This window comes from Neobacillus sp. GCM10027624 (genome assembly GCF_042675345.1).
GTDB classification, from domain to species: domain Bacteria; phylum Bacillota; class Bacilli; order Bacillales; family Cytobacillaceae; genus Neobacillus; species Neobacillus cucumis_D.
The window spans coordinates 57,672-115,342 of the sequence record NZ_JBHTHD010000008.1 but is presented as its reverse complement, the minus strand read 5'-3'; the positions used below and the strand labels follow the sequence as shown (position 1 = coordinate 115,342).

Sequence of the window (57,671 nt, the reverse complement as noted above, 5' to 3'; positions counted from 1 at the left end):
ACCCTGCCATGTTGGAGAGAATTAGAAGCTGGAGAAAAGGTATGTCCAATATGGGAGGGACCACTTGGATTTCAGATTTTTTCTTGTCTTTTAACTTTAAAAGATTACACTAAACAGTGAGGAGATTGGTTGTATGCAAGTTGTAACCAAAATGTTTTTAGAACAACTCGACATGCACTGCCATGAGAATGATTGGTTTGCATCCATGGATCAGGCGCTTCATGGAGTCATCGCAGCTGAGGCAGCATGGACAAGTTCGGGAATCAGCAATTCGATTTGGCAGATTGTCAATCACTTGATATTTTGGAATGAAGACGTAATCCATCGAATTAAGGGCACAGAGAATCCGCATAAGGCAGAAGACAATGAAGAAACCTTTGGAAATCCGGGTGATCCAGAAGACGAAATTGGGTGGGCCCAGACAATGCAGCGCCTTAATGAAGTCATGAATAAATTAAAAACGGTCATTGCGGACCTTGACGATGAAAAGTTAAAAGCTCCGTATGCAGCTAACAGGTACTCTATTGAGCGTTTACTCAGCAATATCATGATGCACGATACGTATCATCTCGGCCAAATTGTTCTGTTGCGAAAGTTGCAATCCTCTTGGGGTGGCGTTGATTGGTCCTAAAGCACCATAATTCAGCGACCTTCCTCGCCCAGCCTTAGAAGCAGTATATAGTATTCACTTTCGCTTGTAAAAAAATCTAGGAATAAAAAAAATGTAACAATAAGAATTGCAAAGTTATTATGCTGCTGCCATATCTGCTCCATTTACACATCTTCATGAAATTCGAAGTCGTGGATTTTACTATAAGAGGTAAAATAAAACACACTTGGAAAGTACCAAGTGTGTTTTGCATGTTATGCTTGTTTATTCTTTGCTCAATACCGAATGTCTTTTCCCATAACTAAAGTAAATAATTAAACCGATCACTAGCCATACGACGAAACTAATCCATGTAATCGATGGAAGTTGAAGGACTAGATAACCACAAGATAGGAAGGCTAGAATCGGAATCCATGGTACAAACGGAACGCGGAAACCTTGTTTTGGCGGACCTTGTTTTTTGCGTAAAAACAAAATGCCGATCGAAACGGACATGAACGCAAATAGCGTGCCGATATTCGTTAATTCAGCTAGCTTACCAAGTGGGATTAAACCGGAAAAAATAGAAACGAGGACAAAGGTAATCCACGTATTTACAACCGGCGTTTTCGTTTTTTTATTTATTTTTGAAAAAGCCTTAGGAAGCAGCCCATCTCGGCTAATTGAGTAAAACAAGCGGGTTTGTCCATAAACCATTACGATTAGAACGGTGGTAATCCCAGCAATGGCTCCTAGGGAGATGAAACCAGCAATCCAGTCTTGATGAATGTAACTAAGTCCGAATGCGACAGGATTTTTTACATCCAGTAATTGATAGGGAACAATTCCTGTTAAAACCGCTGATACCGCAACATATAGAATCGTACAGACGATCAGGGACGCTATAATTCCAATTGGCATATTGCGCTGTGGGTTTTTTACTTCTTCTGCTGCTGTTGAGACCGCGTCGAAACCAATATAAGCATAGAAGGCTGTTGCAGCTCCAGCTGTTACCCCTGAGAATCCGAACGGCATAAAAGGAGTCCAGTTAGCAGGTTTCACATACCATGCACCGACACCAAGAAATAGGAGAACAACCACTATTTTTATAATTACCATGATGGTATTAAAACGCGCTGATTCTTTTGCTCCTCTTGTTAACATGAATGCGACGATCAGAGTGATAAAAATTGCCGGTACATCTATATACGTACCATGTGCCGGGTCATATGCACTCGAGATTACTTTCGGAATGTGGATCCCAAATCCGGCGATTAAACCTTGAAAGTAACCCGACCATCCGCTGGCAACAGATGCGCTAGCAAATCCATATTCGAGAATCAAATCCCAGCCCAGCATCCAGGCGATAATTTCGCCAAAAGTAGCATAACTATAGGTGTAAGCACTGCCTGATACGGGTACCGTAGAAGCAAATTCTGCATAGCAAAGGGCAGCAAAAACACAGACGAGCCCAGAAATAATAAAGGAAAGGATCAGGGCAGGTCCTGCATGTTCGGCTGCGGCGACCCCTGTCAGAACAAAAATTCCGGTTCCAACAATGGCGCCAATCCCGAGCATGGTTAAGTCAAAGGCGCCTAATTCTTTTTTTAATGAAACCTCTTTTCTTCCTGACTCTTTTATTAAATCTTGAATGGATTTTTTTCTGAACAAATCCATATGATAGTTCCTCCTCAAATCAAAATCAACTAAATATTCCGATAAAATAAGCAAATAAGAATGATAGCGAATTTTGTCGAATTTCACAACGAAATTAATAATATAATTTATTTTGAAAAAAATCAATATTTTCTAAAGATGAAATTTTCCCAAATTAAAGGCCAGGAGATCATCGAAAAATAGGTTTACGATTCAAGAAAAGTGACCTAATCCAGGCTTTGGCCAGGCTTTTTGAATGAAAAAGTTATTTTGGCCCATAAAATGGGTGTTTGGCACATATATCAGGGAAACGGCACATAAACCACGCTGAATGGAACATAAAATTGATGAACTGCAGCCAAAAGCAAAAAAGGTAATAAAAAGAGGCGGAGGTCATCGGAAAATAGGTTTCCTATTCAAGGAAAATTACCGATAGTTGACTGTAAGCTTATTCGAAACTTCATTATAGTTTGCCCCAACGTAATCCTATCAATGTGAGCTACTTCATTCTTATTAATTACCTTGTTCATAGGATAATTAGGAGTTTAGGTTATCAATGAATGCAGTTGACAAGTTTCATGGCTGATTATAAACTTTAATGGAATTAAATAATAAAACCTTTCTACGGATGTGGATTTTTCTAGAGTTACTCTATTTTCGCCACACAATTACCTTATTGGTAATTGTGTGGCTTTTTTATGTTTAAAAGGAGGTAAAGCTTTTGAAACCTTTGCATTATGCATTCATTGTTTTTTTAGGTGGAAGCTGTTACGGAGTATTATCAACATTTGTCAAACTTGCCTACTCAGCAGGTTTTTCAGCGCCAGAGGTAGCAGGTGGACAATTCTTTTTCGGAACACTGCTGATTTGGCTTGTTTTTCTGTTTACCAAAAAGGGAAAAGTAACATTTAAACAAATCTTCAAACTGCTATTATCTGGAATTCCGGTTGGCTTAACAGGTTTATTTTATTATCAATCATTACAAACACTGGATGCCTCATTAGCCATCATCTTTTTATTTCAATTTATTTGGATGGGTACCCTTTTTGAGTGGATCTTTCACAGAAAAAGGCCTTCCAAAGATAAGCTTTTTTCTATCGCTATCCTTTTTGTTGGTTCAGGTTTAGCTGCAAATCTTATTTCGCAAGGGGGAGCCGCTCTCTCGTTGCAAGGAGCGATCTGGGGATTGCTTGCTGCTTTCATGCATACCACTTTCATTTTTCTGAGTGGTTCAGTTGAGAAAGATACTTCTCCAGTGCTAAAAAGTGCTCTTCTTACTACCGGTGCCTTAATTGTTGTATTTGCATTGTATCCACCAACATTTCTATTCGACTATTCTGTCTTAACGGGCTTGGCGCCATATGGGCTATTTCTTGGTTTTTTTGGAGTTGCTCTTCCACCGCTTTTATTTTCAATTGGAATGCCTCATATTGGACCGGGGCTTGGTACCATATTAGTTGCTTCCGAACTTCCAGTAGCCGTTACCCTGTCTTCGTTCGTTTTGGCGGAACCCATAAGTTGGTATCAGTGGATTGGAGTATTCATCATATTAGGCGGGATTATAAGTGGGAATGTCCGGTACGGCAAAAGAAAAATCCATTCTTTTGATGAACAAAAGATGGCCCATTGAGTGGGGGGACAATTTCTAATCTGAGTTTTTTTGAGATAAATATTAATAGCCAATTCAAGATTTATATCACTTGAATTGGCTATTTTTAGACTAAGTGTCCGCTTATTTTTAAAACCCTCCAGGGAATTGTCTTATAATCGCGAAATCTTGGGGTCAATCTTGGGGTCAGCCCCCCGCTCAGCTAAAGTTTAAAACTGTAAAGTAAAAGAATCCCTGCTTCATTGAAGCGGGAATTCTTATTGACTATTTGAGAGGGAAGAGCCTCCTTTTTTCACAGATAAATGTTCTAATATGTACGGAATTTTGGGGCCAGCACCCCATCTAAAACCATCGAAAAATATGTTTCTCATCCAAGAAAAGTGACCTAAGCCAGGCATCCGCCTGGCTTTTTGAATGGAAAAAAGTCGGTTGGCCCATAAAAAGGGTGTTTGGCACATATATCAGGCAAATGGCACATAAACCACGCGGGATGGAACATAAAACCCCAGCGAAAAGCAGGCGTACGAATGAAAAAGGTAATAAAAAGAGGCGGAGATCATCGAAAAGCAGGTTTCCCATTCAAGAAAAGTGACCTAAGCCAGGCGTCCGCCTGGTTTTTTAATCTAGAAAAAAGCCAGTTGGCCCATAAAATAGGTGTTTGGCCCATATATCAGGGAAACGGCACATAAACCACGCGGAATGGAACATAAAATTGATGACCCGCAGCAAAAGTAGGCATACCAAATCAAAAAGGCATTACCCTTTTTAGAGTAATACCCCATTTCCTAATATAGTTCTATTCATTTCCTCTAAAACGTTCACAAAGGAAGATTTAGTTGCCACGAAACTCCGAAGCGGTCATTTACCCAGCCAAACCTTTTACTGAACCCATAATTGTTTAAAGGCATAAGTACTTGTCCACCATCATTAAGTTTCTCATAAAGATTGTCAAGTTCTTCTTCAGTATCACAAGTCACAAAGTTTGAGAAAGAGGGTGTAAAAGAGAATTGATGTTTTACATAACTGTCAATACACATAAATTCTTGCCCCTTCAAGGAAAAAGTGGCCTGCATTACGGTGCCTTCTGGCCCAGCTTCATTAGCCCCATATCTTACAATATTTATAATTCGAGAATCCTCAAAGATGGATGTGTAAAAATTCATTGCTTCTTCTGCGTTACTGTCTTGAAACATTAAAAATGGTGTTACCTTTTCCATTTTTATCTTCCTCCCCAATCATTTGAGCTTTCAAAAGTATTTAAGCTTTAATCAGCATTTTATTTCTTTATTAAGCCAATTTCAACCAATCCTTCCTACAAAAAGTCACTAGTGACCTTCTTTTACCTTTTTCTTCCTTTCCTATAACCTAAATAAAAAACACCCAAACTATAGAATGCAAACCCGAAAATAATCATTATAACTTTCTTATGCGATTTCCATAGTACGGCCATATTGGAAATAAGTGTTCCTTTAGTGTGTAAATAATAGAGATAGACAATTAACAGGGATAAAAAAATAAGGAAGATCACCTTAAGTAATTGGAAAATATTTATTTCTTCAAGAAAAGCCGTTTTCTGTTTCTTCTTTTTTGAGGAAGATTTTTTTATTGCTCTTGTTTCAGCCATAGTATTCTCCTCTCGATTTTTAGTTAGAAAAATATAATTTATATTTTTTGTATATTCGGAGTTTGTATTTAAACGTAATAATCTTTTATAAGCATACATCATTATTCCCCTTGTCACTAAGCGATGTTTTGAAATAAATAATACCTATCGTGTTAGAGCTTTTTAAACTTAGGGTTTTTAATGAAATAAGGCCTATTTCATTAGCGATGCGGTTAAAAATTCAAAATAGAATGTGGGATTTGGAAATTTTTTATATGAGAGGTCGATTCTTTTGAAAAAGGAGCTTTTTTTATAAAAAAATCTATTTTTAAAGGAATCCTGTTCGATAAAATTGAATAACTCTCATAAATAATTAAGAAAAGGGTGTATATATTGGAAAAGATGGAATTTTGGAGATTAATTGAAAAGTCCAGAGAATTTGATCAAGCGGAATGGTTAATAGAGGAATTAGCTCAAAAGGGATTAGAAGAAGTATTAGACTTTGAATTTTTATTTCAAGAATTAATGAACGCTAGTTATCAATCTCGTTTATGGGGAGCGGCATTTGTTCTGATGGGCGGCTGTTCAGATGATGCTTTTGACTATTTTAGAGGATGGCTGATTGGACAGGGGGAAGAAATATATAACAAGGTAATGAAGGATCCTGAATTTTTAGCAGAATTTATAAATGAAGATAACCTTGATGATGAAGGCTTTCCTCAAAATGAAGAATTGCTTTCGGTTGGGTTAGATGCCTTTTCGCTTATAAAGACGGGTGATGTTGAATGGGATGATGAAATACATAATGAGTTTTTGAAAGCTCTTGACAAGAAGGGATTGCAATATGTAACTGACATAGAATTTGATTGGGAAGAAGACGATTTGGAAAATCTATTTCCTGTTCTATGGGAAAGATTTGGAGAAGAACCACTAGGTTAAAAGACAGATTCAATGTTCTCAATATACTTGAGTAATAGCCAATTCAAGATTTATATCACTTGAATTGGCTATTTTTAGGCTAAGTGTCCCCTTATTTTTAAAATCTTCTAGGGAATTGTCTTATAATTGCAACCGTTATGGTGTCTGCCATTTCTAAAGCTTCCGCCTCAATTTTATCAAACACGGCGATACTAGCTTTAAAATTCTTTTGAAGAATAAATACCGCTTCTTGGATTGTAAGTGCTAGATGCTCAAAAAACATTTCTCTGAATTCTTTTTCTGATATAAAAGGATTTATTTTACTTAGGAATTTGGAAATTTCTGCTCCATTTGCGTACCAACGTCTCTCTGCGTCTGCTACAGCTCTTTGATTGCCTGCTTTTGCAGCCTTAACAATTTCAGCAGCAATAACTAGGTGTTCCCTGATTAAGTTGCTGAACTTTTCGGCAATTCTACTTCCATAGAAAGGCTCTAGTAAATTACCCATATCTGTAGCGTTTCGGAGAAGGCGTGCGGTTACAGCGTCTAAATCAGGTAAATTAAAGGCTATGCTATTGATCGTCATTCTTGTCCAATATACGTGTTGTTCCCAAACTAAACGCATAGCATTACTTAAACGAACTTCCTGTTCACTAATACAAGAATCGTTGAACCAAGGTTTTTCCATGGTTTCACCCCCATATTCTAAAATCATTCCAGTATATTCAGATGATAAAAAAATGCTTGTACATACTTATTTGCAATCTTTGATTTTAGCTATTGTAAGCGCCTCAAAATTATATAAAATTAACATAACATTAGTGTAAACACAACAGAAATGTCATTGGGTTGGAAATTGACTCTGGGTAATGTTATACAAGTGGATACCATCGTATTCTGTCTGATTCTTTCTGGGATAAGACAGTTAGGAGAATCGCATGATTTGATTTCCCTAACTAGGAATTTTCGACAATCTTTTTACTAAAGTGGAGGAAGAAATCCCCGTTTTACAATGTTTTCTCATGATCTAATTAAACGTTTGATTGGATTGCCTATTTGTAAAAGCTAGTCACCGTTTGTGCTATTCTGTCATTTTTTGATCGTTTGGGAGATTAATCGGGAAAAGTGAAACGAAATAATCGACAAATTATTTCCACGGAAACTAGACCATGTTCGTTTTCCAAAAGGCTTTGTCCCGGTTTTAATCAAACGTTTGATTGAAAAAATAAGCGTCGGCAGCTGTCGATTCGTAAAGAAAGGTGTTGGTTTTAACCATTTGGTTGGCTAATCCACATGTTATATATTTCCGCATAATAGAGCTCATCAAATTTCTTTTCCAAAATCCCGTAGAAGTAGGCGATCGGTTTTTTGATTTTTTGACTGGATTTCAGTTTGCTAATGAGCTGCTTAAATGATTTGATGGCGACTTCTAAGACGCAGTCCTTCTCTTTTTCCCGGTTACCGCGATACGCTGCAATTTGGGTCATTCTCCAGAATTCCTCGATGGTTTTTGCTTCATTGAAAAAGTATTTTATAAATTGGACAAATGGCTTTGGAACTCGATCGTTTGTAAAAGTATGATCCAAATTGAACGGTTCTTCCTTACGTTTATTTATCTCTTGTTTTTTAGTTTCAGAAAGATTACTAGTTTTATTAGGGTGGTTCAACTCTTGTTGTTTAGGTGGTTCATTTTGTGGAAAACGATTAAATAGGTATAAGTTACTCGACTGGGAACCGTTTTTTCTTTCGGTTTCAATGACGGTCAGGATGCCGAGTTTGATGGATTTTTGGATCATTCGCTTAAAGGTTGAGCGGGAAATGCCATGGTCATGGTATTCTTCGTGGATGGCCTTTAACATGGTGCCGATTTTCGCATTGCAGACACCAGGGATTTTGGCTGAAAAACGAACCAGCCGCTTTAACCCTACCAATTCTCCCTTCGTAAATTCTTGCTTATGCTCGATTAACCACATTTCCATATGGTTGTTAAACTCTTTTAGATTCTTAAATTGAGAATACTCCGCGAATTGTTGAATTTGGCCTGATTTTAAATTCATTTTATTGCACCACCCTTTCAACCTTTATATAAAGAGAAAGGAGGGAAAAGGACATGGTGGTTAGGTGGACTTTATGACAGATTTGTGGCGAAGAATTTATGGAGAAAAGTTCGGGGGAAGACTCCCACTCAGCTAGGAGAAAAGTATAAACTTTTCCAAGTCTATACTTTCCTCCTGGGCATCAGTGCAATTACGCCTTATGATCCTCCTCCTTCTTTGAGATTCCAGAGGCTAATTTCAATGTTTCTAACCGTTCATAATCAATCGTGTACCACTTAGTTTTATCCATTTTGCTCTGATTCCAGTTTCCTGAAAGAATCAGACCATGATCCTCCAGAGAGTGAAATATCCGCTTGATTGTACTTAACGACCAAAATGATAACTGTTCCTGCCAATCGTTATAGGTATTGTAAATCCATTTTCTTTCCTCAATGAGATCGGTACTTTTATTGACCCAATAATGTACTTGCTCCAGTACGATTGCTTCGTTAAGACCAATCAATTTGGCTAATGATGGGCACACCATCATCTGATTATCTTTCATAAAGACATTACTCATTTCTTTTTCCTCCCATTCGAATGTATGACATGATATTATGGTTCGTTTCGTTTATTGAATCACTAGTTATATATAGAAAATGGGCAAAAAGGGACAGGGTAAACTAACTTTTGGTAAAAAGAGTTTGAGGGAATTCGACAGTTTCTTTGTGGGGTTAGGAGCTTGAAGGGGGAGGCCCTGACGAAGTTTTGTCGGAAATTGCATGTCTAACCTTCGACAACTTTTTTATTAATCTGTTAGAAAAAATCATAAGGGCTTACACTGTGTTTAATCAAAAGGTTGATAGGGAATAGAATTTGTCGAAAGCGATCAAGTTTGTAGAAATATGGCCTTTGTTGAAGACCATGGGGACGGTTCCTTTAGAGGACAATAGGAGGTTTTGCGCGCGAACAGGCCCGATAGCGGATTGGAGCTAGTCGGACCTTCATGTTATTTTTGATCTTATTTGTTTTTAAGCGAGGCCTTAGTAATATCGCTTATGATCGTGGAAATTTTTATAAACTTTATAAAGTCTTCTGTTGAAAATTGATCAAGGCGATTTAAAATTTTCATATATTCTTGTTTATCTAATTCTTTGTGATATTGATAAACTTGTTTCCCTTTATCTGATAATTCTATAATGACCTCTCGACTATTCGTTGGGTTTTTATATTTTAATACTAAGTCCTTTTTTACAAGTTTATCGACCATTTGAGATATGGCACCCTTAGTTTTATTCGTAAGTTTGCTAAGTTCTGAGGTATTTGTTTTTAATTTTTCCCCGATTAAATTAATGGTATGTGCTTCCACCATATATAGTTCATCATCCGAACCGTATTTCCTAGGTATGCTCTCATATAAACTAGTATTACGAGAAACTTCGTAAAGGGATTCCATTAGTTCAGAAAATACTTCTTCTCTCGTCATTTTGCTTCACCTTTAATCTTTCTATTAGTCGGTTACCAAAATTATACCATATTCAGTTGCACTTTCACTCGATGATTACTGTATAAATTTGGTATTTAACATAGCGCAAATAATATTTTTTAAATATTCTAAATTCTTATTGACGGAAAAACTGTTTAGGTGCTAAACTGTTTTTGTTGGATGATATGTAAGAGTTTTAGTCCTATTGTTTTAACAAATGGAAGGAGTGTTAGGATGAAATACAATTTTGATGAAAGTGTCAATCGTAGGAATACGTATTCATTAAAATGGGATGGGGAGGATTTAATAAAAGAAATAGGCTATACGGAAAGATATGATGAGGGCACTATACCACTCTTTACAGCAGATATGGATTTACCTGTGCCACAGCCATTGATTGACGCATTACATAAAACGGTAAATCATAAGATATTTGGTTATTCCGTATTTCCCAATGAGTATTATTCGGCTATTCAACATTGGTTTCGTGTGAGACATGATTGGGAGATTAAGAAGGAGGAAGTCGTATACAGTCCAGGCACCGTCCATGCTTTAAATATTGTAGTAAAAGCATTTACAAATCCAGGTGACGGGATCATGATTCAACGACCTGTTTATCCGCCCTTTACAGCCGCAATAGAAAATAACCAAAGACTTGTGATAAATAATCCACTTACATGTGATGAAGAAGGTTATTATTCGATAGATTTTAAGGATTTTGAAGCAAAAGCAAAGGATGAAAACACAAAAATGTTCATTCTTTGTAATCCCCATAATCCAACCGGAAGAATTTTTACTAGAGATGAGCTTCAAAGATTATCCGATATTTGTGCAAAAAATAATGTCCTTATCATTGCAGATGAAATACATGGAGACTTAATTAGACGTGGTCAAACGTTTATTCCGATCGCTAAGGCGGTTGACAATCATGAACATCTTATCATTTGTACAGCCATCAACAAAACATTTAATACAGCAGGCCTTCACTGTACAAATGTAATCATACCAAATTCAGAGCTTAGAAAAACATTTAGTGAAACAATGGGAATGCAATTGCCATCGCCATTCACGATCGCCGCATTAATCGCTGTCTATCATGAGGGTGAAGATTGGTTAGAGCAATTGAAAGAATATATTGATGGTACAATGGAATGGGTCGTCCATTTCTTGGCTGAACGAATGCCTCAAGTAAAAGTGAGAATTCCTGAAGGAACGTATGTGATGTGGATGGACTTTAGTGCTTATGGCTTATCACCTGAAGAAGTCCATGATCGAATTTATAACAAAGCGAATGTTTTACTAGAGGATGGAAGTTTGTTTGGAGAAGAAGGATTAAGGTATCAGAGGATCTGCCTCCCATCTCCGAGACCGGTCATAAAGGAAGCATTTGAAAGAATCGCAAGAGAATTTGAGGACATTCATGTAAATAGCTCAAAAATTAAAGAGTTCATTGAGTAATAACATTAGAGGTTGATTTGTACGTGCAAAACCTACCTGCTGAAAAAATATAAGTAAGCATTTCAAAAAAATCTTATCTATAGAAATTAGTCTCTAATAAATATTTTCAATTTTCAAAAAAATATAGGTGAACATTTAGGACATGAATCGATTAAAAAAGATTATAAGGAGGAATACAATGGTTGCTAAGAATTCTCGTCATAACCCTGATACGGAAGGCTTAAGTCGTAGTTTGAAAAATCGTCATATTCAAATGATTGCAATTGGTGGGGCAATTGGAGTTGGTCTCTTTTATGGTGCTGCAGGAGCAATCCATTCAGCTGGTCCATCGATCATACTAGCTTATCTAGCCGTTGGCTTAGCGATCTATTTAATTATGAGGGCTTTAGGGGAGATGGCAGTAAAAGAACCAGTATCTGGATCATATGTTACTTACGCGAGTAAGTATATTTCACCTTTTGCAGGATTTTATTTGGGATGGACGGCTTTATTAACGATGGCAGCCGGGGGTGCTGCGGAATATGCCGCAATCGGACATTATATTCAGTTCTGGCTTCCAGATTTTCCAGTCTGGGTTTCAGCCCTATTTGTTCTTTGCTTGGTAATTTTCATTAACGTCTTGACCGTAAAGGCATATGGTGAGATTGAGTTCTGGCTTTCATTTATTAAAGTGGCTGCCATCATAGGGATGATTATCATTGGTGGAGCGATGATTTTGTTTGGAATCGGTAATGGTGGGGAAGCGGTTGGATTTGGTAACCTAACCCATAATGGCGGTCTTTTCCCAATGGGGATGAATGGCTGGATCTTGTCGCTAGTATTAGTAGCTTTCGCATTTGGCGGCGTAGAAATAGTTGGTATCGCAGCTGCAGAAACCGGGGATGTGAAAAAAACAATCCCACAGGCCATCAATGGTGTATTTTGGAGAATTCTCATCTTTTATGTTGGAGCAATCACCATTATGGTTTCGCTCTTTGATTGGGAGACAATCGGTCAGAATGGAAGTCCATTTGTAACTGTTTTTGCAAAAATGGGCATTCCTGGAGCGGCATCTATTATGAACTTAGTAATCTTATCAGCAGCGGTTTCTGCTCTGAATAGTGGTATTTATTCTGCGACTCGTGTACTGTATAGTTTATCTTTACAAGGTAAGGCACCTCATTTTATAAGTAAACTTAATAAAAGTAAAGTCCCCTTTATCAGTCTCTTTATTGTCATTGCTTCTCAGTTGAGTGGTGTTTTAATGAACTACATTATGCCTGCAAGTGCCTTTAGTGTCTTTTCGACGATTGTTGTAGTTGGACTTGTTTCTAACTGGCTCGCCATTCTGTTTAGCCAATTGAAATTCAGAAAAATCATGATCGCAAATGGTGAAGTTGATGCACTTTCTTATAAAATGCCGTTTTGGCCGTACTCCAGTTATTTTGCCATCGCCTTTATGATTTCCATTATCATTATTATGGCGTTTCTTCCTTTTACTAGAGTGGCGCTCTATGTGGCTCCAATCTGGACTGTGATATTATTTATCGCATATAAAATGATGAATATTAGAATCAAAAAAGTTGATCCAAATTTAGCTCAATAATACTTGATTAATCTGGGGTCAGACCACTAGTGGAGTAGCTGCACGGTGGTCAGGCCCTTATTTGTATTTTAAATATGATTTCCATGACCCTCCATAAAGCTTTTTGGCATGATTATACAGGGGGAAGGGGCAGTTTTTTAGGATATCGACACTTTTTCACTGGATATCAACACTTTTTGGCTGGATTACTCAAGGAAAACTTTCAAGAGAGAATTCTCGCTAAACCAAACGCAACTCCTGCTGCAAGTCCTCCCGTAATCGTCGTTTGAACAGCACTCTTAAAAGGTGAAGTTCCCGTAAACCTTCCTTTTACGTATCCAAAAATCATCAATGCGATCAGTGTAACGATTGCAGATACCATTAATGCTGTTGCAGGATGCTTGAAGATAAAATAAGGGAACAGAGGGATTAATCCTCCGACAATATAAGAAACGGCAATCGTAATCGCACTGTTCCTCGCCCTTGTCGGCTCCGGTTTTTCCAACCCTAATTCGAATTTCATCATAAAATCCACCCATTTTTCAGGGTTCTTTTTCATGGTTTCTGTAATCGATTTGATTTGTTCTTCTTCAAGTCCATATTCCCTGAAAATTTCAGATACTTCCTCTTCTTCGCGTTCCGGAAGTTCTATTATTTCGCGCTGTTCACGAGCAAGTTCAGACTCGTAATGTTCCGCATCTGTTTTTCCCGCCAAGTAGCCGCCGAGTCCCATTGCAATGGACCCTGCTGCAATTTCAGCCCCTCCTGCTGTGAGAATCAATGTTGTTGTATCCACAGCACCCGACAAACCAGCAGCTAATGCAAACGGTACGGTTAATCCGTCTGACATACCAATTACAATATCCCGAATGAAGTCAGACCCAGAAAAATGTTCTTCTACGTGATGCAGGTGTTGATCCATTCTTTCACCCCCAGTGAACTAATCTAACACTCCTAAAAAGAAAAAGTTTTTTATAGTATTTACGTTCGCTTTGTAAAAAACCTGCAAATAAAATTGGAAACGTTAATTTTTAAAAATTAATTTATAATTAAAAATTCATTAATTTAGAAAATGTATTCATTTATTGTGCTAGATTGTATTTAAATAAAATTGAGGGTTATTTTAACTTTAAGCGGTTTTTTTAATGCATACACTTCTCTCATTTATAGGAGGACATACCAATGAGTACACGGGAAATCAAGGTCCAAAAACAAGGATGGATTCCTAAAAAGGAACGTATATGGGTAATCGTGGCGATTCTGATCGCTGCTTTGATCATGCTTTGGGAGATTAAGGGACTATTACAACTTTCATTAACCACCCTGCATAGCAGGGAGTTTGAGCATACATTTAAAGATTTTGGCTCTAATGCAAGAATTGCCGTATTTTTTGTACTTGCTTATTATGTGCTTCTTCGTGTTATGAAGCTTCGTCAATTAAAAAGTCAAGTTAAGGTAAAAAAATGGTTATCCACCTTACTACGTTTTGCCCGAAAATGGCATACTCCAGCAGCGATTATCGCCATCGCTTTTATTGTCGTGCATACGGTAGCTGTCTTTATGCACGGTTTCAAATTTGATTTTAATAATATAAGTGGATTGATTTCCCTGGTAGTCCTGCTTCCAGTTCCTATATCGGGACTATTTCGATATAAGAGGATGGACCGGAAATGGCATTTGCGGTCTGGTATTGCTTTTGGAGTTCTATTTTTAATTCATTCTTTTTTATAAAAAAAGTTTTATGACAATTTTAATCAAACGATTGATTAAAAAAGAAAGCGATTCACAAAGCTAACCAAGGGGCGGTTCAGGTAGTGGGTCTGACCCCCCACTCAGCGAAATACAAATTGAATAGTTAAAAATTATAGAGCATTTCCTGTAATGAGGAGTGCTTTTTTATTTTGCAAATTATTGAATGGATTTGTTAATTCGATAATAAAGTATTAAATAAAGGAAAAAATTTATTGAAAATCAATAAATTCTAACTTATAATCAATTAAAAAAATTTGTGTGCTTTTTATGAAAAAAAAGCATGGTGGTAAAGCAGGTGAAGGATAAGTCCATCTTCATAACCATTAAGATTTATCAAGGAATGGAGTGATTCAAATTGATAAAAAATATTAGCCTTATAACGGATCAAATTAAAGATTTTTCCTTACAAAATATAGAATTCATCGATCGCTTCTATTTGAACTATCTAAATGGGAGTTTTAAAGGCACTTGTTTTCTGGACATCGATTTTATGGTTAAGGATCAAGAAAAACAATATCATGCCTGCTTTCGCTTTTATAACCCTAATCATATCGATTTTGAAAGTTTGGGTACCATTCATCAATTGTCCATTGAGATTTATGATATAAGGGATCGAGGTTGGGAAAATAAGATCTATGAAGTAGTAGACTCTGAAGATCATAGCTTACATTTTTATTGTACAGAGATTGAAATTATTTCTTTCAGAGAAACTCCATATCGCCTTAAATCCTATTTATAAGGGGACCTAATTCACATTTTGGGGGTCAGACCTCACTCGGCTAAAGTTTAAAGCGATAAAGTATAAATGAAGAAGACATGACTAAGAGGGTTTGGTCAATGTGGCGGCTGCTTTCAAGATGAGGGATATTCACGACCTCCTTAAAGGGGATCAAGGGGACGGTTCTCGCGGCTTTTTGTTCCAAATCTGGTTCACTTGTTTTTGGGAGATTAATCGAACAATTTTTGATATTTCCTTATATCGTATTGGCTTACTCGTAATGGCATTAGGAGCAATACTTACTACGACAAATGTTCTTTGGTTGGTATTCAGTGGTTTGTTTTTCTTTGCATTTGGAATCTTTGCAAGTAATACAGTGGCAAGTAACTGGATCGCAAATAAGGCTCCATCAAATAAACCCTTAAATTTTCTTGTGTTGGTTTGGTTACCATGATTGTACCAAAGGGCGGAATGATTTACTATAATGGATAAGAGTCTTATAGACATTATAGGACATTTATCCACAAGTAGTACCAGGTACCCGTTAAGGAGATTATGATAAAATGCAAAGAATTGGTGTGGTTGGACCGGGGCCGTCTGTAAACCGGATTCTTGAGGTTGCGAGCGAGTTTGAGTCTGAGATTGAGTTTGTCCCATTTGTGTATGAGGATCCACGGGAAGAGGTCAAGGGGATTATTGAAAGGAATGGTTCCTTGGTTAATGGCTGGTTTTTTTCCGGACCGATTCCTTATATGATTGCAAAGAGTGTTTTGGAACCTGATTCGAATATGGGGTATTGCCCGCCAACGGGTTTAAATCTCTATAAATGTTTGTTGCAACTGTTTTTTGATCATGAACTGGTTACAAAAAACGTATCGATTGATATGCTTGACACTGAAAAAGTAAACCTTCTGGATAGTCTTTATGAGCTTGGCATTACCAACGAGGATATCCACTTAAAAACGTTTAATGAAGAATATGATCCCAAAGCGATAACCGATTTCCATCTTCAGTTATGGAGAAAGGGAAAAACAAAGGCCGCCTTTACCTGCTTACATTCGGTTTACCAAGCATTACAGAAGGAAGGAGTCCCAGTTTACCGGATTTATATGACAAAAATGGAAATAAGGAATGCCATGTCCATGGTGGTTGAGATGGTGAAAGGTTCTTATTTTAAGGAAACTCAAATTGGCGTTGAGATTATTGAATTAGAACAATTTGACCGAATTGTTGAAAGGGCAACGACACGATATCAATTGCAGCACCTTGAACTCGATATTAAAAAGGAATTAATCGTATTCAGTGAAAATATCGATGGTTCCCTTTTGGACCATGGTAACGGACGATATCAAATTTTTAGCTCCCGCGGAGCGATTGAAAGGGAAATAGATTCATTGAGGGAAATGGTTGAGAAATTGGCTTTGGATTTAAACATTCCCATTGCCGTTGGGATTGGCTTTGGAGAGACCGCCTATTCAGCAGAACTTAATGCACGCAGGGCTGTTCTGAACTCCAAGGAAAATCCGAATAGGGGTATTGTTGCCATCCAGGAGGATGGGGTCATCATTGAATCATTTGGTAAAATGGAGGAACTCACCTACGATTACCGTTCCAATGACAAGGATTTATTAGAAAAGCTAAATAAGGTAAATATCAGTATTAAAACTTTTAATAAAATTGGTGCGATCGTTCAACGAATGGGTTGGATTAGTTTTACTGCTCAGGATCTAGCTACAAATCTTTCCATGACACCGCGCTATGCTCAACGAATCCTGTCTAATCTATGTGAAGTAGGGTTGGCTGAATATCATGGGGAAGAGCAGTATTCAAACCGGGGAAGACCTAGGAAAATTTTTACATTGATGATGTAACACTCAACAATTTGTTGAGTGTTTTTTATTTGTTCGAAAGAGTCTAAAAATTATGTTGAAAAAGAAAATTTATAAGTTTATAATAATTTTAACGAACAGTTCGTTTGTTGTTCGCAAATTAAAGTTAATAACGAATCTTGGGGGGGTGTTTTCATGAATGGGAAAATGGTAAACAAATGGGTGAATTCCGTAAAGGATGAAGTCATTCAATGGCGCAGACATCTGCATCAGTATCCCGAACTATCCTATCATGAAGAAAAAACGTCACAATTTGTTTATGACCTATTGTGCTCATTTGAAAATCTGGAGGTGTCCCGGCCCACGAAAACAAGTGTAATGGCCCGCTTGATTGGCAGTCAGCCCGGACAAGTCCTTGCATTTAGGGCGGATATGGATGCGCTTCCAATCACAGAAGAAACGAATCTCGACTTTGCTTCGAGGATTCCAGGAGTCATGCATGCATGTGGTCATGATGGACATACCGCCATGCTTTTAGGTGCAGCCAAAATTCTGAACCGCTTGAAGGATTCTATTCAGGGGGAGATTCGCTTTCTTTTTCAGCATGCAGAAGAGGTGCACCCGGGTGGAGCGAAGGAAATGATCCAGGCTGGCGTCTTGGAAGGGGTTGACCAAATCATTGGTGTCCACCTTATGCCCCATATCCCTGTGGGAAAGATGGGATTCACATACGGTCCTGCCACTGCTTATTCCGATCGGTTTGATATTAAAATTCAAGGAAGGGGCGGACATGGTTCCGAACCGCACAAGACGATTGATCCGATTGCCGTAGGTTCACAAATTATTACTAATTTGCAGCATATCGTCTCAAGAAATACGGCCCCTATGGATCAATTAGTGATTTCGGTTACCAAGTTTCATGGCGGAGATGCCTATAATGTCATTCCTGATACTGTTTCTCTAGGTGGAACAGTCCGTATTTTTAACCCTGAGTTACATGGTCATGTACGAGGCTGGATGGAAAGAGTCATTAAAGGGGTGGCAGAGGCCCATAGTGCTCAGTATGAATTTGATTATCGATATGGATATAAATCGGTCCTTAATGATGAGCGTATTACAAAAATAATGGAAGATACGGTTTCAGAATCTTTTGGTAAAGAAGCCGTTCAGCCTGTTTCGCCAATGATGGGAGGCGAGGATTTCTCAGCCTATTCCCATGAGGTTCCGGCTAGTTTTATTTTGGTAGGAGCAGGAAATGTTAATAAAGGTACAAATTACCCACTGCACCATCCGCGTTTGATTTTAGATGAAGATGCTCTGGAAAACGGTGTAAGGTTATTTGTTCATGCTGCTGGTAAATTTGTTCTACAAGAAACAAATCATGAGGGGGCAAAAGAATGGGCAATCATGCGAAGCAGTTAAAACCAGAACTCCATGAAGAACAAAAACCTGGTTTATTTAGTTTTATAGAGAAAGTCGGAAATAAACTTCCTGATCCGTTTTTATTGTTTATCTATTTAATTGGTTTTTTAATGGTAATCAGTGCGATTTTATCTTCGCTGCACGTTTCAGTCGTAGATCCCATCAAGAAGGAACCGGTTGTGATTAATAACCTGTTAAGTAAGGAAGGGATTCAATGGTTATTGCCGAACATCATCAAAAATTTCTCCGGGTTTACGCCGTTAGGCTCGATTATTACCCTGATGCTGGGAATTGGTTTAGCTGAGAAAGTAGGGTTATTGGATACGATTATCCGAAAAATGGCCTTACACGTTTCAGGTAAGTATGCAAGTTATCTTGTTGTATTTATTGCCATCTGCAGTCACATTTCGTCTGATGCCGCCCTTGTGATCATGCCGCCGCTTGGAGCATTGATTTTCCTTGCCGTAGGAAGACACCCAATTGCCGGCTTATTAGCGACGATTGCTGGGGTTGCATCTGGTTTTACCGCGAATTTTCTCATTGTTACAACAGATGTTCTCTTGTCCGGAATTAGTACAGAGGTTTCAAAAGGGATTGACCCTAATGTTTCCGTCAGTGTATTAGATAACTGGTTTTTTATGACTGCATCTGTCGTGATGTTAACATTACTAGCTGGATTTATAACGGATAAGTTTGTCGAACCGCGATTAGGAAAATATGAAGGAAATAGTCAAGTAAGAATGGAACAGGTGACAAAACAGCAAAATAAAGCATTAAAAGCTACCGGGATTGCCGCCCTTATTTTTATTGCTGTAGTCGTTCTAGCCGTTGCACCACATGGCGCGCTGCTGCGTGATCCGGTAACGGACAGTGTGATGCCATCTCCATTTATCTCGGGAATTATTCCAATTATCTTGTTATTCTTTTTGACGGTATCCTTAACCTATGGCATTAAAGTAGGGGCTATTAAAGAGCAGAATGATATTCCAAAACTATTAACAGATCCGATTAAACGTTTGGCCGGATTTATTGTAATGGTGTTCCCTTTAGCACAGTTTGTTGCCATGTTTAACTATAGTAATATGGGGAAATTTATCGCCTTGGGAATCACAGATATCTTAGAAAATTTACATCTTAGTGGTATCCCTGTATTTGTTGGCTTAATCTTTTTATCTTCATTTCTTTGCCTGTTTATTGCCAGTGGATCGGCGATTTGGTCGATATTGGCTCCGGTATTTATCCCGATGATGATGATTCTTGGATACCATCCTGCCTTCAGCCAAATGATTTTCAGGGTAGCCGATTCATCGATTATTGCGGTCTCGATCGTATCACCTTTTGTCCCGTTATTTTTAGGGTATTTAAAAGAATATAAGAGTGATGCCAAGCTCGGAACCTATTATTCGTTAATAACACCTTATGTAGTTTCCATTTATGTTGTTTGGATTTTGCTGGTTGTTGTTTGGTACGTGCTTGGTTTGCCGATTGGTCCGGGAGTATATCCTAAATTGTAACATAGGAGTTGTTGAGTTTTGGACGTTAAAGAACTAAGACGTGATTTCCATATCCACCCAGAAGTGGGGTTTTGCGAATTTCGGACCGCATCGAGGGTTGTTGAAATCCTTACCTCCCTTGGATATGAAGTTCGTTACGGTAAAGATGCCATCGATGGTGATTCCCGGAGAGGAGTCCCATCGGAAGAGGTATTAGAAGAAGCTTATCAAAGAGCATTGTGCGATGGGGCAAATCCCGAGATCGTCCGTGCCATGAAAGGCGGCTTCACGGCGGTGGTCGGCATTCTTCCGGGAAAAGAGCCGGGCCCAACGGTTGCTTTCCGTTTTGACATGGATGCTTTACCAATCTTGGAAAGCAAGGATGATGAACATTTCCCACAAGCAAATGGATTTCGTTCGATTTATGATGGCAATATGCATGCGTGCGGGCATGATGGTCATACTGCGATTGGTCTGGGGCTTGCTGAAAAACTTTCGGACCGAAACTTTGCGGGAACCGCTAAGTTGATTTTTCAACCGGCTGAAGAGGGAGTTCGCGGAGCGTATGCAGTCGTCCAGAAGGGGATTTTGGACGATGTAGATTACCTTTTTTGCCAACATCTCGGTACGGATGTTCCAACAGGGGAGTTTTGTGGCAGTGCATCCGGGTTCTTGGCTACTACGAAAATGGTTGCTCATTTTCATGGCGTTTCATCTCATGCAGGAGGGGATCCGGAAAAAGGGCGCAATGCCTTGTTAGGGGCTGCAACTGCCTTGTTGAACATTCACGCTATACCGCGCTATAGCAATGGGGTTACCCGTGTGAATGTCGGCTTACTTGAAGGAGGGAAGGCCGCTAATATTATTCCGGATTATGCAAAAATGATTATTGAAACACGTTCCAGCAAAGAAGAAATCAATGAGAGCTTGGAACAAAGAGTCAGAACGATTATTGCGAATAGTGCGGCCATGCATGAACTAGACTATGAGATTGAGATTGTTGGTGGAGCCATTCCTATTCACTGCGATCCAGAATTAGTTGCTTTAGCAGTGGATGAGGCAAAACAAGTGGATGGCTTTACATCTGTTAAAGCCGGATCGGATAACGGGCTCGGAAGTGAGGACGCAAGTTTTATGATTAAGCGTGTCCAGGAGTGTGGTGGAAAAGGAACCTACATGATTATCGGATCGAATCTTCCGGCACCACACCATAATCCTAAATTTGATATTGAAGAAGAAGTTCTATCGTATGCTGTGGAATTGCTCTATCGGATTGCTAAGCGGACCCTTCAATAATAGCTGAAGCCATGTTAGGTTGAGTAAAGCCTAACATGGCTATTTATTTTTAAACTCAACTTTTTTCTTAAAGCCTTGTTATAACTGAGAAAGTAAGATAAAACAGAGCTCTATTGTAGTTGCTTAGAGCCTGTTTGGTTTGAATAATTAGCATATATCTTCATTTCATTCGTTTCTCATTTGCGTTTTGTCCATTCCTGAAAAGGGTAACCTGTTAGGACATTCCATCTATACCGCCGTCTTTGAATTTTACTTTCATCTATCTCGCCCCTTCTATTGGATTGCCATTAGTACAGACTATGGAGACAACTTGAAAGTATCTCTTAAGTGACAGGCTAAATGGATTTTCAACATGTCTTCGGTACGATCAAAGCTCAATTTCAATCGTTCTTCTATTTTTCTTAACCGTTGATACAATGTATTAATATGAATATTTAATTTCTCCGCCGCCTCTTTCGCTGATTTATTGGAAGCGATATAGATGGTAAGAGTTTTTTCTAATTCATGGGTTTGGGCTTTATCGGTACGAAGGCGTGAAAAAATTTCTTCTGTAAAATTAATGATTTCCTGAGTGGAATAATTCAGGAAAAAACGATTCACCCCAATATCTTCATAACTTACAAACCCTGGAGTATTTCTATTTAATAAAAAGGAAAGGGCTTTGTTTTCTTCATTATAACTCTTTACAATGTCTCCAATATTTTGATAAGGCGCTCCAATTCCACCATATAACATCTCTTTCTCGGTTCTTTCCCATTCTTTAATAATCGTTCCTAAGTGATGAACAATGGTATTGACGTAGGTTAAATCATGTACCGAAATTAGCAGTGTTATTTTATTGTGAAAGGCAAAAACAAGTTTATTGATATTCAGAAGTTCTTGATTTATTTTTGATAATAATCGTTGAGTTCTTGCTTCTACTTTGTCATAGGGGGAGTAGTTCTTTAGCTGCCGTCTAAAGTTTTTCCCTTTATTAAAATCATTTACATCTATTACGACAAGTATATCTTCTGTTGGAGAATGTATGGCTTCGAATAAAGTAATAGCCCTTTTATAACACCCCAGTACATATGGGTTGTTTGGGTAATCATATTCCCTTTTCCACTCTACCCCAAGTTCAAAGCGTATCCCAATATTCCAGCTATAAAACAAAGGCGGCCTAAGCTCTAAATGAGGGAATGTTTTGTGCATAAAATCGTTTAACTGCATCTCAACACCTCATCGTTACAATTTGTATCGGTTTAACTGAAATGAATTTGGACTGATGTAGACTATCATACGTTTCTGTCATTTCAAATACAAATGATGTTGGCAGCTATAAAAAGTAAAATAATCAAACAAAAAAATCGCCTGAAGGCCCATCCTTCAAGCGATTAAAGATTTTTTACGTTGCCTCGATGAGATGGCATCTTCTTCAGCCTAGACTGGTGAAAGAATTCTTCCAGTGCCCCTGACCCAAATAAAACCCCGAATAAGATAAAGAGGAACCCGAGGATTTGCGGGGAGGATATTGTTTCACCAAGGAACAGTACGGCACCAACTAAGGCGAAGAAGGGATTCAAATTGATAAAAATGGCCGACTCCGTTACACCCACTTTTCCAATCGCACTGTTGTAAATCATATGTCCAATCGCGGTCGCAATGACAGCCGAAGCGAGAAAAACCATCCAGACCGCCAAAGAACCATGTGGAATTTCCTTTAATCCACCGGGTTCCACAAATAAACTTATAAAAAATAAGACGATGCTGCCAAATAGAAGCATATAGCCAGTCATCAAGCGCGGGTCCAGCGTATCGGAGATTTTTTTTATCAGAACAAAACTATACGATTGAGTAAAGATTGATAAAAAGACGAACAAATCCCCATTTGAGATTCCCTTTAGGGATAATCCTCCGTTTCCTGATGCTACGATAAAGGCAACACCCGAAAAACCCAAAATGATGCCTACAACCTTAGGGACTGTCACCCTGCTTTTTAAAAACAGAAAGGCCACAATGGTCGATAGCAGTGGTCCAAGTCCTAGAATAAGCCCGCCGTTAGAGGCGGTAGTTTTCGCTAATCCCATCGATAAAAAGAAATGATGGCATACGACATTAAAAAAACCGGCAGCAAGAATATAACGGAATTCCTTTTTGTTCGGTAGTCTAACCATTTTAAAAAAAGAAAGGATTAGAAAGACACTAATCGCGGCGGTGAAAACCCTTATGGATGTAATGGTCAATGTAGGAAAGGTTGTGACAAGGATTTTTGTTGCGATGACATTAAACCCCCAGGCGGCCATCACAAAAACTAAAAGTAAATAAATTTTATATTTTTGCGCCTTTTGCATAATACCACTTCTTTCCTTTTCGCTTTATCGAACATTATACAACAATGTGAGGCGGTTTTGGGGGTGTTTTTTTCGATTGCCGAAATAAAACATGGGTTCTGCTGGATTTTTGGACCATGAGAACCGCCTTGAGGGTCTACGGTTCGGATTTGAGGGGCGGAAAGAGGGGATGTTTCGGTGATTAGCAATGGAACGACGAACATTTTTTAGGATATCGACACTTTTTCACTGGATATCAACACTTTTTAGCGTGATATCAACAAAAATTTGGGTTTTATCGACAATTTTAAAATCCCCTTGGGTTCAGTTTCGAATAGCTTATGATTCATTGTGGAATGTTGGTGTAATTTGGCTAAGTTGGTAATTTTGGAAAAAAGTGCGCAGATTGAGAACAATTTATTGATTTTTAATCGTTTAGTTATATAATTGCTAATGTGAATACGCGTAACGCGAGTATGTTGACAATCTTTTTTTGATGGAGAAGTTACTTTAGGATTGTCATGCCCGATTACATATAATTGAGCATCTGCCTAAAACAATGAGCAATGATTGAATCAATAAATGGAGTTGAAATGGTAATGAAGGTTCTACAAAAAACACAAACCATCGTTCGTTATGAGAATCATAATGGTAGCGTATATTACGGGATGGTTGAGGATGATGAAATTTTACAATTGTCCAGTAATTTCGCTGAAATTGCAAACAATGAACTGAAATATGATGGTGTAAAGGTTAAATTTAGTGATGTGAAAATTTTGGAGCCTGTAGCTCCATCAAAAGTGATTAATTTTGGCTGGACCTATGCTGGACACGCTAAAGAGACTGGCGGGGAGGCCAATCGCAAAGAACCCTTTTTGTTCTTAAAACCGGCATCTTCTTTAATTCCAAATGAAGGGGATATCATTCTTCCGTCGAGTGATTTAACCCAGCAGGTGGAATTGGAGGGGGAAGTGGCCCTTGTCATTGGGAAACGCGGTAAAAATATAAAAGTAGAAGAGGCAATGGATTATGTTTTTGGCTGTACGATCTTTAATGATGTAACGGCAAGAGATCTTACCAAAAAGGATCCACAGTTTACACGCGCAAAAGGTTTTGATACTTTTGGTCCGTTGGGGCCGTGGATTGTGACAGGTGTTGATCCATCGAATTTACGGATCGTTACCACTTTAAACGGGGAAGTCGTACAAGATGGGAATACGAATCAGATGTCACTTTCCATTCCATTCCTGATCAGTTGGATTTCACAGGTTATGACATTGGAGCCAGGGGACATTTTGGCTACTGGTTCACCTTCGGGCAGTTGCCCAATGAAGGCTGGCGATGTCGTAACGGTAGAAGTAGAGAATATTGGTAAACTACGAAATTATGTAATCTAGCAGCCATTAGGCTGAAGGTAGAGAAGTGTTCAGTGCACTTCTCTTTTTTTAGTTGGTTTCATTGCCCGGAAGAGCTGGTTTAGCTGGAAAAGGGTAAAAGAAAGTGGGTTTCATTGCCCGGAAGAGCAGGTTTTTCTGGATAAAGGTAAAAGAAAGTGGGTTTCATTGCCCGGAAGAGCAGGTTTAGCTGGAAAAGGGTAAAAGAAAGTGGGTCTTATTGCCCGAAAGAGCGGGTTTTTCTGGAAAAAGGTAAAAGAAAGTGGGTTTCATTGCCCGGAAGAGCTGGTTTAGCTGGAAAAGGGTAAAAGAAAGTGGGTTTCATTGCCCGGAAGAGCTGGTTTAGCTGGAAAAGGGTAAAAGAAAGTGGGTTTCATTGCCCGGAAGAGCAGGTTTTTCTGGATAAAGGTAAAAGAAAGTGGGTTTCATTGCCCGGAAGAGCTGGTTTAGCTGGAAAAGGGTAAAAGAAAGTGGGTCTTATTGCCCGAAAGAGCAGGCTTTTCTGGAAAAAGGTAAAAGAAAGTTGGTTTCAATGCCCGATAGAGCTGTTTTTTCCGGAAAAGGGTAAAAGAAGTATTCCACTCGGAATGAATAGTTGCAGGTGTGGGGAGTCGGGAGATGTTGTGAATGTCGTTTAACAAAGAAAAAAGTAGCTTTCAAGCAAAGAGTTAGGTAGCTACTTTTTTCTAAATAACATTCGCTTTTAAAAAATTAAAGGAAAAGTAAAAGTAACGAAAGCTGCCCAAAGTCCGTAGACCGGTAAATACTTGGTAACGGCATCTTGGATGCTGGAAGGTCCGGTTTTGTTTTGTAGAAAACGCATATAGGAGAGCATAATCCAAATTAGATTTGCCCAAATCAGGATGTTTACGCCTAAAACAGCAAGCCGATTGGGCGTTATCCCATAAGAAGAAAGTCTGAACACGATGGCTGACAAAGCCACACTGTCAATGATTAGTGCAAGAACAATTAAGGCAAAGTTTATATAATCTGAAATGTTCTTTTTCTCGTCTGTGTCGCTTTCGGTAATGGAAAATATGGTGACAGCTAATACACCAAGGAGTATTCCGTTGAAGGCAATCAGGAAATTGCGGTCCAAGAATGGATTTTTCCCTACCCCAATCACCGTTATGAGATAGACCAACAATGTGGTCAGGACAAGCGGGCTAAAAATTTTCGCTAGATAGGGTGTAATATTTTTAGCAAATTTAAGATTCATTGATACAAGATATGCAGCCACAATCGCGAGAGCGGCAGCGCCAAATACAACGACATTGCTAAAATAGAAGTCTTCTATATTCAAGCCGACAAAGTGAAATAATTGCATGGTTAATGCGAATAGCAGCATGCCACTAACTGCCATGCTGGCGTATAGTATGGCAAATTCCAAATTAAATTTAAGATAGGCTAATCTTGTGCGGCCTTCCCCATATTCATTTCCTGTAAACGCAAGCCCCACCAATCCCCATAAGAATAGGGGAAGATGTAAATAAGCAAGAATCGTACTGTCTTTATTGTTTAATGGCAGTATATTAAGATATAACCCGGAGATGAGGAACAGCGCTGCAAGGGAATAAAGTACCATTTTTTTAGGGCGATTCGTGTATACAAAATAGGCTGCAATAAATGGAAGTATACCGAAAGCAAGGTTAATGGGTGCAATTGCATGCTGTTCGACAAAATGGAAAATGATCCTGGTGCAGATCCCGGCCAGAATGGCTAAAAGACCCATGAAGAAGAAACCTTTCTGTAGCAAGAAAGCATTTTGTGTATTTGCCGACTCCTTGAAATGCAATCTTTCATACCAGACGGCAAGAACCTGGGACTCAGGGTTTTGTTCCCAGGCGTGTGGGAATGACTTTTTAAAAGCTTTGGGATCTTTTCTAAATAGTCTCTCCAGCTCATGGGGGTTTGCCCTATTTTCACTAATCAAATGGTTCATTTCCATGGTTATCCCTCCTTTAATTATTTGTTTATTTGATTTTAAAACATTATTTATTGATTATCAATAAATTTTTATCTGTTTTCATAACATTTTTATTGTATTATTTTATAAGAATAAAACCTTAATTAGTTACCAGATGGTTTTGAAATACTTTCTCAAAAGGTTAAACTATTTATGAGGTATGACAGTACTCATAACGAAAGAGGGATAGGATGAAACTTTCAGGGAATACAGTACTAATTACGGGCGGGGCAGCTGGAATCGGGTTTGCTTTTGCCGAAAGATTCATTAAAGCAGGCAATAAAGTCATTGTTTGTGGCAGACGCGAAGCAAAGCTTCAGGAGGCGAAGGAAAAATATCCTGAACTCATCACACGCGTTTGTGATGTCACCAAAGAATCTGATCGAATTGCTTTGTTCGACTGGGTTACGAACGAGTACCCCGATGTGAACGTGCTTGTAAATAACGCAGGCATTCAGCAGCGCTACCATGTTCTTAAAACGGACGCGAAGGAAGATTGGAGTTATTTCAGCCAAGAAATAGCCTCCAACGTAGAGGCCCCATTTCATTTTGCCATGCTATTTGCGCCGTACTTTGCCAATAAAGACTATGCGGCGATCCTTAATGTATCATCGGGTTTAGCCTTTACTCCAATGGCGATTGCGCCGATTTATTCCGCTACGAAAGCGGCAGTTCATTCTTTTACGATGAGCTTAAGGAGTCAGCTGGAGGATACGGCCATTGAGGTGATCGAAGTTGCGCCGCCGGCCGTGAATACTGATTTAGGCGGGGTAGGCCTTCATACTTTTGGTACACCTGTAGATGAATTTGCCGATGCGATCTTTAAAGGTCTTGAAGCAGGAAAAATCGAAATCGGTTATGCCCGTTCTGAAAATGCAATGAGGATGTCCCGAGATGAAATTGATGAGACCGTAAAGGCGATGTACGCCAATATGAAAAATACCATTCTATAATGAATAAAGAGCTTCCGGGGAGCTCTTTTATTGTTGTTTTAATATGAAAGGACCTGCTGGTTTAGGATACTAACACAAAAATGGATTTTAGGCTGTTTTTGCTTATATTAATGGGTGCTCTGTTATCACTTCTCCATCAAAGATAATAGGCTATTGATAAACTCATCATAATTTTTTGATTTCAATAACAGGTAAACATTTTCTGGTTCTGATAATATTTTGATAAAACTATCATAGATATCACGGAAAATGCTTCGTTCGTCCTTATTTAGAGCAATAAGTGCGATGATCTGGACTGTATTATTTCCCCATTTTACCGGTTTGTCATTCAATACTATAGAGATGGATGATTTCAAAGCGTCCATATGCATCGAATGGGGAACGGCAACATTGTTATTAAAGGATGTGGAAGACATTTTCTCCCTTTCAATGATATCTTCAATTCCCCCCGTTTCGATAAACCCCAGCTTAACCATTTTCTCCCCGATAAGCGTAATCATCTCAAATTCATTATTCAGGAAAACGTTTTGTTGAAATAGATGGGGGTCAAACAGGCTGATTAAATGGCTTTTCAGCATATGATGACTTCGTTCTTTTTTGATTTTGGTGATACTGTTTTGAATCCTCTGAATGTCCTCCTCCATAATAAATGGATTTAGATGAATAGCTTCACGTCCCATCAATTTGGGAATCTGGATGGTTGTGATAATAAGGTCAGAGTCTATTTGTTCCAAGTCAAAGTCAGCTGCTGTAATGACCCGGCTAATTTCCATTTGTTCTCCAAAGGATTTTTCCAGCCTTTTTAACAACGTAATGTGTATATTGTAGTACTCCGGACAGATGACGGTGCATGTCAGTTTATGTTCAAGAGTCTTTTGGCGTTCTAAAAAGGCGCCGATGTGAAAGGCGATGTAGGCGATTTCGTCCTCATTGATGAGAATTTGCTCTTTTTTTTGGATTTCATTTGAAATAAATACGGCCAAGTCATAAATCAACGGATAAGAGGATTTGATTTGCTTGGTCAACGGATTTTTAGACAAATAATTGTGCCTTGCCCGATTAATTAAATTCCGAATGTGCAAAGTAAATTTAATGAGAAACTCTTCATCATAAATATCCACCAGGTAATAATCTTTTACTTTTTGAATGAGGTCGTTAACCAGCCGGATATATCGCTGTTCAATATATTCGCCAAGATTTTCTTTGTTCAGGCTGTCGTAACTCAACATGGTTGTTTTACTAATTAAGAGAATCGTCAGGTAGTAAAGCTCTGCTCCCTCAAATGATATGCCGAAGTATAATTGAATTAACTTGGCTATGTCCGTTGATGCTTTATATTCCTTTGTTTTCGAAAGCGTACGTATGTTTTCTTCCGAAATGGTTTGATGCGCGCCTATCCGTTCTATTGCGATCACAATATGAAGCAGGATGTTCCCAATCGTGTATTCATTGACATAAAGATTATAGGATGCCAGTACTTTGACAAGCTCTTCCTTGAAGTCTCTTAAATCATATCCAAAAGCCGATTGAATATTTTCCAATTGTAAAAATTGTTCCTTCGTATCTTCATGGAAAATATGGCTCATCAGTTTTCGTTTATCACGTTCCATGCCGGTTAAAATGATTAGGTCTCCGTCCCGTTTGAAGGATAAATGGAACTTGTCCAAAAGGTTTTTTGCCTTTTTTAAGTCGCTTTCAATCGTGGATGTACTAACAAAAATTTCTTCGCTCAGGTCAAAAATATCCATGCCTTCATGATGGATAATTGATTGCTTTAAGAGGTAAAAGAGCCGCTCAAGCGGTGTCAGGCCAGCGGGTTTTTCTTTATTCTCTTCCTGTTGCGTCCTATAGTAAACGTTTTCATTCAATTTATAACCAAAATTTGAGGACAGGATCAGTGCTTCAGGAGAGGTGCTTTCATTCATTTCATTAACATATTTACGGATGCTTCTGCTAGACACAGAGAATTGTTTAGCCAAAATATCTGCTTTTACCCAATCATTCTTATCTAACAGGAAGTGAATAATCTCTTTTTCTCTCTCCTTTTTCATCCCTAAAGCCCCCCAAGGTCTATTTTTCATTACTTTTCCCCATATATATTGTAAAAAACCGCATACTAAAGTTAAAGGTTGAAAAAGTTCCTACCCCTAGGAACTTTTTCAACTTGAGCCCAGATCTAAAAAAATAGGACAATGACATCGTAAAGTTTAAACCAAATATACTTCTCAGGAGGAATTTAATATGTCAGAAAAAAATATTTTATTAGTTTGCGGTGGAGGCGCTTCCAGTGGATTTATGGCGCAAAACATTCGAAAGGCTGCTAAAAAAAGAAATATTGAACTAAATGTTTTGGCTAGAAGCGAGTCTGAAGTAGACGAGTATGTAAATGAAATTGACGTCTTATTAATCGGCCCGCATCTAAAATACATGGAAGAGGATCTAAAAGCGAAGGTTCAGCCGTATAACATTGCAGCTGCGGTGATCCCTCAAGCCATTTATGGGCTGTTAGATGGAAACAAAGGCCTTGATTTGATTTTGGAACTTCTTGGCGAAAAATAAAATAGATTGGAGGTCATTCCATGAATACGTTTATTAATTGGATGAACGAAAACTTTACGCCTAAAATGAATAAAGTTACGCGAAATGTATGGGTTTCATCGATACAGGATGCCCTTATGGCGACTTTACCATTGATTTTAGTCGGCTCGTTGATCACCCTGATTTCGATTTTAAATAACTATTTTTCAAAAATGCCCGATTTTTCACCCATCACGACCTTTTCATTTGGACTGATCAGTATATTTGTTGCACTATTAGTTCCTTATTTTATCATGGAAAAAAAGAAAAAGAATGATAGAAAAATAATTTCTGGTTTAACAGGTGTATCGCTTTTTCTAATGCTACTCATGCCAAAGTTTACAGACGATGGCGGCATTACCTTCACATTGGAGCGTTTTGGCGGAAATGGCATGTTTGTTGCCCTGATTGTCGGATTGATTGTGGCGGCTTTTATGTACCAATTTTCAAAGTTCTCTTTCTTTAAAGGTTCAAGTTCTCTTCCGGATTTTATTATTATCTGGTTTGATACGATTATTCCTATCACGATTCTCTTGCTGTTTGGTTGGTTGTTTACCTTCCAATTGCATGTAGATTTATATGATTTAATTTTGGCAGCTTTTAAACCGCTTACACTGATTTCCCAAAGTTTTATTGGGTTTGTCTTAATCACTTTTATTGGGATCTTTCTTTATTCATTTGGAATCAGTGCCTGGATTATGTACCCGATTATTTTTCCGGTTTGGATGCAGGCTATTCAAGAAAATTCCAAAGCTGTGGCTCATGGGTTTGCACCTAGTAATATCCATACGATGGAAACTCTTACAGCCTGGGTGTGGATTGGCGGTATGGGAACCACGCTGCCATTAGTTTTAATGATGTTATTATTTGCCAAGTCCAGTCAATTAAAGGCCATTGGAAAGGTAACGATTGTTCCGGGATTATTCAATATTAATGAACCGGTCATTTTTGGAGCCCCAGTGGCATTTAACCCAATATTAATGGTGCCAATGTGGTTGAATGGTTTGATTATCCCGGCTATAACTTACATTGTTTTGAATCTCCACTGGGTGACAATCCCTTCAAGACTCTTCCAGTTATGGTATATGCCGGTTGGGATTTCTTCCATTCTTATTAACTCTGATTCACGTGGATTAATATTATTGGTTGTCCTTATAGTAGTGTCATGGTTGATTTGGTTCCCTTTCTTTAAGGTTTATGACTTACAGCAGTTAAAAAAGGAACAGGAACAGTAGAAAAGAAGGTTGGAGGTTTTAATAATGGACGATAACAGCTTAAGAGAGAATGATCTAAATGAAGTATCAATGAAAATCATCTTAAATGCAGGGGATGCAAGATTAATTATTAAAGAAGCTTTGGATCTTGTGGCTGCATGCAACTTTGAAGAAGCCAGACAGAAACTCGCGGAAGCGAAAAAGAAAATTACTGCTGCCCATGGTGCCCAAACGGAAACCATTCAGGGAGAAGCCCGTGGTGAAAAAATTGATTTTTCACTCTTGTTTGCCCATGCCCAGGACACTCTAATGACCATTATGAGTGAGTGGAATACTGCCAATCAGATTGTTAGTTTATTTGAAGTGTTTGATGAACGTTTAAGAAAGCTTGAAGAAAAATAAATCATCCGTAAATGCCAGGTGGTGAAGACAATCTGGCATTTACCATTTCAGGAGTGAATGATCGATGAAAAATAAAGATCCATTTAAATTTCCGAAGGACTTTTTCTGGGCTGCCGCAACTGCTGCCTATCAGTTCGAAGGTGCGAATTTGGAAGATGGAAAAACCTTATCTATCGTTGATAAAAATATCAATCCCAATTATGCGGATACAAGTGTTACATCTGACCATTACCATCGGTTCAAAGAGGATGTTGCCCTCATGAAAGAGTTGGGAATGAAGGCCTATCGGTTCTCCATCTCTTGGCCGCGTATTTTGCCGAATGGCCGCGGTGAAGTGAACCAAAAGGGGATTAATTTTTATAAAGAGCTTGTAAATGAGCTGCGGGAGAATGGTATTGAACCATTGGCAACCATCTTTCATTTTGATTTGCCGGCTTGTCTCCAAGAAGAATACGGCGGCTGGTCCTCCAGGCAGATTATTGAGGACTTTGCTTATTTTTGCAAGGTGTTGTTTGAGCATTTAGGCGGCAAGGTTAAGTACTGGTTTACGATTAATGAACAAAGCAATATGTTTCTTCTGCCGTATTTGATGGAATTTAATAACAAAATGCCTTTGGAAAAACAAAAATATGAAATGAACCATATCATGACCCTTGCTCATGCAAAAGCCATTCAGTTATGTCGGGAAATGATTCCTGATGCCAAGATTGGACCTGCAATCGGGCTTTCTCCTAATTATCCGGAAACTTGCAGACCTGAAGACATCCAGGCTGCCCGTGAAGCGAATGATTTCCGAACCTATTTGTTTACTGATTTATATATGTACGGAAGATATCGGGACAACGTTTGGCGATACATGGTGGAAAACGGGGTCACACCAACTATTGAGAAAGGTGATATGGAACTTCTTCAAGCTGCAAAGCCTGACTTTTTAGGGATTAATTATTATCAAAGCCGGGTAGTAAAATATGCTCCGGAAACGATGGAGAATCGGGATTGGAGCATCAATGCGAACGGTAAAAAGGGCGAAACGGAGTTCGAGGTGGTACCAGGCATTTATCAAGGAACTTCTAATCCATATTTAGAAAAAACCGATTGGGATTGGGAGATTGATTCCGTCGGTCTTCGTACATTGTTGAATGAATTGAATGATCGGTATCAAATCCCGATGATTATTACAGAAAATGGGATGGGGGCGATTGATGAATTAACGGCTGATGAAAAAGTGCATGATCTGTATCGGATTAATTATTTGAAAAAGCATTTGGAACAGTGCCGTCTTGCCATTGCGGACGGTGTCCAATTATTTGGATATTGCCCATGGTCTTTCATGGATTTGTTAAGCACAACGAGCGGATTTCGAAAAAGATATGGGTTTGTATACGTCAACCGGACCGATCATGACTTAAAGGATTTACGAAGAATAAAAAAAGACAGCTTTTATTGGTATCAAGGGGTTATTCGCTCAAATGGACAAAACCTCTAAATAAGATGAGGAGGAATGAAAAATGAGAAAGAATCCAAAAACATTTCCCGCGGACTTCTTCTGGGGAGGTGCTGTTGCGGCGAATCAATGTGAAGGGGCCTATTTAGAAGACGGAAAAGGATTGTGTCTGGCAGATATTAACCGTTTTGAGCCAGACGTTGATATTAAAAAGAAAAAAAATGAAGAAGTAACGAGAGCCGATATCCAGTTTGCCCTAAACGATCAAGAAGGATATTATCCGAAGAGGTCGGGAATCGATTTTTACCATCGCTATAAAGAAGATTTAAACATGCTTGCAGAACAAGGAATGAATTCGTTCCGTACTTCCATCAATTGGGCGAGAATTTTTCCAAACGGTGATGAAAGCGAACCGAATGAAGAGGGTCTTCAATTTTATGATGATTTAATAGATGAAATCATCAAAAATGGAATGGAACCGCTGATAACTGTTTCCCACTATGAAATGCCATTACACTTAGCTACTGAATATAATGGCTGGTACAACCGCAAAACCATCGATTTCTTTGTAAACTATTGCAAGGTAATTTTTAATCGCTATAAAGATAAGGTGAAGTATTGGATTCTAGTCAATCAAATTAATCTCTTTTCCTTTGAATCTTTTAATAGTCTTGGTATTCCGGCGGATCGGTTTGAAAACCTGCTAGAGGCTAAATATCAAGGGGTTCATCATGAATTGGTGGCCTGTGCAAGAGCAACCAAGATTGCAAAGGAAATCAATCCAGAGATGCAAATTGGGATGATGTTGTTCGATAATATCTCACACCCTGCAACACCGAAACCTGAGGATGTTTTGGCAACGGTCAAGAGAAATCAAATGGAGTATTTTCTTTCCGATGTCCTTCTTAGGGGCTATTATCCCGGCTATGCTAATCGATTTTTTGAAGATAACCATATTCAAATTGTTCTTGAAGAAACGGATGAGGCAGATTTAAAAAATACCGCAGACTTCTTAACTTTTTCCTATTATTATACCCGTATATCGGATGCGGAAAGTGTTAAGAACAATAATTCCTCCTATATTAATCCGGAACTTTCGGAAAGCGATTGGGGCTGGTCTATTGATCCAATTGGATTGAGAACAGCTTTAAATCTATATTATGACCGATATCAACTGCCAATTATGATTACAGAAAACGGAATTGGCGCCTATGACTATGTAAGTGAAGATGGTCAAATTCATGATGCCTACCGAATCGATTATTTAAAGAAACATATTGAGCAGGTAAAAGAAGCCATCATGGACGGGGTGGATGTTCGTGGCTATTATCCATGGGGACCTATTGATATTGTAAGTTGCTCATCATCAGAAATGAGCAAACGTTACGGTTTTATTTATGTCGACAAAGATGATCTTGGAAATGGAACATTAGAAAGAAAACGCAAAGACAGTTTCTTTTGGTATCAAAGAGTTGTTACAAGTAATGGGGAAGATTTAGATTAATAGAAAATTAAAAGTCGATAAAGCATATAACCTATCATAAAAGTAGAAGGATGCTTTAGTGAAAGAAGGGACCATCTTTGGTCCCTTTTTCATGCAAAAAGAGGATATTCTTTGGGGTGAACAATATTTTGAATATTTAGTCTAAAAGTCACTTAAGGAAATATATCATTAAAGAACGAATAAAGGGGGGAAACGGATTGAAGAAATTTTTAAGCGCAATACCGTTATCGTTACAACATCTGTTTGCGATGTTTGGTGCAACCGTTTTGGTGCCAGCCCTCACCGGTCTTGATCCGGGAAGTGCTCTTATTGCCAGTGGTGTAGGAACCTTGATTTTCCATCTAATTACAGGCGGAAAGGTTCCTACGTACCTAGGTTCATCCTTTGCCTTTATTGCTCCGCTTGCGTTGTATGTCGGGAAGCTGCATTCACCGGGTGAAGCCGTTGCAGGTCTTATCAGCGTTTCGATTGTTTATGCCATTGTATCATTGATTATTTCCATTGTTGGTTTTGAAAAAGTCCGTAAGGTAATTCCTGCAGTTGTCGTCGGACCGGTTGTCAGTATTATCGGCCTTTCGCTGGCAACCACGGCGGTGGCCAATATGGCTTCGACCCATTGGGATGTTGCGATTGTCAGCCTTCTGGCAGCGGTTATCGCAACGCTTGCAGGCACAAAGGTGATCCGCCTCTTGCCGCTTATCATCGGTCTTGCCGTTGGGTATGCGTATGCCGCAATCCGTGGGTTTGTTGATTTTCAAACCATCGCCACGGCACCGAATTTTGCCCTTCCGCATTTCGTCGCGCCGGAATTCACTTGGGTCGTCATTCTCGGAATGGCGCCGATTGCCCTGGTCACCATCATCGAAGATCTTGGACATATGTTTGTGCTAAATGAGATTATTGGAAAAGATGTAACAAAGAATCCTGGATTTTCGAGGATCCTCTGGGGGAATGGGATTGCAACATTAGTCTCCGGTTTCATCGGCGGACCGGCACAAACCACTTACGCTGAAAATCTTGGGGTTCTGGCCATCACAAGACAGTTTTCCAGCAGGATCATTCAGGGGGCTGCGGTTATTGCGATTCTTCTTGGCTTGTTCGGTAAAGTGGGTGCTGTGATTCAATCGATTCCAGTTGCGGTGATGGGGGGTATCTGTATCCTGTTGTTTGGGATGATTGCCGCAATGGGGATTCGTCACCTTCTTGAGGAGAAAGTGAGTTTGGCTAATATGAAAAATTTGGTCATCGTTGCGATTATCTTCATCATTGGGGTTGGATATGCGCATAATGGGATCGCATACGCTACCATTGCCGGATTGCTCATTTATTGGATTGTACCTGATTTTACAACAAAGAGAGAAGGTCAAAGTGAAAAAGCTATTTGAAAAACTTGTAGCGGATGGCCATTTAGTTGTACGTTAACAAATTCATGGTGATGGCAGAGCTACAGATTTTGTCGAAGGTTGATAGGTTTTTGTATTTATAGAAAGTGTTAGAATGGAGTTGCAACTGAATATTGTGAGGGTGGACGGGTTGTCAATCTTCTTTTCCTTGCTTTAAGGAAAGGAGGTGATAATCATGGAAACATTTCTTGAAATTCTGCGAGAGGTTCTAAAAGGGATAATGCGGGAAATAGGCGCTTATTTCTTTCGGAAAAACGTTCTAGAATACAGGAAAACCACCCCGCGCCGCAAGCAAAAGGGTGGTTCTCAAAAATAATCAACATCAACAACCACCACCCTGACGGTAGAAGTTGCAAGGAGAAGTGTTAGCGCACTTCTCTTTTTTATTATATTCCTATTATACACGAAATAACCCAACCAATAAACCAAAATTGGTGTTCGATCTTCAACATACCCTCCGTATAATGGTACAAAGCAAGTAGGGGGAGAAAACCTTATCTCTCTGCCCCAATCCATAAGTTTAACCCTCACTAACTTCATTTGCTCCCTCATCCGGTTCGGCAAGCTTTGAATGGACTGGACCACCATATCAAGCTTGACTTCAATCCGATAAAGCAAATAGAGTGTCACAACAATCGGAAAACCTACTTCACTTATGATTGGATTTTCGCTTGTAATATTTAATGCTAAGATAAACAAGTACAACAATTTGGAATAGAGGGGTATAAATGAAATTTGATGAATTTACAATTGGACAGGTGTTTAAAACAAAATCATTCAAATTAACAAAAGAGGATATTATGAGGTTTGCAGCTGAATTTGACCCTCAATATATGCATTTGGATGAAGAAAGGGCAAATCAGGGAAGGTTTCAGGGAATCATTGCCTCCGGTATCCATACGCTAGCCATTTCATTTAAGCTTTTGGTGGAAGAAGGAATCTATGGGGATGATATCATTGCTGGAACACGGATGAATCATCTTAAATTTATGAGGCCCGTTTATTCTGGCGATGAATTGCATATCATTGGCAAGGTGATCGATAAAAAAGAAGCAAAAAATAACACGGGTATCCTTACGTTATTGTTATCTACTTTCAATAATAAGGAGGAAAAAGTTTTTGAAGGTGAGATGTCCGCAATGATTGAGCGATGAAGAGGGCTAAGGGGACGGTTCAGCCGGCATTTTTGGTCCAAGATATGAACAACTAGACTACCAGAACCGTCCATGTGGAACCTACAACTCCTGGTGTGCAGGGCGAACAATCATCTCACTTACGGATACTTCAGGTGGCTGTTCGATAGCGAAGCAAATCGCACGGGCAATGTTTTCTGCTTCAATCGCACCTTTGTAAAGTTCATCGAATACCGCTTTTAGTTTTGTATCTGTAATCGTTTCCGGTAATTCGGTGTTAATCGCTCCTGGGGAGATGAGGGTTGTACGAATGTTGTTGCGAAACTCTTCTTTTCGGAGACCTTCGGTAATCGCACGTACTGCAAATTTGGTAGCACTATAAACTGAACTTGCGGGCCATACTCCATATCCGGCAACGGAAGAAAGATTAATAATATGACCTGATTTCCTTTCTCTCATGGATGGAAGGCAAGCCGCTATTCCATAAAGTACGCCCTTAATATTGACATCAATCATTGTATTCCATTCTTCAATTTTTTTCTTATAGAGGAATGATTGAGGCATTACGCCTGCATTATTCACTAAAACATCGATTTTTCCAAACTCTCTCAGAGTATACTCCGCTAACTCTTCCATTTGTTCATGTGAAGTTACATCCGTCACCTTGTATGTAGCTTGTCCGCCATTCCTTTGAATCTCTTCTTGCAGTTTCTTTAGACGATCTTCACGGCGAGCTGCCAGTACCAACTTCGCTCCCTTTGATGCAAGTTCTTTTGCGGTCGCTTCCCCAATTCCGCTGGAGGCGCCTGTAATCATAACCACTCTATCTTGAATCGTAGACATTCTGGATAACATCCTTTCTTAATACTATTGTGGGTCAGCCAATAAAATCGCCCGGGATAACGGATTTATGAACCTTTTTGGCTATCATTAGTTTAACATTTTCAAGGGTGAACATGGGGCCGGGCCTGTTATTTGAACCATGAGAACCGTCTCTTTGGTATTCGAGGATGAATGTTAAAGAAACACTGGAATCCGCGACGGAAACTTTCTTTCCGAAGTGGGCTGGAGGGACAAAATCTAATGAAAAAACTGAAAACTGTCTTTCCAGAGTGGCTGGCTGAGCCACACTGTCAATGATCAGTGCAAGAAATATTAAGGCAAAGTTGATATAATCTGAAATGTTCGTTTCCTCGTCTGTGTCGCTTTCGGTAATGGAAAATATGGTGACAGCCAATACACCAAGGAGTATTCCGTTGAAGGCAATCAGGACAAGCGGGGATTTTTATATAATTTCTCCTTATCAAAAAGTGCCCCTTTTGCATTTAATATAATGTGAACGTAAATTCAGGTTTGTCTGGTGTGTTTTTTTCAACAATGAGACTGGCGATTTTATGGACCTTTATCGGTCAGAAGATTGAAGTTTGAAATAACTTGGAAGGTGGAGGAATTTATGGGATGTTTCTGTGGTGGAAGTAAAAATAACAATGCAAACCAAAATCAAAATGGTAAAAAATACCTTCAAACAACTAAGAAATACAAAACTCAAGAAAAAGCCAATGTAACCTATATAAAAACTGACAAAGGAAAGAATAATCAAGTTTGGGTTAAGAAATCGAATTAGTAGCTAAAAAGCGATGAAAGGCAGAATGCTCTGCCTTTATTTATTTGAACTAATTCGTGAAATTCTAAAGGAAATTGTGCGTGAATTATCGGCATATTTCTCTCGGGAAAACGTCCTAGGAAACAAGAAAACCACCCCGCTCCGTCGAAAGAAAAAGGGTGGTTCACCTAAAATATAAAACAGACAACCACCACCCTGACGGTAACAGTTGTATGGAGAAGTGTTAGCGCACTTCTCTTTTTTATTATATTCCTATCATACACGAAATAACCTTACCAATAAACCAAAATGGGTGTTCGATCTCATCATATCCTCCACATCATACTACAAAGCAAGTAAGGCAGAAAACATTATCTCCCTACCCTTATCCATAAGTTCAACCCCGCACTTACTTCATTTGCTCCCTCATCCGGTCCGGCAGGCTTTGAATGGACTGGACCACCATATCAAGCTTCGCTTCAATCCGATATAGCAAATAGAGTGTCACAACAATCGGAAAACCTACTTCACTTATGATTGGAATAATCTGCTCCATTTTCGGCTACCTCCTTCCTTCTATTAAAGGAGACCGGCTTCACGAAGAATCCGGCCTCTTTGCAGCTTAAACAAGTTCATAATCTGTAATATTACGTTCTACGACTCTAGCTCCCTTTGACGAAACAAGATCGCCGCTTCCTGTATAGAAAGCACCGGAACTCACGATCTGATCCATTGATTGCTTAACTACTGCCTCATCAATCGGTTCCTTTGGGTTATCAACTGTAATACGGGCAATTTTACCGGTAGCAGTTACAAATTGTAATTCCAATGTTTTAGCCAATTTCCTCACCTCCTATCCTCCAAAATGAATAACTTACTAGACTAATAAATCGGAACTGTCGTTTTTCTCGATGCGGTAAAGCGTGTCGTTACACAATACAAAGATGGCTTGTGCTGCTTGATAAAGCTGGTCTGCTGTAGCGTCTTTTTTGACATTGCTGAAGGTCTTGGATCGTAAAATCGGATTACCTTCACCGTCCACGCCAGTTTCAAATACGATGCGAAGCTTCGTCGTAGTCAATCGTGCCTGTGCCATTGTTTATCACCTCCTCACACCTTCTATATAAAGAAAAATGGAGGAAAAGGACATGGTGTTGGAAAATAAATTTTCTGACTAGGGGAAGAAAGCTCCATCTTCTTAGATAAGCAGATAAATGCTGTCGAACGCAGATCACATCCCTATTTACGCAAATAAATTCCTTAGAATCGCAGATAAAAGCTGATTTAACGCAGATAAAACATGGAGTGCAAACTCGGAACTACTTTGAGAGGTTTTGTCTTTTCTTTTAAAGTTGAAGAAGGATAGAATGTCGTAAAAGCAGGAAATTGGTTTTATGTTCTAAGTGACAATCATCTCATATGGTGGTAATATTTTAACGTGTGAATGTGCGAATATAGTAAAAATGACGCAAATTATAGCGGAGGAACTTATGAATAGAAGCAGTAAGAAGAAAAGAAGTAAATGGAAGGTTTTTGGTTATTCTCTTCTAGGGATTATCGTGCTTGCAATTGCAGGAGTTGGCTTTGCTTACTATCAGCTTCAACCGAAGAATCATTTTAAAAACATTCCCGTAGTGAACGCGGGGACAACAGAACAACAACCTAGTAATTCAACTGGTACAAATTTTAATATCTTAATCATGGGCTCTGATGCAAGGCCTGGCCAAAAAATTGGTCATACGGACAGTATGCTCCTTGCACATGTGGATTTGGATAAAAATCAAATTAATGCAGTAAGTATTCCACGGGATACACGTGTTCATTTAGATGGTTATGGTTATACGAAGCTTACAAGTGTCCAGTATATTTTGCAGGCCAATAAAGGTCCTAAGCAAGGGATGGAAGGGGCTGTAAAAGCAATCAGTGATTTAACAGGGGTGCCGATTAATTACTATGTTGAAACCAATTTTGATGGTCTTCAATCGATGATTGACACATTGGGCGGTATTAATATGTACGTGCCAACAGATGTGAAAATTGGTAATCAAGTAGTCACTGCTGGATCTCATTTCTTGGACGGAAAAACCGTATTATCTCTTTCACGTGAGCGCCATTCGCTTGCAAATGGAGATTATGGCCGTCAGCAGCTTCAATTGGAAGCACTAAAAGGGATAGCAAAACAAGCTTTAAAACCTAGTAATGTTTCAAAAATGCCTTCACTGGTTAATTCTGTTTCAAAATATATGGTTGGTACGAATATGTCAACATCGGATATGGTCAGCCTAGGCCTTGCCATGAAAGACTTTGATCCTAATAATCAATTAAACTATAAACAACTAACGGGTGTTGGACGAACAATGTATGACGACATCCTAAAAGCAAACAATTCCGAAATCGTTATTGATCCAGAGGAAATGAAAAGTACGATAGCTAAGTATTTTAATAGTTAAGAAGTAACTTTTTTTAGCCGTAACCTGCAAATAGGTTGCGGCTTTTTAACAATAAATACTAGGCAAATGATTATAAAAAGGGCGGTTAAGCTTAGCAATACATAAAATAGTGCTACATGAGTGGGCTGGATATCTATAAAACAGTTGTCAAAGGCCTTGAAGATAATCTTGATTTGAGAGCCTACCTATAGGGCTAACAGTAGTTTGATCCAGCCGAGAATAGTAATCCATAACGGAATACTTAAAGAGGCAGCCCAAATCAAACCGCAAAAAAAGTTCTCTTGTCGATCCATAAAATCAACCCCTATTTTATGTAGTAGACCCATTCACGTCTATCAAATGACCATTCTGTTATATAGCACAATAGGTTCATTATATATAAAGATAGCAAATAGTGGATGTGAAAAAGGGGGAAGTATGTCGGAGTTAACAAAATGTTTTCGACATTGGCCCAGATATTAAAACTTTCTGATATCGGTGCTGCGGATTTTGTCTGATTATTAAAGGAGACCGGCTTCACGAAGAATCCGGCCTCTCTCTTTTATACAAGCTCGTAATCTGTAACATTACGTTCCACAATTCTTGCTCCTTTTTCCGAAACAAGATCGCCGCTTCCTGTATAGAAAGCACCTGAGCTAACGATCTGATCCATCGATTGCTTTACAACCGCCCCATCCATCGGTTCCTTTGGATTATCAACGGCAATACGGGCAATTTTACCGGTGGTTGTTACAAATTGTAATTCTAAGGTTTTAGCCAATTTCCTCACCCCCTATCCTCAAAATTGAATGACTTACTAGACTAATAAATCGGAACTGCCATTTTTCTCGATGCGATAAAGCGTGTCATTACACAATACAAAGATGGCTTGTGCTGCTTGATAAAGCTGATCCGCTGTAGCGTCTTTTTTGACATTGCTGAAGGTCTTTGATCGTAAAATCGGATTGCCTTCACCGTCCACGCCTGTTTCAAATACGATGCGAAGCTTCGTTGTAGTTAATCGCGCCTGTGCCATTGTTTATCACCTCCTCACACCTTCTATATAAAGAAAAATGGAGGAAAAGGACACGGTGATGGAATTTTGAGCAAGATAGTATTGTCTATTTCTGTTGGCTTTTGGTCCAAGGAATGAATAAAATAGACCAATAGAACCGTCCCTGTGGAACCTATGGCATAAAAATTGCATTGATTCACCTAATAAGTAATAAGAGAAGGAGAAGTAAAGATGCGAAGCCCAAACATTTTTCGGATTTGTGCAACGATTCCCTTGTTGTTATTGTCCTTTGTTCTATTCCCAAGTACCGCTTTTCAAGAAAACAATCAGGTGATTCGAATTGCAGGGGACAACAATTTTCCACCTTTTGAGTACCTAAGTGATTCTGGTGTATATTCGGGTTTTAACGTAGATGTAATGAATGCTATATCCATTCAAACCGGTATGAAGATTGAGTATTATCCCATGCCCTGGAATCAAGCATTGCAAGCGCTAAAATCAGGTAAGGTCGATGCGATCCAAGGGATGAAAAATTACCCTTCACGCAGAAAAACATATGCATTTTCTAAGGATTATTTTATAAGCTCCCAAGCCATTTTTGTATTAAAAGATAATATGTACATTCGACAGATTGAAAATCTTGAAGGGAAGAAAGTTGCGGTACAACAAAGCGATGTTTCGAATGAATTGTTGAATAAAGTAAACCATGTAAAGTTAATAAAAACAGATAATCAGCAGCAGGCTGTTCAACTTCTTATCAAAGGAAAAGTCGATGCATTTGTCGGGAATCGAATTACGGGTCAGTATGTTCTTCAAAAAATCGGGAAACAATCGCAAATTAAAATCGTTGGAGAGGAAATCAATCCTACTGAGTATAGCATAGCGGTTTTACCGAAAAATAAAGCATTATTAACAACATTTAATAAAGGAATCTCGCAAATAAAAAAAGATGGAACGTATGAAAAAATCGTAAAAAAGTGGTTTGGTGAATACATCATGCCCTCTGCTCCACGATTACAAAAGATCATCAAGTATTTAGAGGTCGGTCTTTTTGTTACGTTGGTTATCATTACAGGTATCCTTTGGTGGAATCGCATATTGAAGAGAACAGTGGCTAGACGAACGAATCAGATCGAAAGGATAAACAAGGAATTAGAAGAAAAAATGAACCTTCTTCAAGAGAATAACTACTTTCAACAGCAGTTATTAGACAGTACCTTAAGTTCTTTTGTTACATTGGACAACAGAGCCCATGTATCGATGATCAATCGGAAGGCGGTTGATTATCTAATGTTGAAAGATAATATTGTTGGATTACCTTTTAAACAAACCATTCTGGAAACCTTTATTTCAAAGGAAGAAATACAAAATGCCTTAGAAAAAAAGGAGGTTGTCCTACAGAAAGAAGTGACATGGGAACAAAGTGCTTCCCTAAAAAGAATCCTTACATATAGTGTTTATCCCATTGTTTCCATAACGGGCAATAGTGGAGGAGCCGTATTAAATTTTCAGGATGTAACGAAACAAAAGGAATTTGAAAAAAAGGTTGCACAAGAGGATCGCTTGCGTTCATTGGGGCAGTTGATGATGGGGATCGCCCATGAAATCCGTAATCCATTGATGTCCATTCTTACCTATACGCAACTGCTGCCAAAAAAGTACGAGAATCTTGAATTCCGAACCTTTTTTTCTCAGCATGTAACGAGTGAAATTATGCGTCTCAATACACTGATTAATGATTTGTTGGATTATTCGCGTCCCAAGAAATCCGAGCCAGTTATCTTTTTTCTCTATCCGATGATTCAATCTACCTTACAGTTATTCAAACAAAAAATAAAAGAGAAAAATTTAGGGATTGGTTTTGAATTGGATGAGGAAATTCAGGCACATGCTGATGGTCAGCAAATCAAGCAAGTTCTGGTGAATATTATTTTAAATGCGATTGAGGCATTGAAGGAACATGGGATATTAACCATTCGTGGGTATTATCAGGGAGATTTTGTAGTGGTTGAAATTGAAGATAACGGAGTCGGAATGTCAGAAGATGTCGCATCAAAAATATTTGACCCTTTTTACAGCAAAAAAGCAAATGGGGTAGGATTGGGTCTATTTGTTTCTTATCAGTTGCTAGAGGAAAATCAAGGTAGTATAAAGGTACATAGTACAGAAGGAAAAGGTACTGTCATGACTGTATATTTACCGTGTCCAAGGAAGGGGCGAGAAGAAAATGCATAACGTGATTATTATTGACGATGAAGTCACCATTTGCCAATCCCTTACTTTTGCCTTAGAAGATCAGTACCATGTGTATGCCTTTACAGACCCACGAGAGGCGCTGCCTCTTCTCGAAAGAATAGAAGTGGCCATTATTTTGCTTGATTTAAAAATAGGTGAATACGACGGAATTGAAATTTTAGAAGAAGTAAAGCGTGTTTCCCCTACTACCGTTGTGATTCTGATGACGGCATTTGGAAGTATTCCATCTTCTGTGGAAGCAATGCGCAAAGGAGCCTTTTCCTATGCTACAAAGCCGCTTCACCTTGACGAATTAGAAGTATTGATGCAGAAGGCAGAGGAATTTTATACTTTGCAATCTAAAGTTGAATTTTTAAGTAATGAGCTTGATAAGATGGGTGAGACCCATGGATTAATTGGTGAGAGCTTAGCTATACGTGAGATTCTTACCCTAATAAAAAAGGTAAAAGACATCGATTCCACCATCCTGATTACGGGAGAAAGTGGTACGGGAAAAGAGGTAGTAGCTAGGACCATTCATTATCAAAGTAAGCGGAGAAATAAAAAGTTCCAGGTTATTAATTGTGCCGCCATTCCCGGGCATCTTTTGGAATCTGAATTATTTGGATATGAGAAAGGTGCGTTTACGGGAGCAGTTCAGAAAAAGCACGGTCTCTTTGTCCTTGCTGAAGGAGGTACTATTTTTTTAGATGAAATAGGAGAAATGGATCTAGCCTTACAGAGTAAGCTTCTTCGTGCCCTTCAGGAGCGAAAAGTGATGCCTGTTGGAGGAACACAGGAAATTGACTTTAATGTTCGTATTATTTCGGCTACGAATCGTGATTTGGTAAAAGAAGTAAAAGAGAATCGTTTTCGCGAAGATTTATATTATCGGCTCAATGTGATCCCGGTTAAACTTCCTCCTCTTAGAGAGCGAAAGGATGATATTCCTTTATTGGTGGAGTTTTTTATCCATCAAATTGGGGATAGGATGGGAAAACCAATTGACGGAATTTCTCGTGAAGCACTGCAAATTCTAAAGCAGTACTCGTTTCCAGGCAATATTCGAGAGCTGCAGAATATTATGGAACGGGCGATTGCCTTAACCAACTCTTCGTTAATTGAGAAAGTGGATCTTCCTTCAGAAATTCAACAGGAAAATCATGTTTTTAGAGGCTATACTTTGATCCCTGTATATGTTGGTGAAATAATGGATGAGATCGAAAAGCGAGTGATTTTTCATAATTTAGCTGCTTTCAATGGAAATCGAAGAAAGACAGCCCAAGCGATTGGAATAGGTGAAAGAACATTACGAGACAAATTAAAAAAATATCGAGAAGAAGAGTAGGCGAAAATGGCCGGGCGGCGGTTTTCGCCGCTTTTTTTGTTTTAAAAGGAAGTTGACTTTCCTTAGTATTCGGACTATTTTTACTTGGCATAATTTTTGCATAATAACTACATGTAAACAATTTAGTCAAATTAGGAGGTTATTTATGAAAAAGTTGAAGAGAAGTATGTTTGGAATATTAGCGCTGGTGCTTTGTCTTAGTCTTGGATTAGTTGGATGCGGGAAGGCGGACCAGGCATCCAAACAGGGGCAGGGCGATGATGAGGTATTGCAAAAGATAAAAGCAGAGAAAACGTTGGTTGTTGGAACAGATGCAACCTTTCCTCCTCTTGAGTACAAAAACGATAAAAAAGAGTTTGCTGGATTTGATATTGATTTGATGCGTGCAATCGGAAAAGAATTAGGGGCAGAAAAAGTAGAATTTGTCGATACCGATTTTAAAGGCCTTATTCCCGGCCTAGAGGCAAAAAAGTTTGATGTGGTGGCTTCCGGAATGTATATAACGGACGAAAGAAAAAAGGCGATTAATTTCTCAGATTCTTATTATCCAGGGGGGCTTTCTCTTTTAATTAAAAAGGATAATCCATCCATTAATAGTATTGAAGATTTAAAAGGGAAAAAGGTCTCCGTCCAAGTTGGAACAAAATCTGTTCAGTTTCTCCAAGAAAATTACCCTGATATTCAACGAGTAGAGGTAGAGAAAAACGTTGAAATGTTTCTAGAACTTAAAAGTGGACGAGTAGATGCTGTTTTAACAGGCCTGCCGGCGGCCAAGGTATATGCCATGCAAGACAACTCTGTGAAGGTATTGGATAAGACATTAACAAATGAGGAGTATGGATTTGGAATTCGTAAGCAAGACGCTACATTTACAAATGCTGTAAATAAAGCATTAAAGACGTTAAAAGAGAATGGTGAATATCAAAAGATAAGTAAAAAGTGGTTTGGAGAATAATCAAAGAAAGAGGGGCTTTCCCCTTTTTCTTTTAGAAAGGAGAAGATCATATGGATTTTAATGTTTTATTTGAAAATGGAAATTTTTCCTTTTTACTCAAAGGATTGAGTATCACTCTGACAATGACCTTTTTTGCCCTTATTTTAAGTTCCATTATAGGCTTGCTTATTGGGATAGGAGGGCTATCTAAAAATAAAACGATTTCTTTCCTCTGTTCCGTGTATTTGGCTTGGTTTAGGGGAACCCCTCTTCTCGTACAGCTGATGATCCTTTATTATGGCCTTTCCATTGGCTTAGGGCTTGATTTAACCGCTACGGTTGCAGGTATTCTAGGTATGGGAATGTACAGCGGTGCCTATGTTTCGGAAATTGTACGCGGATCGATTCAATCGATTGAAAAAGGACAAATGGAAGCGGGACGTTCACTCGGATTGAGCCATTGGCAGACGATGCGGAAAATCATTTTACCGCAAGCATTGCGACGAATGCTTCCTCCATTAGCAAATGAATTTATTGCCTTAACTAAAAATTCCTCCTTACTGTCCGTTATTACTGTACCTGAATTGATGAGAGCAGGAAATACGCTTGTATCCAGTAACTTTAAGTATTTTGAAGTCTATATTGCGATTGCGGTTTTATATTTTGTGGTTAACTTCATGATTTCTAAAATCATTAGCTATTTCGAAAAGAGATTGCATGTAGGGGTGGCACGTGTATGATTACAATTAAAGAGATCAACAAACATTACGGAACACATCATGTTTTAAAAAATATAAGCTTGGAAATCGGAAAAGGCGAAGTCGTTGTGATTATCGGACCAAGTGGTTCAGGAAAAAGTACGTTTCTGCGCTGCATCAATTATTTGGAGCAAATTCAAGATGGGGTTATTGAGGTTGAAGGGGAACCTATCGGTCTTCTACACCAGGGCGAAAAAAAAATCGAGATGCCCCAAATAGAACTGAATGCAATGAGAGAGAAGGTGGGGATGGTATTTCAAAATTTCAACTTGTTTCCCCATAAAAGTGTCCTAGAGAACGTTTTCCTCGCCCCTCTAACCTTAGGAAAGATGAAAAAGAAAGAATCGATTGAAGTGGCGAAGGAGCTGCTAAAAAAGGTAGGATTGGCTGAAAAGGCAGAGTCCTATCCAGATAATCTTTCCGGTGGACAAAAACAAAGGGTAGCCATTGCGCGGGCGTTGGCCATGAAGCCGCATATCATGCTGTTTGATGAGCCTACTTCCGCACTTGATCCGGAACTCGTAGGGGAAGTGCTCGCGGTAATGAAAGAACTCGCTGCGGAGGGAATGACCATGATCATTGTCACCCACGAAATGGGTTTCGCTAAAGAGGTTGCCGATCGTGTTGTTGTGATGGATGATGGACGAATTATTGAGGATGGACCACCATCTGTTATTTTTTCAACCCCACGAAGTGATAGAACGAAGAGTTTTTTAAGTAAAGTGCTAGTCCATTGAAAAACAGGTGCCAGGCACCGTCTAGATGATTGGAAGAGTAGGTGGAAATTCCAGGGCGGCAATTTCCGCCCACTTTTTTTTAGTTTTATTCATGATTAGACCATTAAGGTGAAACAAACAAGAGAGGGCGACAAGAAATATGTACACAGTTACAGAAAAAGGTATTTGGTCAGGGCGTGTGGATAGCGAAATTGACTGGGATATGTTTCGGTTACATCAAGTTATTCATATTGAGGATTTATCTGCTTTTCATGAAGCGCAATTAAACCCGGCAATTGGAATCATCGGCTTTAAAAGTGATGAAGGGGTTAAAAGGAATAAAGGAAGAGCCGGCGCTTATGATGCACCAGATGAGATTCGGAGAGCACTCTCGTCCATACCAAGCCATTTGATATCGAATGGGAAACTCTTTGATTTCGGTAATGTTCGTTGTGAGGATGGGGATTTGGAAAAAGCCCAAGCAGAACTGGGTGAATATGTCCAAAAAATGATGAGTCTCAATATTTACCCAGTCATAATGGGTGGCGGACACGAAGTGGCTTATGGTCACTTTTTAGGGTTAAAGCCATACTGGAAACAAGGCCGGCAAGTGGGGATCCTTAATTTTGATTCCCATTTTGATATGCGTCCATACGATGAAATGACAAGTTCTGGGACAATGTTTAAACAAATGGCAGATGAACTGGCAAACGAGAATATTCCGTTCCATTATATGTGTATAGGCATTCAACGATACGGAAATACAAAACATCTATTTGAAACGGCAAAGCGATACGGGTGTGAATATATTCTAGAGGATGAGATCGCTCAACTTGGTATTGAAGAGGTAAATAGGCGTATCAATGCATTTATCCAAAAAAATGATGCGGTTATGGTAACTCTATGCAGTGATGTCATTGGAGCCAGTTATGCTCCAGGTGTAAGCGCCCCTCAGCCATTTGGAATGGAGCCGAACGTACTGAGATTATTATTAAAAGAAGCAATGAAGCAGAAGAAAACAGTAAGTTTTGATATTGCTGAAATCAATCCAAAGCTTGATGTAGACAATCAAACTGTTAAACTGGCAGCTGCTTTTATCGTAGAAATCATTGATAGTGTCTTGTCAAATTAACAGTTACAACTTAGGCGAAAAATGTATTTAAGAAGGTTAAAGGGCTATAGCAATATAAAAAAATCAAAGTTCAGAAGAGTGTTAGATTTTCTTTTTACTTTCTTTGGTTGGATCTTTCTCATTTTATTCTGTTATAATTTTATCACTCGCCTTAATTCGAAATTGAATTTAAGGTTTTATTTTCTTAATCTATCCAATGCGAATGCCATTCTAAACTTTACTTTTATATTAGTAGTGATATGTGCCGCAACATTAAGCCTTTGGAGCTTCTATAATAAACGCAAATATGGTGGTCTGAGAAGAAGAAGTTTCCCCCAGCCCACAGAGGATAAAGAGATAGCCGAGTACTTCCAAAAAACAGAGGAGGAAATCAAGCTTCTGCAAAATGATCGATATGTTGAGATTAAATGATTGTCATGAGGATTGTCGAGAGACGATCCTTTTTTGTGTGAGGAAGCATATTGAAGGACCAATTTTATGATATCAACAATTTTTCACCGGATATCAACACAAAATGGAATTATATCAACACAAAATTGCATTTTATCGACAATTTAAAGAATCCCCTTGAATTGCGGACTGAACCAAAGGGAGGGTTCTCTCGGATTTTTGATTCAAGAATTGAAGAAAGTAGACCAAGAGAACCGTCTCTATGGATCTTTTATTCAACTAAGTGCTTTGAACTCCTTTACCAATTCGTTTTTCTAAACGACGGACAAATAAGGACATAGGATAACTCATACAGAAATAAACAACAGCGGTGAGTAAGTAAATCGGCATCGCTACAAAGGTTTGTGATATTAAATTGGTAGAGGCGAGCATAATCTCAGGTGCAGCAATGGTAGAGACAATAGCGGTATCTTTAAAAAGGCTGATTACATAGTTCCCTACATTGGGGATTGCAATAACAGCAGCTTGTGGGAGGACGATATACCTCATGTTTTGAGCAGGTGTCATCCCAACTGCCATTGCTGCTTCCGTTTGTCCCTTATGAACTGAATCAATTGTAGAGCGGAACACTTCAGATAAATAGGCACCCCCATTCATACTTAAGCCGATTACAGCAGAGATAACAGGGGAAAGTCTTACTCCTAAATCAGGAAGACCAAAATAAATAATAAACAATATGACCATTGCAGGGATTCCTCTAATTATCTCAACATAAACTTTTGCGAACATAGATAAAGGTTTTAGTTTTGAACGATGGAGGAACACGAGGAGCAAACCGACAATGATGGCACCAATGGAAGAAAAAACGGTGACTTCAATGGTTACAACTGCTCCTTTTAATATCCTCGATAAAATTTCGGGAAACATAGACCAAAAAATTTCAAACATGTCAGTCACCCCTTAATTCCATAAAATATCTTTTAAAAATTCTTGGGCTCTATTGGTAGAGGGGTGCTGAAAGAAATTCTCAGGGGTATTATCCTCAACTATATTCCCATCATCCATAAATAAGATTCGATTACTAACTCGTTGGGCAAATTTCATTTCATGTGTCACAATCACGATGGTCATTCCATCATTTGCGACCTGTTCAATTACCTGAAGCACTTCTCTTACAAGCTCCGGGTCCAAAGCAGAGGTAGGCTCATCAAATAACATTAATTTTGGCTGCATCGCCAAGGCTCTGGCGATTGCAACTCGCTGCTTTTGACCTCCGGAAAGTTGATCAGGGTAGGAATCTACAAAACTTTCTAATCCGACTTTCTTTAGCAGCTCCAATGCTAGGGATTCTGCTTCTTCACGGGACATTTTTAATACCCGTTCTGGAGGCAAGGCAACATTCCTAAGAATTTTTAAGTGGGGCCATAGATTAAAATGTTGGAATACCATGCCAATTTCTTTTCGTAAAAGGATGGATGATTTTTGATCCATTTGGTTTATTAAATGACCATCAAAGTACATATCTCCTTCTGATTTAGGAACAAGTAAATTAATACAGCGTAATAATGTACTTTTTCCTGAACCGCTCGGACCTAATATTGTTACTTTTTCCCCTTTCTTTACATCTAAATCAATTCCTCGAAGGACTTCCTTATTTCCAAGTATTGCTTTAAGATTTTTCACACTTAATAATGGACTCTCATTGGAAATTTGCTCTGTATTGTCTGCTATCATTTTCTCCCTCCATTATCCAATCAAGCTTTATTTTCCCGCTAAGGTTGGCGGTGTCCAATCATTTGAACGGTCAGCACCAGCACGAGGATTTCCATCAGGAATAAACCAACCGTCTTGATCAAGGCCATATTTTGATAACATTTCCTTGTTTAAGCCTGTTTTCCACATTTCCTGTACTTCTTTATTAATGGCGTCGTATAATTCCTTTTCTTTTGGATTCACACACCAAGCTGTTTGAAACTGTTTTCCTAATACAGAATAATTTTTATCGCTGTCCGTAAAGGTAACGACTTTTAAGTTGTAGCTTGGATTTTGTTTAATGACATAAGCACCTGTAGGAGGATCAACAAATCCAATATCTACCCGACCAATTTTTAGATCTTGAATAAGGGCATTGTTATCTTTATAGGTTGTAACACTGGCAATTTCCCCCTCTGATTCAAGCTTCTGAAGGTCTGGCACAAACGCAAATCCCGTTACCGTACCCACTTTTTGCCCCTTAAGCTCTGTGATGTTTTTTACATCTTTTTTATTTTGCTGCTGAACAATCATCGAGGATGCATAATAGACAGGGTCGGTCATTAACATGACTTTTGACCGTTCAGGTGTCCAAAAGATGTTTCCGATTGCGATATCTGCTCTTCCGGTTCGAACTGCTTCGATTGGTGCAGGCCACTGCATTAATTGTGGTCTTACCTTCAAGTTTAACTTTTCAGCAACTTTATGAATCAGGTCTCCGTCTGTTCCAATTATTTTTCCATCCTTAACCGCAGTCATCGGCATATCTCCGATAATGGCCACATTTAGATATCCTGATTCAACGGTTTTTATTTGAGATCCGGAATTGGATTGATCTTTTTTATTTCCACTCGTTGTTTTTTCATTCGATCCGCATCCCACTAAACCTACTAAAGTGAAGACGAGAATGAATAGAGTAACAAATGATTTTTTTGCTGACATCGGATTTTCCCCCTTCGATCAAGTTAGGTTGTTAAAACAGGTTTACTCAAAAAGCGATTGAGTGAAAATGGGCCAATCTCAATATCCGTTCGCCCTTCACTTATTAGTTGTGACATGATCAACCCGGTAGCAAGGGACATCGAAACACCGTTCATCGCATGACCTGCTGCTATAAATGAATTATTGATTTCGGGGATTGGTCCTAATATCGGCAAACCATCCGGTGTCATTGGCCTCATGCCGGTCCAAACCACTTCCTTCTCCCCTTTAATAGGGGTTTTCAGATATTTCGATACTGAATTTCTTAATCCCTGAACCCGTCTCTCATCAATATTTACATTCAAACCTGAAAGTTCCATTGTGCCGGCAATACGGATGGTATTGTTATAAGGGGTGACACCAGTCTTAGAATCTCCTAGATAAAGAGGATGACTAAGTGTGATATTCGGTGAAGTAATCGTAATGCTGTACCCCTTGCCCGCTGTCATGGGAAAGTGATAACCAATCTTTTTTATCAGCTGATTGGCCCAAACACCTGAAGTGAAGAGAAACTGGTCCGCTTCAATTTTTTCGTTGCCGCATACCACAGCTTCGATTCTTCCATTCCTATGAATAATGTCTGTTACTTCTGTGTTAGTCCTAAATTCAACGCCATTTTCTTTCAGCCACTGATAAAATCCGCCACTTAAACTTTCGGGGCGAACATTGCGTTCACTTGGTAAAAACAATCCTGCTTCTACATTTTCTGATAATTGGGGCTCCATTAATTGTAAATCTTGTTTTGACTTCACGATGGGTAATGGAAGTCCTACTTTATTCACGATGCTTAGCTCCTCAAATCGTTCCTCCATCCCTTTTTTATCAAGAAAGGCAAATAGTAATCCCTTGTGATGAATTTCAAATTGAATTAGTTTTTCTGACTCTAACTCGTCAAATAGTTTGAGAGTATTTTTGCTAATCTCTAATGCTGCATCAAACCCTTTATTAAATGACTCTTCATTACAATTCTTCCAAAATTGAAACAACCAATTGGAGATGGAAGGAATAGCAGAAGGTTTTATATATAAGGGACTGTCTCTTTTGGTCATCCATTTAAGAGATTTGCTAACCAAACCCGGCGCGGGAACTGGTTCTGAGAGAGTGGGGCAGATCCATCCCGCATTTCCAGCAGAACAGGCCGCACCGGGAATCCCTTTATCAATGATGACGACTTCGTTATGACGTTTTTTCAAATAGTAACTACAGGCAAGTCCAATAATCCCACCGCCAATTACCGCTATTTTTGTCATCGCAAACCCTCTTTTCTTTTGTTAGTCCTGTTCGATGATAGCAGTTGCAACCAGTTCAATTTTTAAATCTGGTACGGTTAATGAACTGATGCCTAATGTCGCACGATTTGGGTAAGGATCTTGAAAGAATTCTTTCCAGACTTCATTCATTTTCGGCGTGTCATGAATATCGGTTAAGTAGACCGTGACTTGAACAATATCTCTTAAGCTTCCACCCGCGTCTTCAACCAATACTTGGAGATTTCCGAAGGCCAATTCAGCTTGTTTTGTAAAATCACCCGTTTCAAAGCTACCGTCTCTATATACTGGAATAACAGAAGTGTAAAACATCTGATTTTTCTTAACAGCAACAGACAAGGGTCCGAGGTTTGGTAAATTTCCTTTGATTACTTCCATTTTTTCTATCCCCTTTTATAAATTTATTATTCTCTTTTTGGAGTCTATTACTCTATTACTATTCAATGTTTATCTGAATATTCAATCTTGTTGTGGTATATTTAAACTGTGTAAAAATTTATGCCTTTTTTGAACCGCTACAATTGAAGTTTTTGACCAATATGATGGTCCAAAGCTCTTTCAAACACTCTTTTTCCTAAGACTATATCTTCAACTGCCATACCAATATTATTATTAATGATCAATTCATCTTGATTTTGACGGCCTACTTTGAGACCAGCAACTACTTCACCAAGTTCTCCATTAATGGCAGGTAAACCGTCAGGATAGTAACCATACTGGTAAAAAAGACTGTTTTGCTCCATGCTATCGACAAAGTATTTGTCGCCTTTATTCATGGTTTGATGTTCATATAATGTGTGCAGATCACAAAGGAATAGAGTGTGCCCCTTCATAATCCATTCATTTCTAATTTGTGGTTGGGGTATTGCCGTGATAACGGTTGCAGATGTAATGATAGAAGAACTTTTTACTAGTTCTTCTAATGAGGATGCTTTTTTGATTTTTGCATGTATCTTGGGCTGAATCTCTGTTATTAATCGGTCCATTGCGTCTTGGTTCTTATCAAAGATATACACTTCTTTTAAGTTAGGTAATACATGCTGTATGAGTTCAATATGTTTTTTCCCTAATTCACCGCAGCCGATCATACCGAAAGTTTCTGAGTTAATATTTCCTAAGTATTTCACACCAACCGCTGTTACCGCTGCCGTTCTTACTGTTGTAATCCATGAACCATCCATAATAGCAACAGGTAAACCTGATTGATGATCATTTAGGATCACGAGTGCGGAGATTTGTGGGAGACCATAATTTTTCCTGTTATCCGGAAAGCCGCTTGCCCATTTCATTCCACAAGCTGCTTGCCCCGGGATGTAGGCGGGCATTGCATGCATAAATGAATCTTCTAAAGGATGGATTCCAATTTTTGCAGGCATTTCTAATTCCTTTTTACCATGGATTTTTAAGGCTTCTTCTACATATTGAATCACCTCTAAATTTGTAATTTCCGTCTGAATACAATCTTTTTTGGTTAAATATAAAATTTCACTTCCAAGTTTCAGTGAATTCAACTTGTCACCTCCAATGAATGAAAACAAATATTTATATGATTATATGTCCATAGTGTTATTAGTTTGTACTGTATAAAAGAGCAGAAAAACTTATAGATTTTTTTGTGTAAAATGAACAAAAAATTCGGGGGTGCCCTATGATTGATCGTGATATTGCTCAAAATATTGCCGAGCTGACAACAAATATTTGCGGGTACACAGTCTCCATTATCAATTCATCAGGATTAATTATCGGTTCCGGAGATAAATCGAGGGTGAATACAACTCATGAAGGCTTAGATGCCGTTTTTAATAATAGGGAATATATTGAACATGATGAAGAAGAGGTTAAAAATTTTATGGGTGCATATGAAGGGGTTGCATGCCCAATCGTGTTTAATAATCAGGTGATTGGTGCTGTAGGTATTCGGGGGAATCCAAAGGAAACGAAAAAGTATTTAGAGTTGGTAAGAAATCAAGTAGAAATGATGTATCAACAAATGATGTATTTTGAAATATATAAAATGAAATCGGAAGCATTAGACGTATTTATTCAAGTATTGCTTTCCCATGATATTGAACAAAATTTAAGTTATCTTAAATCATTGGCCCAGATCAATAGTTATAATCTAGAGATCCCGCGCTTTGCCCTTGCGATAGAGATAGTAGAAACAGATGGTAAGGGATCTAATATAAAAAAGGAACCTTATCTTAAAGAACTTAATAAGGTTTTAAAAACAGTTGATGATTTCTTCGATAGCCCACAAAATATTTTCTCCAAAATTGGCAGCCATCATCTCTTAGTTTTTAAGACCTTATCTCAACCATCCAATCACAATGAAATTCGCTATATCCATAAATTAAAAGACCATCTTCTAAAAAAACATGGGGTTCGGTGCATGATTGGGATTGGTAATCGTTACGAGGATGTTATGAATCTTAAAAAATCTTATCAAGAGGCAGAAAACGCTATTTCCATTGCAAAAAGGATGGGGGAAACTGGTGGGGTATTTCACATTGAAGAAATGGTGGTTGGAAGAATTATTAACGAAGTAAGTCAAAGTACACGATCAAATTTATTGAATAATTCAGTTGTGGTTCCATTACTATTACCTGAAAATGAAATACTGCTAGATACGTTTTATTCCTTTTGTAATAACGATTTTAATTTAAGCAAAACAGCAAGAGAATTAAATATTCATAGAAATACGCTAATTTATCGTATTAGTAGAATTCAAGCACTGACAGCCCTTGATATAACCCAATTTCATAATGCTACTAAATTATTCTTACTGTTACAGCTGAAACGATTTGACTATTAGACAAAGATGGTTGGTTCTACTTGATAAAGTTGATCCGCCGCAGACTCCTTTTTGGCATTGCTTGTTCGAATAGGCCAGGTATTCGGACGGGAATCAGGAAAAACGAGCAAGCTTTGTCCGAATGAGGCGGTGTTTGGGACAGGGGGCAGGAAAAATTAGGGGGTTTTGTCCGAATAGGCTGGATACCTGATTTTCAGTAGCTAGGAAGTCTTGTCCGAATAAGACAGTGATTCAGACCAAGATGGGGGCGAAATCTGGCTCTATTTGCGAGTAAGCGAAGGACCAATTTTATGATATCGACACTTTTTCACCGGATATCAACACAAAATGGAGTTATATCAACACTTATTGATAGGATATCAACACAAAATAAGATTATATCAACACTTTTTAGTAGGATATCAACACAAAATTGCATTATATCGACAATTTATAAGATCCCCTTGAATTGCGGACAACTTCAATGAAGCCAAGGACAATCAGTCCGAATCCACCACAAAACCGCCCCGATCCGAACTCCAGAGCACTTGCCATCATCCGCAGTTTTCCCTATGATTAAATTATTATTCT

Annotated in this window: 56 protein-coding genes and 2 pseudogenes; 31 read left to right on the top strand and 27 right to left on the bottom strand. The window is 38.7% G+C overall.

The window, feature by feature from the left end:
* Positions 1-133 precede the first annotated feature (133 nt).
* Positions 134-631, top strand: a complete 498-nt coding sequence (locus ACFQZ9_RS11885) for a DinB family protein (protein WP_498943940.1) — start codon at positions 134-136, stop codon at positions 629-631.
* Positions 632-874: 243 nt separating this feature from the next.
* Here ACFQZ9_RS11885 and bcaP read toward each other — a convergent pair whose 3' ends face one another.
* Positions 875-2,266, bottom strand: coding sequence for an amino acid permease (bcaP, locus tag ACFQZ9_RS11880; RefSeq protein ID WP_498943939.1), 1,392 nt, complete (start codon positions 2,264-2,266; stop codon positions 875-877).
* Between the two features lie 700 nt (positions 2,267-2,966).
* On the opposite strand from bcaP, the gene ACFQZ9_RS11875 reads away from it, so the two are divergent.
* Complete coding sequence (locus ACFQZ9_RS11875; RefSeq protein WP_498943938.1) at positions 2,967-3,875, top strand: EamA family transporter; 909 nt, start codon at positions 2,967-2,969, stop codon at positions 3,873-3,875.
* Between the two features lie 797 nt (positions 3,876-4,672).
* Here the strand turns inward: ACFQZ9_RS11875 and ACFQZ9_RS11870 are convergent.
* Together ACFQZ9_RS11870 and ACFQZ9_RS11865 are read right to left on the bottom strand one after the other, a co-directional pair.
* Positions 4,673-5,071 carry a VOC family protein gene (locus ACFQZ9_RS11870; RefSeq protein ID WP_498943937.1) on the bottom strand — a complete coding sequence of 133 codons (399 nt, stop codon included), beginning with the start codon at positions 5,069-5,071 and terminating at the stop codon, positions 4,673-4,675.
* A gap of 122 nt (positions 5,072-5,193) precedes the next feature.
* Positions 5,194-5,577 carry a hypothetical protein gene (locus ACFQZ9_RS11865; RefSeq protein ID WP_498943936.1) on the bottom strand — a complete coding sequence of 128 codons (384 nt, stop codon included), beginning with the start codon at positions 5,575-5,577 and terminating at the stop codon, positions 5,194-5,196.
* A 282-nt stretch (positions 5,578-5,859) separates the two neighbouring features.
* Here ACFQZ9_RS11865 and ACFQZ9_RS11860 point away from each other — a divergent pair, with 282 nt between their 5' ends.
* Positions 5,860-6,396 carry a DUF4240 domain-containing protein gene (locus ACFQZ9_RS11860; protein WP_498944261.1) on the top strand — a complete coding sequence of 179 codons (537 nt, stop codon included), beginning with the start codon at positions 5,860-5,862 and terminating at the stop codon, positions 6,394-6,396.
* A gap of 97 nt (positions 6,397-6,493) precedes the next feature.
* Here the strand turns inward: ACFQZ9_RS11860 and ACFQZ9_RS11855 are convergent, their stop codons facing one another.
* From ACFQZ9_RS11855 to ACFQZ9_RS11840, 4 genes are all read right to left on the bottom strand, one after another.
* Positions 6,494-7,063 (bottom strand): acetylglutamate kinase, encoded by a 570-nt coding sequence (locus tag ACFQZ9_RS11855; protein ID WP_498943935.1) that lies wholly within the window; start codon positions 7,061-7,063, stop codon positions 6,494-6,496.
* A gap of 580 nt (positions 7,064-7,643) precedes the next feature.
* Entirely contained in the window at positions 7,644-8,432 is a 789-nt protein-coding gene (locus tag ACFQZ9_RS11850) for a hypothetical protein (protein ID WP_498943934.1), read from the bottom strand.
* A 190-nt stretch (positions 8,433-8,622) separates the two neighbouring features.
* A complete protein-coding gene (locus tag ACFQZ9_RS11845; protein ID WP_498943933.1) occupies positions 8,623-8,991 on the bottom strand; it encodes a hypothetical protein in 369 nt (122 codons plus the stop codon).
* A 441-nt stretch (positions 8,992-9,432) separates the two neighbouring features.
* On the bottom strand, positions 9,433-9,897 hold the full coding sequence (locus tag ACFQZ9_RS11840) for a MarR family winged helix-turn-helix transcriptional regulator (protein ID WP_498943932.1): 465 nt from the start codon (positions 9,895-9,897) through the stop codon (positions 9,433-9,435).
* A 234-nt stretch (positions 9,898-10,131) separates the two neighbouring features.
* Between ACFQZ9_RS11840 and ACFQZ9_RS11835 the strand changes: the two genes are divergently transcribed.
* Both ACFQZ9_RS11835 and ACFQZ9_RS11830 read left to right on the top strand, forming a co-directional pair.
* Complete coding sequence (locus tag ACFQZ9_RS11835) at positions 10,132-11,355, top strand: MalY/PatB family protein (protein ID WP_498943931.1); 1,224 nt, start codon at positions 10,132-10,134, stop codon at positions 11,353-11,355.
* A 178-nt stretch (positions 11,356-11,533) separates the two neighbouring features.
* Positions 11,534-12,940, top strand: a complete 1,407-nt coding sequence (locus ACFQZ9_RS11830; protein ID WP_498943930.1) for an amino acid permease — start codon at positions 11,534-11,536, stop codon at positions 12,938-12,940.
* 202 nt (positions 12,941-13,142) lie between these two features.
* Here the strand turns inward: ACFQZ9_RS11830 and ACFQZ9_RS11825 are convergent, their stop codons facing one another.
* Positions 13,143-13,841 (bottom strand): VIT1/CCC1 transporter family protein, encoded by a 699-nt coding sequence (locus tag ACFQZ9_RS11825; protein WP_498943929.1) that lies wholly within the window; start codon positions 13,839-13,841, stop codon positions 13,143-13,145.
* A gap of 260 nt (positions 13,842-14,101) precedes the next feature.
* On the opposite strand from ACFQZ9_RS11825, the gene ACFQZ9_RS11820 reads away from it, so the two are divergent.
* Together ACFQZ9_RS11820 and ACFQZ9_RS11815 are read left to right on the top strand one after the other, a co-directional pair.
* Complete coding sequence (locus tag ACFQZ9_RS11820; protein WP_498943928.1) at positions 14,102-14,650, top strand: hypothetical protein; 549 nt, start codon at positions 14,102-14,104, stop codon at positions 14,648-14,650.
* Positions 14,651-15,026: 376 nt separating this feature from the next.
* Complete coding sequence (locus ACFQZ9_RS11815) at positions 15,027-15,410, top strand: PIM8 family immunity protein (protein ID WP_498943927.1); 384 nt, start codon at positions 15,027-15,029, stop codon at positions 15,408-15,410.
* A 150-nt stretch (positions 15,411-15,560) separates the two neighbouring features.
* On the opposite strand, the gene ACFQZ9_RS11810 is transcribed toward ACFQZ9_RS11815, so the two are convergent.
* On the bottom strand, positions 15,561-15,896 hold the full coding sequence (locus ACFQZ9_RS11810; RefSeq protein WP_498943926.1) for a hypothetical protein: 336 nt from the start codon (positions 15,894-15,896) through the stop codon (positions 15,561-15,563).
* A gap of 56 nt (positions 15,897-15,952) precedes the next feature.
* Here ACFQZ9_RS11810 and ACFQZ9_RS11805 point away from each other — a divergent pair, with 56 nt between their 5' ends.
* The 4 genes from ACFQZ9_RS11805 (at position 15,953) to ACFQZ9_RS11790 (ending at position 21,429) form a co-directional block, all read left to right on the top strand.
* The gene (locus ACFQZ9_RS11805) at positions 15,953-17,260 is read left to right on the top strand and encodes a helix-turn-helix domain-containing protein (RefSeq protein WP_198312497.1); all 1,308 of its coding nucleotides are present in this window, start codon (positions 15,953-15,955) and stop codon (positions 17,258-17,260) included.
* 153 nt (positions 17,261-17,413) lie between these two features.
* Positions 17,414-18,640: a M20 metallopeptidase family protein gene (locus ACFQZ9_RS11800; protein WP_498943925.1), complete on the top strand. Its 1,227-nt coding sequence runs from the start codon at positions 17,414-17,416 to the stop codon at positions 18,638-18,640.
* Complete coding sequence (locus ACFQZ9_RS11795; RefSeq protein ID WP_198312498.1) at positions 18,616-20,154, top strand: AbgT family transporter; 1,539 nt, start codon at positions 18,616-18,618, stop codon at positions 20,152-20,154. Before ACFQZ9_RS11800 ends, ACFQZ9_RS11795 begins: the two co-directional genes overlap by 25 nt.
* A gap of 18 nt (positions 20,155-20,172) precedes the next feature.
* Positions 20,173-21,429, top strand: a complete 1,257-nt coding sequence (locus tag ACFQZ9_RS11790) for a zinc-binding metallopeptidase family protein (protein ID WP_498943924.1) — start codon at positions 20,173-20,175, stop codon at positions 21,427-21,429.
* Positions 21,430-21,726: 297 nt separating this feature from the next.
* Here ACFQZ9_RS11790 and ACFQZ9_RS11785 read toward each other — a convergent pair whose 3' ends face one another.
* Positions 21,727-22,638 carry a PucR family transcriptional regulator gene (locus ACFQZ9_RS11785; protein ID WP_498943923.1) on the bottom strand — a complete coding sequence of 304 codons (912 nt, stop codon included), beginning with the start codon at positions 22,636-22,638 and terminating at the stop codon, positions 21,727-21,729.
* Between the two features lie 164 nt (positions 22,639-22,802).
* Positions 22,803-23,759, bottom strand: a complete 957-nt coding sequence (locus ACFQZ9_RS11780; protein WP_498943922.1) for a DMT family transporter — start codon at positions 23,757-23,759, stop codon at positions 22,803-22,805.
* A gap of 578 nt (positions 23,760-24,337) precedes the next feature.
* Here ACFQZ9_RS11780 and ACFQZ9_RS11775 point away from each other — a divergent pair.
* The gene (locus tag ACFQZ9_RS11775; RefSeq protein ID WP_498943921.1) at positions 24,338-25,135 is read left to right on the top strand and encodes a fumarylacetoacetate hydrolase family protein; all 798 of its coding nucleotides are present in this window, start codon (positions 24,338-24,340) and stop codon (positions 25,133-25,135) included.
* A gap of 700 nt (positions 25,136-25,835) precedes the next feature.
* Here ACFQZ9_RS11775 and ACFQZ9_RS11770 read toward each other — a convergent pair.
* Positions 25,836-27,080, bottom strand: coding sequence for a DUF4153 domain-containing protein (locus ACFQZ9_RS11770; protein WP_498943920.1), 1,245 nt, complete (start codon positions 27,078-27,080; stop codon positions 25,836-25,838).
* Between the two features lie 209 nt (positions 27,081-27,289).
* Between ACFQZ9_RS11770 and ACFQZ9_RS11765 the strand changes: the two genes are divergently transcribed.
* Positions 27,290-28,051, top strand: a complete 762-nt coding sequence (locus ACFQZ9_RS11765; RefSeq protein WP_498943919.1) for an SDR family oxidoreductase — start codon at positions 27,290-27,292, stop codon at positions 28,049-28,051.
* A 125-nt stretch (positions 28,052-28,176) separates the two neighbouring features.
* On the opposite strand, the gene ACFQZ9_RS11760 is transcribed toward ACFQZ9_RS11765, so the two are convergent.
* Entirely contained in the window at positions 28,177-30,102 is a 1,926-nt protein-coding gene (locus tag ACFQZ9_RS11760) for a BglG family transcription antiterminator (RefSeq protein ID WP_498943918.1), read from the bottom strand.
* 190 nt (positions 30,103-30,292) lie between these two features.
* On the opposite strand from ACFQZ9_RS11760, the gene ACFQZ9_RS11755 reads away from it, so the two are divergent.
* The 7 genes from ACFQZ9_RS11755 (at position 30,293) to ACFQZ9_RS11725 (ending at position 36,911) form a co-directional block, all read left to right on the top strand.
* Positions 30,293-30,610, top strand: a complete 318-nt coding sequence (locus ACFQZ9_RS11755; protein ID WP_498943917.1) for a PTS sugar transporter subunit IIB — start codon at positions 30,293-30,295, stop codon at positions 30,608-30,610.
* 20 nt (positions 30,611-30,630) lie between these two features.
* On the top strand, positions 30,631-31,863 hold the full coding sequence (locus ACFQZ9_RS11750; protein ID WP_498943916.1) for a PTS sugar transporter subunit IIC: 1,233 nt from the start codon (positions 30,631-30,633) through the stop codon (positions 31,861-31,863).
* A 24-nt stretch (positions 31,864-31,887) separates the two neighbouring features.
* The gene (locus tag ACFQZ9_RS11745) at positions 31,888-32,244 is read left to right on the top strand and encodes a PTS sugar transporter subunit IIA (protein WP_498943915.1); all 357 of its coding nucleotides are present in this window, start codon (positions 31,888-31,890) and stop codon (positions 32,242-32,244) included.
* A 64-nt stretch (positions 32,245-32,308) separates the two neighbouring features.
* The gene (locus ACFQZ9_RS11740; protein WP_498943914.1) at positions 32,309-33,730 is read left to right on the top strand and encodes a glycoside hydrolase family 1 protein; all 1,422 of its coding nucleotides are present in this window, start codon (positions 32,309-32,311) and stop codon (positions 33,728-33,730) included.
* Positions 33,731-33,752: 22 nt separating this feature from the next.
* The gene (locus ACFQZ9_RS11735; protein ID WP_498943913.1) at positions 33,753-35,192 is read left to right on the top strand and encodes a glycoside hydrolase family 1 protein; all 1,440 of its coding nucleotides are present in this window, start codon (positions 33,753-33,755) and stop codon (positions 35,190-35,192) included.
* Positions 35,193-35,389: 197 nt separating this feature from the next.
* Positions 35,390-36,577 (top strand): uracil-xanthine permease family protein, encoded by a 1,188-nt coding sequence (locus ACFQZ9_RS11730; RefSeq protein ID WP_498943912.1) that lies wholly within the window; start codon positions 35,390-35,392, stop codon positions 36,575-36,577.
* Between the two features lie 193 nt (positions 36,578-36,770).
* Positions 36,771-36,911, top strand: a complete 141-nt coding sequence (locus ACFQZ9_RS11725; protein ID WP_310177355.1) for a hypothetical protein — start codon at positions 36,771-36,773, stop codon at positions 36,909-36,911.
* A gap of 227 nt (positions 36,912-37,138) precedes the next feature.
* On the opposite strand, the pseudogene ACFQZ9_RS11720 reads toward ACFQZ9_RS11725, so the two are convergent.
* Positions 37,139-37,273, bottom strand: a pseudogene (locus ACFQZ9_RS11720) (YvrJ family protein); the annotation flags it as partial.
* A 50-nt stretch (positions 37,274-37,323) separates the two neighbouring features.
* On the opposite strand from ACFQZ9_RS11720, the gene ACFQZ9_RS11715 reads away from it, so the two are divergent.
* On the top strand, positions 37,324-37,749 hold the full coding sequence (locus tag ACFQZ9_RS11715) for a MaoC family dehydratase (RefSeq protein WP_498943911.1): 426 nt from the start codon (positions 37,324-37,326) through the stop codon (positions 37,747-37,749).
* An 81-nt stretch (positions 37,750-37,830) separates the two neighbouring features.
* On the opposite strand, the gene ACFQZ9_RS11710 is transcribed toward ACFQZ9_RS11715, so the two are convergent.
* Positions 37,831-38,571 (bottom strand): SDR family oxidoreductase, encoded by a 741-nt coding sequence (locus ACFQZ9_RS11710; protein WP_498943910.1) that lies wholly within the window; start codon positions 38,569-38,571, stop codon positions 37,831-37,833.
* Between the two features lie 259 nt (positions 38,572-38,830).
* Positions 38,831-38,998: pseudogene (locus tag ACFQZ9_RS11705) on the bottom strand (DUF4153 domain-containing protein); the annotation flags it as partial.
* Between the two features lie 183 nt (positions 38,999-39,181).
* On the opposite strand from ACFQZ9_RS11705, the gene ACFQZ9_RS11700 reads away from it, so the two are divergent.
* Positions 39,182-39,352: a hypothetical protein gene (locus tag ACFQZ9_RS11700; protein ID WP_498943909.1), complete on the top strand. Its 171-nt coding sequence runs from the start codon at positions 39,182-39,184 to the stop codon at positions 39,350-39,352.
* 388 nt (positions 39,353-39,740) lie between these two features.
* Here the strand turns inward: ACFQZ9_RS11700 and ACFQZ9_RS11695 are convergent, their stop codons facing one another.
* From ACFQZ9_RS11695 to ACFQZ9_RS11685, 3 genes are all read right to left on the bottom strand, one after another.
* The gene (locus tag ACFQZ9_RS11695) at positions 39,741-39,887 is read right to left on the bottom strand and encodes a YvrJ family protein (RefSeq protein ID WP_026574333.1); all 147 of its coding nucleotides are present in this window, start codon (positions 39,885-39,887) and stop codon (positions 39,741-39,743) included.
* 66 nt (positions 39,888-39,953) lie between these two features.
* The gene (locus ACFQZ9_RS11690) at positions 39,954-40,172 is read right to left on the bottom strand and encodes a DUF2922 domain-containing protein (RefSeq protein ID WP_198312519.1); all 219 of its coding nucleotides are present in this window, start codon (positions 40,170-40,172) and stop codon (positions 39,954-39,956) included.
* Between the two features lie 36 nt (positions 40,173-40,208).
* The gene (locus ACFQZ9_RS11685) at positions 40,209-40,427 is read right to left on the bottom strand and encodes a DUF1659 domain-containing protein (protein WP_133333135.1); all 219 of its coding nucleotides are present in this window, start codon (positions 40,425-40,427) and stop codon (positions 40,209-40,211) included.
* 394 nt (positions 40,428-40,821) lie between these two features.
* Here ACFQZ9_RS11685 and ACFQZ9_RS11680 point away from each other — a divergent pair, with 394 nt between their 5' ends.
* Positions 40,822-41,781, top strand: a complete 960-nt coding sequence (locus tag ACFQZ9_RS11680) for an LCP family protein (protein ID WP_498943908.1) — start codon at positions 40,822-40,824, stop codon at positions 41,779-41,781.
* A 541-nt stretch (positions 41,782-42,322) separates the two neighbouring features.
* Here the strand turns inward: ACFQZ9_RS11680 and ACFQZ9_RS11675 are convergent.
* Both ACFQZ9_RS11675 and ACFQZ9_RS11670 read right to left on the bottom strand, forming a co-directional pair.
* Positions 42,323-42,541, bottom strand: coding sequence for a DUF2922 domain-containing protein (locus tag ACFQZ9_RS11675; RefSeq protein ID WP_498943907.1), 219 nt, complete (start codon positions 42,539-42,541; stop codon positions 42,323-42,325).
* A gap of 36 nt (positions 42,542-42,577) precedes the next feature.
* Positions 42,578-42,796: a DUF1659 domain-containing protein gene (locus tag ACFQZ9_RS11670; protein WP_498943906.1), complete on the bottom strand. Its 219-nt coding sequence runs from the start codon at positions 42,794-42,796 to the stop codon at positions 42,578-42,580.
* Between the two features lie 210 nt (positions 42,797-43,006).
* On the opposite strand from ACFQZ9_RS11670, the gene ACFQZ9_RS11665 reads away from it, so the two are divergent.
* From ACFQZ9_RS11665 to pgaD, 7 genes are all read left to right on the top strand, one after another.
* Positions 43,007-45,010, top strand: coding sequence for a transporter substrate-binding domain-containing protein (locus ACFQZ9_RS11665; protein WP_498943905.1), 2,004 nt, complete (start codon positions 43,007-43,009; stop codon positions 45,008-45,010).
* Positions 45,003-46,358, top strand: coding sequence for a sigma-54-dependent transcriptional regulator (locus tag ACFQZ9_RS11660; RefSeq protein WP_498943904.1), 1,356 nt, complete (start codon positions 45,003-45,005; stop codon positions 46,356-46,358). Before ACFQZ9_RS11665 ends, ACFQZ9_RS11660 begins: the two co-directional genes overlap by 8 nt.
* Before the next feature lie 145 nt (positions 46,359-46,503).
* Entirely contained in the window at positions 46,504-47,313 is an 810-nt protein-coding gene (locus tag ACFQZ9_RS11655) for a type 2 periplasmic-binding domain-containing protein (RefSeq protein ID WP_498943903.1), read from the top strand.
* A 50-nt stretch (positions 47,314-47,363) separates the two neighbouring features.
* Positions 47,364-48,032 (top strand): amino acid ABC transporter permease, encoded by a 669-nt coding sequence (locus ACFQZ9_RS11650; RefSeq protein ID WP_498943902.1) that lies wholly within the window; start codon positions 47,364-47,366, stop codon positions 48,030-48,032.
* On the top strand, positions 48,029-48,787 hold the full coding sequence (locus ACFQZ9_RS11645) for an amino acid ABC transporter ATP-binding protein (protein WP_498943901.1): 759 nt from the start codon (positions 48,029-48,031) through the stop codon (positions 48,785-48,787). Before ACFQZ9_RS11650 ends, ACFQZ9_RS11645 begins: the two co-directional genes overlap by 4 nt.
* Positions 48,788-48,926: 139 nt before the next feature.
* On the top strand, positions 48,927-49,898 hold the full coding sequence (gene hutG / locus ACFQZ9_RS11640) for a formimidoylglutamase (RefSeq protein ID WP_498943900.1): 972 nt from the start codon (positions 48,927-48,929) through the stop codon (positions 49,896-49,898).
* Between the two features lie 21 nt (positions 49,899-49,919).
* The gene (gene pgaD / locus ACFQZ9_RS11635; RefSeq protein ID WP_498943899.1) at positions 49,920-50,309 is read left to right on the top strand and encodes a poly-beta-1,6-N-acetyl-D-glucosamine biosynthesis protein PgaD; all 390 of its coding nucleotides are present in this window, start codon (positions 49,920-49,922) and stop codon (positions 50,307-50,309) included.
* Positions 50,310-50,567: 258 nt separating this feature from the next.
* On the opposite strand, the gene ACFQZ9_RS11630 is transcribed toward pgaD, so the two are convergent.
* The 6 genes from ACFQZ9_RS11630 to ACFQZ9_RS11605 form a co-directional block, all read right to left on the bottom strand.
* Positions 50,568-51,236: an amino acid ABC transporter permease gene (locus ACFQZ9_RS11630; protein ID WP_198312534.1), complete on the bottom strand. Its 669-nt coding sequence runs from the start codon at positions 51,234-51,236 to the stop codon at positions 50,568-50,570.
* Between the two features lie 12 nt (positions 51,237-51,248).
* Positions 51,249-52,022, bottom strand: coding sequence for an amino acid ABC transporter ATP-binding protein (locus ACFQZ9_RS11625; protein ID WP_498943898.1), 774 nt, complete (start codon positions 52,020-52,022; stop codon positions 51,249-51,251).
* Positions 52,023-52,049: 27 nt separating this feature from the next.
* Positions 52,050-52,982 carry a substrate-binding periplasmic protein gene (locus tag ACFQZ9_RS11620; RefSeq protein WP_498943897.1) on the bottom strand — a complete coding sequence of 311 codons (933 nt, stop codon included), beginning with the start codon at positions 52,980-52,982 and terminating at the stop codon, positions 52,050-52,052.
* Positions 52,983-53,005: 23 nt separating this feature from the next.
* A complete protein-coding gene (locus ACFQZ9_RS11615) occupies positions 53,006-54,271 on the bottom strand; it encodes an NAD(P)/FAD-dependent oxidoreductase (protein ID WP_498943896.1) in 1,266 nt (421 codons plus the stop codon).
* Positions 54,272-54,292: 21 nt separating this feature from the next.
* Positions 54,293-54,667 carry a RidA family protein gene (locus tag ACFQZ9_RS11610; RefSeq protein WP_498943895.1) on the bottom strand — a complete coding sequence of 125 codons (375 nt, stop codon included), beginning with the start codon at positions 54,665-54,667 and terminating at the stop codon, positions 54,293-54,295.
* Between the two features lie 137 nt (positions 54,668-54,804).
* Positions 54,805-55,800: an ornithine cyclodeaminase family protein gene (locus tag ACFQZ9_RS11605; RefSeq protein WP_498943894.1), complete on the bottom strand. Its 996-nt coding sequence runs from the start codon at positions 55,798-55,800 to the stop codon at positions 54,805-54,807.
* A 137-nt stretch (positions 55,801-55,937) separates the two neighbouring features.
* On the opposite strand from ACFQZ9_RS11605, the gene ACFQZ9_RS11600 reads away from it, so the two are divergent.
* Complete coding sequence (locus ACFQZ9_RS11600; protein WP_498943893.1) at positions 55,938-57,101, top strand: CdaR family transcriptional regulator; 1,164 nt, start codon at positions 55,938-55,940, stop codon at positions 57,099-57,101.
* Positions 57,102-57,671 lie beyond the last annotated feature (570 nt).

Bases quoted from the DNA above. Each gene is read 5' to 3' on its own strand.
- ACFQZ9_RS11885 (WP_498943940.1), top strand. From the start codon at position 134: ATGCAAGTTGTAACCAAAATGTTTTTAGAACAACTCGACATGCACTGC.
- bcaP (WP_498943939.1), bottom strand. From the start codon at position 2,266: ATGGATTTGTTCAGAAAAAAATCCATTCAAGATTTAATAAAAGAGTCA.
- ACFQZ9_RS11870 (WP_498943937.1), bottom strand. From the start codon at position 5,071: ATGGAAAAGGTAACACCATTTTTAATGTTTCAAGACAGTAACGCAGAA.
- ACFQZ9_RS11865 (WP_498943936.1), bottom strand. From the start codon at position 5,577: ATGTATGCTTATAAAAGATTATTACGTTTAAATACAAACTCCGAATAT.
- ACFQZ9_RS11860 (WP_498944261.1), top strand. From the start codon at position 5,860: ATGGAATTTTGGAGATTAATTGAAAAGTCCAGAGAATTTGATCAAGCG.
- ACFQZ9_RS11855 (WP_498943935.1), bottom strand. From the start codon at position 7,063: ATGGAAAAACCTTGGTTCAACGATTCTTGTATTAGTGAACAGGAAGTT.
- ACFQZ9_RS11850 (WP_498943934.1), bottom strand. From the start codon at position 8,432: ATGAATTTAAAATCAGGCCAAATTCAACAATTCGCGGAGTATTCTCAA.
- ACFQZ9_RS11845 (WP_498943933.1), bottom strand. From the start codon at position 8,991: ATGAGTAATGTCTTTATGAAAGATAATCAGATGATGGTGTGCCCATCA.
- ACFQZ9_RS11840 (WP_498943932.1), bottom strand. From the start codon at position 9,897: ATGACGAGAGAAGAAGTATTTTCTGAACTAATGGAATCCCTTTACGAA.
- ACFQZ9_RS11835 (WP_498943931.1), top strand. From the start codon at position 10,132: ATGAAATACAATTTTGATGAAAGTGTCAATCGTAGGAATACGTATTCA.
- ACFQZ9_RS11830 (WP_498943930.1), top strand. From the start codon at position 11,534: ATGGTTGCTAAGAATTCTCGTCATAACCCTGATACGGAAGGCTTAAGT.
- ACFQZ9_RS11825 (WP_498943929.1), bottom strand. From the start codon at position 13,841: ATGGATCAACACCTGCATCACGTAGAAGAACATTTTTCTGGGTCTGAC.
- ACFQZ9_RS11820 (WP_498943928.1), top strand. From the start codon at position 14,102: ATGAGTACACGGGAAATCAAGGTCCAAAAACAAGGATGGATTCCTAAA.
- ACFQZ9_RS11810 (WP_498943926.1), bottom strand. From the start codon at position 15,896: ATGTCTATAAGACTCTTATCCATTATAGTAAATCATTCCGCCCTTTGG.
- ACFQZ9_RS11805 (WP_198312497.1), top strand. From the start codon at position 15,953: ATGCAAAGAATTGGTGTGGTTGGACCGGGGCCGTCTGTAAACCGGATT.
- ACFQZ9_RS11800 (WP_498943925.1), top strand. From the start codon at position 17,414: ATGAATGGGAAAATGGTAAACAAATGGGTGAATTCCGTAAAGGATGAA.
- ACFQZ9_RS11795 (WP_198312498.1), top strand. From the start codon at position 18,616: ATGGGCAATCATGCGAAGCAGTTAAAACCAGAACTCCATGAAGAACAA.
- ACFQZ9_RS11785 (WP_498943923.1), bottom strand. From the start codon at position 22,638: ATGCAGTTAAACGATTTTATGCACAAAACATTCCCTCATTTAGAGCTT.
- ACFQZ9_RS11780 (WP_498943922.1), bottom strand. From the start codon at position 23,759: ATGCAAAAGGCGCAAAAATATAAAATTTATTTACTTTTAGTTTTTGTG.
- ACFQZ9_RS11775 (WP_498943921.1), top strand. From the start codon at position 24,338: ATGAAGGTTCTACAAAAAACACAAACCATCGTTCGTTATGAGAATCAT.
- ACFQZ9_RS11770 (WP_498943920.1), bottom strand. From the start codon at position 27,080: ATGGAAATGAACCATTTGATTAGTGAAAATAGGGCAAACCCCCATGAG.
- ACFQZ9_RS11765 (WP_498943919.1), top strand. From the start codon at position 27,290: ATGAAACTTTCAGGGAATACAGTACTAATTACGGGCGGGGCAGCTGGA.
- ACFQZ9_RS11760 (WP_498943918.1), bottom strand. From the start codon at position 30,102: ATGAAAAAGGAGAGAGAAAAAGAGATTATTCACTTCCTGTTAGATAAG.
- ACFQZ9_RS11755 (WP_498943917.1), top strand. From the start codon at position 30,293: ATGTCAGAAAAAAATATTTTATTAGTTTGCGGTGGAGGCGCTTCCAGT.
- ACFQZ9_RS11750 (WP_498943916.1), top strand. From the start codon at position 30,631: ATGAATACGTTTATTAATTGGATGAACGAAAACTTTACGCCTAAAATG.
- ACFQZ9_RS11745 (WP_498943915.1), top strand. From the start codon at position 31,888: ATGGACGATAACAGCTTAAGAGAGAATGATCTAAATGAAGTATCAATG.
- ACFQZ9_RS11740 (WP_498943914.1), top strand. From the start codon at position 32,309: ATGAAAAATAAAGATCCATTTAAATTTCCGAAGGACTTTTTCTGGGCT.
- ACFQZ9_RS11735 (WP_498943913.1), top strand. From the start codon at position 33,753: ATGAGAAAGAATCCAAAAACATTTCCCGCGGACTTCTTCTGGGGAGGT.
- ACFQZ9_RS11725 (WP_310177355.1), top strand. From the start codon at position 36,771: ATGGAAACATTTCTTGAAATTCTGCGAGAGGTTCTAAAAGGGATAATG.
- ACFQZ9_RS11715 (WP_498943911.1), top strand. From the start codon at position 37,324: ATGAAATTTGATGAATTTACAATTGGACAGGTGTTTAAAACAAAATCA.
- ACFQZ9_RS11710 (WP_498943910.1), bottom strand. From the start codon at position 38,571: ATGTCTACGATTCAAGATAGAGTGGTTATGATTACAGGCGCCTCCAGC.
- ACFQZ9_RS11700 (WP_498943909.1), top strand. From the start codon at position 39,182: ATGGGATGTTTCTGTGGTGGAAGTAAAAATAACAATGCAAACCAAAAT.
- ACFQZ9_RS11695 (WP_026574333.1), bottom strand. From the start codon at position 39,887: ATGGAGCAGATTATTCCAATCATAAGTGAAGTAGGTTTTCCGATTGTT.
- ACFQZ9_RS11685 (WP_133333135.1), bottom strand. From the start codon at position 40,427: ATGGCACAGGCACGATTGACTACGACGAAGCTTCGCATCGTATTTGAA.
- ACFQZ9_RS11680 (WP_498943908.1), top strand. From the start codon at position 40,822: ATGAATAGAAGCAGTAAGAAGAAAAGAAGTAAATGGAAGGTTTTTGGT.
- ACFQZ9_RS11670 (WP_498943906.1), bottom strand. From the start codon at position 42,796: ATGGCACAGGCGCGATTAACTACAACGAAGCTTCGCATCGTATTTGAA.
- ACFQZ9_RS11665 (WP_498943905.1), top strand. From the start codon at position 43,007: ATGCGAAGCCCAAACATTTTTCGGATTTGTGCAACGATTCCCTTGTTG.
- ACFQZ9_RS11660 (WP_498943904.1), top strand. From the start codon at position 45,003: ATGCATAACGTGATTATTATTGACGATGAAGTCACCATTTGCCAATCC.
- ACFQZ9_RS11655 (WP_498943903.1), top strand. From the start codon at position 46,504: ATGAAAAAGTTGAAGAGAAGTATGTTTGGAATATTAGCGCTGGTGCTT.
- ACFQZ9_RS11650 (WP_498943902.1), top strand. From the start codon at position 47,364: ATGGATTTTAATGTTTTATTTGAAAATGGAAATTTTTCCTTTTTACTC.
- ACFQZ9_RS11645 (WP_498943901.1), top strand. From the start codon at position 48,029: ATGATTACAATTAAAGAGATCAACAAACATTACGGAACACATCATGTT.
- hutG (WP_498943900.1), top strand. From the start codon at position 48,927: ATGTACACAGTTACAGAAAAAGGTATTTGGTCAGGGCGTGTGGATAGC.
- pgaD (WP_498943899.1), top strand. From the start codon at position 49,920: ATGTATTTAAGAAGGTTAAAGGGCTATAGCAATATAAAAAAATCAAAG.
- ACFQZ9_RS11630 (WP_198312534.1), bottom strand. From the start codon at position 51,236: ATGTTTGAAATTTTTTGGTCTATGTTTCCCGAAATTTTATCGAGGATA.
- ACFQZ9_RS11625 (WP_498943898.1), bottom strand. From the start codon at position 52,022: ATGATAGCAGACAATACAGAGCAAATTTCCAATGAGAGTCCATTATTA.
- ACFQZ9_RS11620 (WP_498943897.1), bottom strand. From the start codon at position 52,982: ATGTCAGCAAAAAAATCATTTGTTACTCTATTCATTCTCGTCTTCACT.
- ACFQZ9_RS11615 (WP_498943896.1), bottom strand. From the start codon at position 54,271: ATGACAAAAATAGCGGTAATTGGCGGTGGGATTATTGGACTTGCCTGT.
- ACFQZ9_RS11610 (WP_498943895.1), bottom strand. From the start codon at position 54,667: ATGGAAGTAATCAAAGGAAATTTACCAAACCTCGGACCCTTGTCTGTT.
- ACFQZ9_RS11600 (WP_498943893.1), top strand. From the start codon at position 55,938: ATGATTGATCGTGATATTGCTCAAAATATTGCCGAGCTGACAACAAAT.